This is a genomic window from Paenibacillus sp. MMO-58, assembly GCF_037146255.1.
In the GTDB taxonomy this organism is placed as follows: Bacteria; Bacillota; Bacilli; order Paenibacillales; family Paenibacillaceae; genus Pristimantibacillus.
This window is the reverse complement of sequence record NZ_JBBCVY010000017.1, coordinates 1-57,671: the sequence shown is the minus strand read 5'-3', so window position 1 is coordinate 57,671 and position 57,671 is coordinate 1. Positions and strand designations below refer to the sequence as shown.

At 51.0% G+C, this 57,671-nt stretch carries 47 protein-coding genes and 1 rRNA gene (1 of these 48 running past the window's edge); 45 read left to right on the top strand and 3 right to left on the bottom strand.

The genetic code is table 11. The features are described 5' to 3' along the window. Positions 1-162, top strand: the end of a protein-coding gene (locus WFJ73_RS30365; RefSeq protein ID WP_336776623.1) for a response regulator transcription factor. 567 nt of this gene lie to the left of the window's left edge; the window shows 162 of its 729 coding nt (coding positions 568-729); its start codon lies off the left edge, out of view; it ends in the stop codon at positions 160-162. A 763-nt stretch (positions 163-925) separates the two neighbouring features. On the opposite strand, the gene WFJ73_RS30360 is transcribed toward WFJ73_RS30365, so the two are convergent. Further along, positions 926-1,663, bottom strand: coding sequence for a DNA-binding response regulator (locus WFJ73_RS30360; protein WP_336776622.1), 738 nt, complete (start codon positions 1,661-1,663; stop codon positions 926-928). Between the two features lie 127 nt (positions 1,664-1,790). On the opposite strand from WFJ73_RS30360, the gene WFJ73_RS30355 reads away from it, so the two are divergent. From WFJ73_RS30355 to argH, 28 genes are all read left to right on the top strand, one after another. After that, a complete protein-coding gene (locus tag WFJ73_RS30355; RefSeq protein WP_336776621.1) occupies positions 1,791-2,243 on the top strand; it encodes a hypothetical protein in 453 nt (150 codons plus the stop codon). A gap of 101 nt (positions 2,244-2,344) precedes the next feature. Continuing rightward, a complete protein-coding gene (locus WFJ73_RS30350) occupies positions 2,345-4,345 on the top strand; it encodes a DEAD/DEAH box helicase (RefSeq protein WP_336776620.1) in 2,001 nt (666 codons plus the stop codon). 455 nt (positions 4,346-4,800) lie between these two features. Beyond that, positions 4,801-5,382 (top strand): ComF family protein, encoded by a 582-nt coding sequence (locus WFJ73_RS30345; RefSeq protein WP_336776619.1) that lies wholly within the window; start codon positions 4,801-4,803, stop codon positions 5,380-5,382. 98 nt (positions 5,383-5,480) lie between these two features. After that, positions 5,481-5,897 (top strand): TIGR03826 family flagellar region protein, encoded by a 417-nt coding sequence (locus WFJ73_RS30340; RefSeq protein WP_041614752.1) that lies wholly within the window; start codon positions 5,481-5,483, stop codon positions 5,895-5,897. A 106-nt stretch (positions 5,898-6,003) separates the two neighbouring features. After that, on the top strand, positions 6,004-6,270 hold the full coding sequence (gene flgM, locus WFJ73_RS30335; RefSeq protein ID WP_116393603.1) for a flagellar biosynthesis anti-sigma factor FlgM: 267 nt from the start codon (positions 6,004-6,006) through the stop codon (positions 6,268-6,270). 7 nt (positions 6,271-6,277) lie between these two features. Beyond that, positions 6,278-6,781, top strand: coding sequence for a flagellar protein FlgN (locus WFJ73_RS30330; RefSeq protein WP_336776618.1), 504 nt, complete (start codon positions 6,278-6,280; stop codon positions 6,779-6,781). 17 nt (positions 6,782-6,798) lie between these two features. After that, positions 6,799-8,355: a flagellar hook-associated protein FlgK gene (flgK, locus tag WFJ73_RS30325; RefSeq protein WP_336776617.1), complete on the top strand. Its 1,557-nt coding sequence runs from the start codon at positions 6,799-6,801 to the stop codon at positions 8,353-8,355. Positions 8,356-8,385: 30 nt separating this feature from the next. Continuing rightward, positions 8,386-9,345 (top strand): flagellar hook-associated protein FlgL, encoded by a 960-nt coding sequence (gene flgL / locus WFJ73_RS30320; RefSeq protein ID WP_336776616.1) that lies wholly within the window; start codon positions 8,386-8,388, stop codon positions 9,343-9,345. Positions 9,346-9,357: 12 nt separating this feature from the next. After that, a complete protein-coding gene (locus WFJ73_RS30315) occupies positions 9,358-9,927 on the top strand; it encodes a DUF6470 family protein (protein WP_336776615.1) in 570 nt (189 codons plus the stop codon). Positions 9,928-10,037: 110 nt separating this feature from the next. After that, positions 10,038-10,418 (top strand): flagellar assembly protein FliW, encoded by a 381-nt coding sequence (gene fliW / locus WFJ73_RS30310; RefSeq protein WP_336776614.1) that lies wholly within the window; start codon positions 10,038-10,040, stop codon positions 10,416-10,418. A gap of 11 nt (positions 10,419-10,429) precedes the next feature. After that, positions 10,430-10,669, top strand: coding sequence for a carbon storage regulator CsrA (csrA, locus tag WFJ73_RS30305; protein WP_336776613.1), 240 nt, complete (start codon positions 10,430-10,432; stop codon positions 10,667-10,669). Positions 10,670-10,827: 158 nt separating this feature from the next. After that, positions 10,828-12,579: a flagellin N-terminal helical domain-containing protein gene (locus tag WFJ73_RS30300; RefSeq protein ID WP_336776612.1), complete on the top strand. Its 1,752-nt coding sequence runs from the start codon at positions 10,828-10,830 to the stop codon at positions 12,577-12,579. A gap of 143 nt (positions 12,580-12,722) precedes the next feature. Beyond that, the gene (locus tag WFJ73_RS30295; protein ID WP_336776611.1) at positions 12,723-13,148 is read left to right on the top strand and encodes a flagellar protein FlaG; all 426 of its coding nucleotides are present in this window, start codon (positions 12,723-12,725) and stop codon (positions 13,146-13,148) included. A gap of 18 nt (positions 13,149-13,166) precedes the next feature. Then, positions 13,167-14,945, top strand: coding sequence for a flagellar filament capping protein FliD (gene fliD / locus WFJ73_RS30290; protein WP_336776610.1), 1,779 nt, complete (start codon positions 13,167-13,169; stop codon positions 14,943-14,945). A gap of 6 nt (positions 14,946-14,951) precedes the next feature. Continuing rightward, entirely contained in the window at positions 14,952-15,377 is a 426-nt protein-coding gene (gene fliS, locus WFJ73_RS30285; RefSeq protein WP_336776609.1) for a flagellar export chaperone FliS, read from the top strand. Then, the gene (locus WFJ73_RS30280) at positions 15,337-15,675 is read left to right on the top strand and encodes a hypothetical protein (protein ID WP_336776608.1); all 339 of its coding nucleotides are present in this window, start codon (positions 15,337-15,339) and stop codon (positions 15,673-15,675) included. Before fliS ends, WFJ73_RS30280 begins: the two co-directional genes overlap by 41 nt. A 141-nt stretch (positions 15,676-15,816) precedes the next feature. Continuing rightward, positions 15,817-16,014, top strand: a complete 198-nt coding sequence (locus WFJ73_RS30275; RefSeq protein ID WP_015847290.1) for a cold-shock protein — start codon at positions 15,817-15,819, stop codon at positions 16,012-16,014. Between the two features lie 263 nt (positions 16,015-16,277). Beyond that, positions 16,278-16,826: a ribosome hibernation-promoting factor, HPF/YfiA family gene (gene hpf, locus WFJ73_RS30270; RefSeq protein WP_336776607.1), complete on the top strand. Its 549-nt coding sequence runs from the start codon at positions 16,278-16,280 to the stop codon at positions 16,824-16,826. Between the two features lie 195 nt (positions 16,827-17,021). After that, on the top strand, positions 17,022-19,529 hold the full coding sequence (gene secA, locus WFJ73_RS30265; protein WP_336776606.1) for a preprotein translocase subunit SecA: 2,508 nt from the start codon (positions 17,022-17,024) through the stop codon (positions 19,527-19,529). Positions 19,530-19,674: 145 nt separating this feature from the next. Continuing rightward, positions 19,675-20,782, top strand: a protein-coding gene (gene prfB, locus WFJ73_RS30260) for a peptide chain release factor 2 (RefSeq protein WP_015847287.1) whose coding sequence is annotated in 2 segments (ribosomal slippage) — positions 19,675-19,746 and positions 19,748-20,782 — 1,107 coding nt in all. Because the reading frame shifts where the segments join, the coding sequence is not laid out codon by codon here. A 165-nt stretch (positions 20,783-20,947) separates the two neighbouring features. After that, the gene (locus tag WFJ73_RS30255; RefSeq protein ID WP_336776605.1) at positions 20,948-21,847 is read left to right on the top strand and encodes a YitT family protein; all 900 of its coding nucleotides are present in this window, start codon (positions 20,948-20,950) and stop codon (positions 21,845-21,847) included. A 177-nt stretch (positions 21,848-22,024) separates the two neighbouring features. Next, the gene (gene argC, locus WFJ73_RS30250) at positions 22,025-23,074 is read left to right on the top strand and encodes an N-acetyl-gamma-glutamyl-phosphate reductase (RefSeq protein ID WP_336776604.1); all 1,050 of its coding nucleotides are present in this window, start codon (positions 22,025-22,027) and stop codon (positions 23,072-23,074) included. 92 nt (positions 23,075-23,166) lie between these two features. Then, the gene (gene argJ / locus WFJ73_RS30245) at positions 23,167-24,411 is read left to right on the top strand and encodes a bifunctional ornithine acetyltransferase/N-acetylglutamate synthase (RefSeq protein WP_336776603.1); all 1,245 of its coding nucleotides are present in this window, start codon (positions 23,167-23,169) and stop codon (positions 24,409-24,411) included. Positions 24,412-24,440: 29 nt separating this feature from the next. Next, positions 24,441-25,229 carry an acetylglutamate kinase gene (gene argB, locus WFJ73_RS30240; protein ID WP_336776602.1) on the top strand — a complete coding sequence of 263 codons (789 nt, stop codon included), beginning with the start codon at positions 24,441-24,443 and terminating at the stop codon, positions 25,227-25,229. Positions 25,230-25,248: 19 nt separating this feature from the next. Next, on the top strand, positions 25,249-26,448 hold the full coding sequence (locus tag WFJ73_RS30235; RefSeq protein WP_336776601.1) for an acetylornithine transaminase: 1,200 nt from the start codon (positions 25,249-25,251) through the stop codon (positions 26,446-26,448). A 40-nt stretch (positions 26,449-26,488) separates the two neighbouring features. Next, positions 26,489-27,445 (top strand): ornithine carbamoyltransferase, encoded by a 957-nt coding sequence (gene argF, locus WFJ73_RS30230; RefSeq protein WP_116393585.1) that lies wholly within the window; start codon positions 26,489-26,491, stop codon positions 27,443-27,445. Positions 27,446-27,491: 46 nt separating this feature from the next. Continuing rightward, a complete protein-coding gene (locus tag WFJ73_RS30225) occupies positions 27,492-28,727 on the top strand; it encodes an argininosuccinate synthase (RefSeq protein WP_116393584.1) in 1,236 nt (411 codons plus the stop codon). An 80-nt stretch (positions 28,728-28,807) separates the two neighbouring features. Further along, positions 28,808-30,223 carry an argininosuccinate lyase gene (gene argH, locus WFJ73_RS30220; RefSeq protein WP_336776600.1) on the top strand — a complete coding sequence of 472 codons (1,416 nt, stop codon included), beginning with the start codon at positions 28,808-28,810 and terminating at the stop codon, positions 30,221-30,223. A 353-nt stretch (positions 30,224-30,576) separates the two neighbouring features. Here argH and WFJ73_RS30215 read toward each other — a convergent pair whose 3' ends face one another. Then, positions 30,577-32,007 carry a VanW family protein gene (locus WFJ73_RS30215; RefSeq protein ID WP_336776599.1) on the bottom strand — a complete coding sequence of 477 codons (1,431 nt, stop codon included), beginning with the start codon at positions 32,005-32,007 and terminating at the stop codon, positions 30,577-30,579. A 264-nt stretch (positions 32,008-32,271) separates the two neighbouring features. Between WFJ73_RS30215 and ftsE the strand changes: the two genes are divergently transcribed. The 9 genes from ftsE to WFJ73_RS30170 all read left to right on the top strand — a co-directional run bounded on the left by ftsE (position 32,272) and on the right by WFJ73_RS30170 (position 44,475). Beyond that, entirely contained in the window at positions 32,272-32,958 is a 687-nt protein-coding gene (ftsE, locus tag WFJ73_RS30210; RefSeq protein ID WP_336776652.1) for a cell division ATP-binding protein FtsE, read from the top strand. Beyond that, entirely contained in the window at positions 32,948-33,865 is a 918-nt protein-coding gene (gene ftsX, locus WFJ73_RS30205) for a permease-like cell division protein FtsX (protein WP_336776598.1), read from the top strand. Before ftsE ends, ftsX begins: the two co-directional genes overlap by 11 nt. A 12-nt stretch (positions 33,866-33,877) precedes the next feature. Next, the gene (locus tag WFJ73_RS30200; RefSeq protein ID WP_336776597.1) at positions 33,878-35,050 is read left to right on the top strand and encodes a murein hydrolase activator EnvC family protein; all 1,173 of its coding nucleotides are present in this window, start codon (positions 33,878-33,880) and stop codon (positions 35,048-35,050) included. 164 nt (positions 35,051-35,214) lie between these two features. Further along, the gene (locus WFJ73_RS30195; RefSeq protein ID WP_442956005.1) at positions 35,215-36,666 is read left to right on the top strand and encodes a S41 family peptidase; all 1,452 of its coding nucleotides are present in this window, start codon (positions 35,215-35,217) and stop codon (positions 36,664-36,666) included. Positions 36,667-36,747: 81 nt separating this feature from the next. Beyond that, positions 36,748-38,061 (top strand): PDZ domain-containing protein, encoded by a 1,314-nt coding sequence (locus WFJ73_RS30190; RefSeq protein ID WP_336776596.1) that lies wholly within the window; start codon positions 36,748-36,750, stop codon positions 38,059-38,061. Between the two features lie 231 nt (positions 38,062-38,292). Continuing rightward, positions 38,293-40,296: an excinuclease ABC subunit UvrB gene (gene uvrB, locus WFJ73_RS30185; RefSeq protein WP_336776595.1), complete on the top strand. Its 2,004-nt coding sequence runs from the start codon at positions 38,293-38,295 to the stop codon at positions 40,294-40,296. A gap of 27 nt (positions 40,297-40,323) precedes the next feature. Further along, complete coding sequence (gene uvrA / locus WFJ73_RS30180; protein WP_336776594.1) at positions 40,324-43,212, top strand: excinuclease ABC subunit UvrA; 2,889 nt, start codon at positions 40,324-40,326, stop codon at positions 43,210-43,212. A 246-nt stretch (positions 43,213-43,458) separates the two neighbouring features. Further along, complete coding sequence (locus tag WFJ73_RS30175) at positions 43,459-43,677, top strand: hypothetical protein (RefSeq protein WP_116393576.1); 219 nt, start codon at positions 43,459-43,461, stop codon at positions 43,675-43,677. Positions 43,678-43,869: 192 nt separating this feature from the next. Continuing rightward, a complete protein-coding gene (locus WFJ73_RS30170) occupies positions 43,870-44,475 on the top strand; it encodes a DUF2087 domain-containing protein (RefSeq protein WP_336776593.1) in 606 nt (201 codons plus the stop codon). Between the two features lie 241 nt (positions 44,476-44,716). Here WFJ73_RS30170 and WFJ73_RS30165 read toward each other — a convergent pair whose 3' ends face one another. Further along, positions 44,717-45,685 (bottom strand): sugar phosphate isomerase/epimerase family protein, encoded by a 969-nt coding sequence (locus tag WFJ73_RS30165; RefSeq protein ID WP_116393574.1) that lies wholly within the window; start codon positions 45,683-45,685, stop codon positions 44,717-44,719. A 387-nt stretch (positions 45,686-46,072) separates the two neighbouring features. Between WFJ73_RS30165 and WFJ73_RS30160 the strand changes: the two genes are divergently transcribed. From WFJ73_RS30160 to WFJ73_RS30130, 7 genes are all read left to right on the top strand, one after another. Then, positions 46,073-47,188, top strand: a complete 1,116-nt coding sequence (locus tag WFJ73_RS30160) for a S1C family serine protease (RefSeq protein ID WP_336776592.1) — start codon at positions 46,073-46,075, stop codon at positions 47,186-47,188. A 37-nt stretch (positions 47,189-47,225) separates the two neighbouring features. Further along, positions 47,226-49,130, top strand: coding sequence for a copper amine oxidase N-terminal domain-containing protein (locus WFJ73_RS30155; RefSeq protein WP_336776591.1), 1,905 nt, complete (start codon positions 47,226-47,228; stop codon positions 49,128-49,130). A gap of 139 nt (positions 49,131-49,269) precedes the next feature. Continuing rightward, the gene (locus WFJ73_RS30150; protein WP_336776590.1) at positions 49,270-51,795 is read left to right on the top strand and encodes a U32 family peptidase; all 2,526 of its coding nucleotides are present in this window, start codon (positions 49,270-49,272) and stop codon (positions 51,793-51,795) included. A gap of 14 nt (positions 51,796-51,809) precedes the next feature. Then, the gene (locus WFJ73_RS30145) at positions 51,810-52,514 is read left to right on the top strand and encodes a heptaprenylglyceryl phosphate synthase (protein WP_336776589.1); all 705 of its coding nucleotides are present in this window, start codon (positions 51,810-51,812) and stop codon (positions 52,512-52,514) included. Positions 52,515-52,714: 200 nt separating this feature from the next. Next, the gene (gene pcrA / locus WFJ73_RS30140) at positions 52,715-55,078 is read left to right on the top strand and encodes a DNA helicase PcrA (RefSeq protein ID WP_336776588.1); all 2,364 of its coding nucleotides are present in this window, start codon (positions 52,715-52,717) and stop codon (positions 55,076-55,078) included. 25 nt (positions 55,079-55,103) lie between these two features. After that, positions 55,104-57,137, top strand: coding sequence for an NAD-dependent DNA ligase LigA (ligA, locus tag WFJ73_RS30135; protein ID WP_336776587.1), 2,034 nt, complete (start codon positions 55,104-55,106; stop codon positions 57,135-57,137). A 351-nt stretch (positions 57,138-57,488) separates the two neighbouring features. After that, positions 57,489-57,671: ribosomal RNA gene (locus WFJ73_RS30130) — 16S ribosomal RNA — on the top strand; the annotation flags it as partial.

Here is a 57,671-nt window from a genome sequence, read left to right as displayed (position 1 = left end):
CTTATGGCGGAAGGCAAGAGCAATAAGATGATTGGCGAGTATTTGTTTATTAGCGAGAAAACCGTTAAAAACCATGTAAGCAGCATCTTGCAGAAGATGGAGGTTGACGACCGCACGCAAGCGGTTATTCAATCCATCAAATATGGCTGGGTAACGCTGTAGCCGGGCTAGCTTTATTCACACGCAAAGTGCGCCCGGCCTAACCGGCGCGCAGAAGGCGAGGGGCTCGATCGAAGGCAGACCAAAGCTGCATGCGAGAGGCAGGAACCCGGTGAAAAGCGGCTCGCCATCAGGCTGCCGAAGTCAGATCAGGTCTGGTACAGAAGCATAATAGAGTCCCGTGTCGTAGACGCGGGATTTTTTGTGTTTTTTTTGGGTAGGAGGGAAGCCTTAAGGTCCCCAGGGGACCTTAAGGCTGGCCAAGTCGCTGTAAGAGCCTCGGAAGTGGGCAGTGGCCGAGGGGTAAGGTCCCTAGGGGACCTTAAGGGCGAAAAAAGAGTAGCTAGTTGGGTGCTTAAGGTCCCTGAGGGACCTTAAGAATGGCGAAATGGCAGTATGAGGTACTAAATTTGGTGGTGGCGTGGGAGTTAAGGTCCCTAAGGGACCTTAAGGGAAAAAAAAGAGTAGCTAGTTAAGTGGTTAAGGTCCCTGAGGGACCTTAAGGTTGGCAAAGTGGCAGTATGAGGCGTTGAATTGGGTGCTGGCGTGGAAGTTAAGACCCCTAGGGGACCTTAAAGGCGAAAAAGAGTAGCTAGTCAGGTGGTTAAGGTCCCTGAGGGACCTTAAGGTTGGCGAGGTGGCAGGATGAGGCACTGAATTGGGCGGTGTGGGAGTTAAGGTCCCTAGGGGACCTTAAGGGCAAAAAAAGAGTAGCTAGTTAGGTGGTTAAGGTCCCTGAGGGACCTTAAGGTTAGCGAGGTGACCGCTACATGTGCCGAAGTGGAGAGGTTAGAGCATAGAAACGAACTCTGGAGCTGCCCGTGGAGGCAGAAACAAGTAACTTCTTTTCTACTAATTCACGCAAACGCAGGCGAGCAGCTTTATTCCCAACTTGAAGGAGTTCCTTGACCTCTTTTGGAGAGATAGGCTTTTGCGTGATGGACATGTAGCGCAGGATCTCTTTTTGCTGCAGGGATAGATTTGTATCCGGGGTCAGACTGAATAGCTTGCCGAACAGCTGCTGAAGGAATTGCTGGCATTGGCGAGGCCTGCTCTTGACGTCGTCATAGGAGAAGCGAATCACTAACCAACCGTCCAGAATGAGATGGTTCTGGCGCATGAGGTTGTCGGCGAATTGTCTTCGGTCAGCATCTCGGAAGTGTGGACCGTAGCCGTCGATTTCGATGCAAATTTTGTAAGGCTCGCGTAGATAGGCATAATCGAGAAAGCGCTGGCCATCCTTGTAGTCATCCACCTCGTATTCCGCGTGCAAATGATCAAGCTGGCCAATAGCCGGCCACCAAACCTGCCTAAGAAATAATTCCTCCGCATGACGCTCTTCGGATAATCTGCGTTTACGTACGCTGCCACCGGATTGAAGCTGAGCTTGTAACCATTGTTCATATGGGGCTTCAAGTACCTTAACCAGAATAATCACTCCTTTGAAAAATAAAAAAGCACACGGCTCTCCCGTTGGAAACGAGATAAGAGCGGTGTGCTTCACACGCGTAATTATTGTTGTATTTATTTTACATTAGACGCATTGGCATGTCGATCACACATTTTGTCCCCCTTGTCCTTGTGTCCGTAACCACTGGGCTCATAACGGCATATATTGTCACAAAGAGGAGGTGGCCGACCTGATTGCGTTTTTTCTTCTTGTGATAGGCTGTTATGCTTTGGCCGCCGCATCGGTGCATGTGGCTTATAGGCTAAGGCGGGGCAAAGCCCCCGAAAGCAAGCATTATGTTCTTGTTGCTCATGATCAGCATATGAAGATGGAAATGCTTTTACGCCAGTTTTCTTCCTATTCGCGCAGAATGGGGACGGATGTTCAGCTTACGGTAGTGGATAATGATTCGGCCGACCAGACCGCTCAGATTGTAGACCGTCTCCGGCGGGAGAACGGGAATATTACGGTTTTTGCGGATGAAGGTTTGAAGGATCGAAAGCGCTCACAATCGGATGAAGATTCAGCAGGTCTTATATGGATGCTTAGGAACGAAGGGATTGTAAGTAAGCCGGACCAGGCCATCCTTGTTGATTTGCAGAATCCATCGGATTTGTCGAAAATGCCGTTTTGAGCTATAATGGAAGTTAATTGGAAGCGCGGAGTGAAGCACACCCCGATGATGCAATGGCATCATTGAGGTGTGCTTTTTTGCGTGCGCGGGGAGGGGAACGGTTGAAAGCCTTTGTGTATGTCGTTCGTGTTGGCGGTGCATGGTCTGCCCAGATGACGATCGCGCCAGAAGTGGACCAGTTGTTCTGGATGGAGGAGGGGATTGCGGAAGTTGTTGCTAGATTAGTAGATGGTCGTTATGGGGGGATGAGAAATAAGGATAAAGGACGGAATGATGAGGTCGAAACAAGATTAAAAGGGGAGAAAGCGGAAGAAGGCTGGTTGTGGGAGGAAGCATTGCCTTTAGGGGATGCCATTCGATGCGTGGAGCTTTGGGATGCTGGAGCTGCCCGGAGTGAGCCGGGCAGCGTAGGCGGCGGGCCGCTGGCTTCACTTGCGGCCTGCGTGGAGCAGGCGCGCCGCGAAGCCGGTGCGCCAATGAACGGGCCGGGCCCGCAGGCTGCTGGCGATGCCAGCCTGCGGGCCCGGCGGTGGGCGCGAGCCGCCGCTGACGCGGGCGGCGCAAGCCCCGGCACCGCGCGCGCTGCTGCTCGCGCGCGGGAGGCCCTGGCGGCCGCTGCGCAGCAGGCCGCCGCGGCCATGCAGGGCCGTGCGCTGCTTCGCAGCGAAGCGCACGCCCTGCTCGAGGGCGCCGCCGCCGATATGGGCGGCGCACTGCAGTTGGCGCAGCTGCTAGGCTGGCTGCGCCTCACGGGCGCTGTCGCCGCCGAGCACGGCCGGCGGCGCGAGTGCCGCTGCAGGCGATGCGGCAGCGGCGAAGCGCACATGCACCGCACGCCTTGCGCAGCGTGCGGGCGCATGTGCGCCTATTGCTCGGCATGTCTCACCATGGGGCGCAGCCGCGAATGCGAGCTGCTGGTGCTTGGCATGCCGGCATCTCCTTTAGAGGCCAGCTCCATCCCGGCCGACCTGTACAAGTGGCAGCTAAGCCCCGCGCAAGCTGCCGCCACGGAATCGGCGCTTCAGTTCATCGAAGCGCCCAACAAGCCATACCAGTCACATCAAAACAAGGAGTTTCTCCTCTGGGCCGTCACCGGAGCCGGCAAGACGGAGATGATATTCCCTCTAGTCGAGTCGGTCATCTCTCGCGGCGGGCGGGCGCTGATCGCCACTCCGCGCCGCGATGTTGTTATCGAGCTGGATCCTCGCATTCGCAGGGCGTTCCCGCAGGCACGGGTCGTTACTTTATACGGCGGCAGCGAGCAGCGCTGGGAAGCGGGGGACATTACGCTGGCCACTACGCATCAGCTGATGCGGTTCCATCAAGCTTTTGATCTTGTCATTATCGACGAGCTTGATGCGTTTCCCTACCACGGCGATCCGATTTTGCATTACGCAGCGGACAAAAGCCGTGCGCCTCATGCTCCCAAGCTGCTGCTTTCGGCCACGCCCCCCACCGAGCTTCAGCGGCGGGTTAAATCCGGCCAGCTGCCCCATGCGAGGGTACCCGTCCGCTATCATCGCCATCCGCTGCCCGTTCCGGTCCTGCTTCGCACGCCGTCTGTCGCAAAGCTCCTTCAGACGAGAAAAATACCGAGAGCACTGCTCGCAGCCCTTAATCATTCCCTGAACCGTGGCGCTCAGCTCTTCATATTCGTCCAGCGGATCTCGCATGTTGAGCCGATGGCCAAGCTGCTGAGCGCGCTGCTTAAGTTGTCTGCCGTCGAGGGGACCTCGTCTCAGGATCCGGACCGGGCCAACAAGGTAAGTCGATTCCGCAAAAGCGAAATTCGCGTATTAGTCACCACGACTATCCTGGAGCGGGGAGTAACGATTCCGCGCAGCGATGTATATATTCTGGACGCAGACGGGCGGTTGTTTGACGAGGCTTCGCTGGTTCAGATGGCGGGAAGGGCCGGACGCTCGGGAGATGATCCGAATGGCTTTGTTTATTTTTGCGGCAGGGAGCGTACCGGCGCTCAAGCTGCAGCCGTCAGCCAGATCCGCGGAATGAACCGGATTGCCCGCAAACGGGGATACCTGCTTCCGGAAGAGCAGGTTAGCTCATGGTGGTGGAGCAGACTCTTCAAGCGTTCCAACTAAACTTCTTTTGACCGGCCATCTTCGTACGAATCCAGCGTCAAGCAGTAGTCTGTATTCGCTTTTTCTTATTGCTCGTTGCTATACACCTGTCCACTAGCTGCTCTTTCATCAAATTTCGAGAACAATACCGGCAAAGGAGGCCACTCATAGCCATGCGGCAATTCCTTAAACATCTATTCCAACGCTCCACCTCCGAGCTGCGTCATGCTTTACATTTTTTGAATCCCAACTCGGGAGAATGCCCCTTTTGCGGAAAAGGATTAAAGCGGGCTTCACCGGACTCATCATCACCTCAATCCGATAGCAGGAGAACGTATCTATCTTATCTCCCGACCAATTTTACCGGTTCAGTCTGCTCCTCTTGCCTTGCTGCTATCCCATGGCTTTCCCCCATTAAATGCCGCATTTGCGGCAGGGGTATATCTTGTCCAGACTGCATCCGCCGCACGGATGCCATGTTTATCGCGAACCGAAGCGCCGTCCAGTACAGCAGCGAGATGAGAGAGTGGCTGGCTCAATATAAGTACCGCGGCAATGAGAAGCTGGAGCCGTTGCTCGCCCAAATGATGTTCCCGGCATTTAAAGCCATCACGAAAGAAGCGGAAAAACAAAGCTTCTCTACTCAGCCCTCATTACTCCCATTTTGGGATGCGGTTACCTTCGTGCCGGTCAGCATGGAGCGGGCAGAGGAGCGGGGCTTTAACCAAGCCGAGCGGTTTGCCTCTGTTTTGGCCAAGCATCATCAGCTTCCTTTGTACGATCTGCTTGTCCGGGAACGGCATACCGAAAAGCAAAGCTTTAAGTCCCGTTTGGAGCGAATGAAGGATACGCAGCGGTTGTTTCATGCTAAACAGGATACGATGGCACTTTTACAGAGCAATGTTCAGAAGTCCCCTATGAACGCCCAATCTATCCGAATTCTACTCGTCGACGACATCTACACAACCGGCAGTACGATTGGGGCTTGCGCTGCAGCGCTGCACCAGCAATCGGAGGTTCCTCTCGACATTTATGCCCTCACATGGGCCAGATCCTAGCATCGGAAAGATCTTTGCAAGATTACTAGTGAAAAAACTCCCAATATCCGTTAAAATAACCGTAACAACCTTTTGATTGCTGGAATGGGGAATCGATGATGAATGTAGATAATTGTCCTCGGTGCGGTAAGATTTTTGCGAAAAACTTTCGCGATGTCTGTCCTGCATGTATACGGGAAATTGATAAAGAATACGAATTATGCTCCACTTACTTGCGCGAGCAAAAAGGCGCGGTCATAACGGAACTACACGATGCAACGGGCGTTTCGATTAAACAAATTACGAAGTTTATTAAAGAAGGCCGTATATCGCTTCTGAACGCCCCTAATCTTATGTACCCTTGCGAAGTATGTGGTACGCTGATCCGCGAGAATAACATTTGCAGCAACTGCCGCGCGCGTCTGCTCAAGGACACTCAGCACATGCACGAGGATGAGGCAAGAAATGCGGCGCTTCGGGCGGAAGAGAGAGTGTCGTACAAAGGTATCGATAAATATAATAAGAGGCAAAATTAATATTTAGTCCCATAACTTGGCCTATTCATTTTCCTACTAGCTGAACCGATAATACTTTTAAAGGTTATCGGTTTTTTCTATTGTGGAACCAAAGAGGTGATTATTCATGAAGATAAATGAAACGAATCGGATCGGCGCATACAACCCCTACCAGAAGCAAATGGAGCAACGCATAGATGGTGCAAACAAGAAGAAACAGAAGGATATCGTAGAGATCTCCGCGGAGGCAAAGGAAATGCTCTCTACCAGTCAAACGAACAGTCCTGAACGGCAGAAACGTCTCGAGGAATTGAAGCAATCCATTTCGGCGGGAACCTACAAGGTGGATGCCGGCAAAATCGCAGACAAGCTGCTTCCATACCTGAAGGGATGATCCTTAAATGAACGAACATATCAGGCAGATTTTAATGACCCTGCAGGAGCTTCTCGATGCGCACCGTGAGCTTATCCGGCATGCCAACGAGAAGACGGAAGCCATCCGTTCGGAGAACGTGGAAGCGGTATCGCTTATTACGAGCCGCGAGAAAAAAAGCGTGCAGCGTATCGTTGATCTGGAACAGACCCGTCTGCTTCAGGTTGGGCGGTATACGGTTGAACAAGGCCTTCGCAATATGCGCTCCCTGAAGATGGAGAAGCTGATACAGATGGTTTACCATGCGGAGCAGAAGCTGGAGCTTCAGCAGATGTGGCGGGAGCTGTCCGCCGCGATCAAGGAGCTTCAGGACGTCAATACGTTTAATCAGCAGCTGATCCGGATGAATCTGGACTATCTGCAATTTACGCAGGACCTGCTGCTTGGTGCCCCGGAGGACGAGGTTACCTATCACCGCGCCGTACAAGGAATGAATGTGCAGCGTGCTAGTCGCTATAATCTCAAGACTTAAGAGAGAGGACAGATACGATGACATCAACATTTCATGGTCTGGAGACCGCGAAGCGGAGTATCTTCACGACGCAAACGGCGCTGAACACGACCGGTCATAATATTTCCAATGCTAATACGTCCGGTTATTCCCGCCAGCGTGTTAACTTTACGGCAGCCCGTCCCATCGAGGCTTATGGCTATTCCCACTCCACGGCTGCCGGGCAGCTGGGTACGGGTGTTGAAGCAAGCTCGATCACGCGGGTAAGAGACAAGTTCCTCGACAGCCAGTTTTACAGCGAGTATAAATGGCTTGGGAATTATACGGTTCAGTCGGATACGCTCGAGAAGCTGGAGACTATTGTTAATGAGCCAAGCGATACCGGCCTGCAGACCGTGATCTCGAACTTCTGGAACAGCTGGTCGGACCTCAGCAAGACGCCTGAGAGCGCGGATGGCCGTGCCGTACTGGTTGAACAGACGAAAGCGATGATGGACGCTTTTAATTATACAAGCAAACAGCTTACCGATTTGAAGTCCGATTTGACGGAAAATGCCCAAATTAATCTCGACAACCTCAAATCGATCTCCAGCACCATTGCCAACCTGAACGGACAAATTCAGCGCATTGAAGGCATTGGCGATGACGCGAATGACCTGCGGGACCAACGCGATGCTCTGGTCGACGAACTGTCCGGTCTGGCAAATATCAAGGTGTCTGATTTATCTGACGGTTATACGATTACAATGGGCAACGTATCTCTGGTTGCGGGTAAATCCGCCGAAGGGTCGCAAGGATTAACGCTCGATGATATGACGGCTGCAATCGAGAATGGGGATCTGAATAACGGGGCTATTTACGGCACGATGCAGTCGCGCGATAAATATGTTCAAGGCTATGTAGACCAGCTAAACCAAATGGCCAATACCATTGCTAATGGGGATATTCAAGTTACGATTCCTAAAGGCTCGGTCCTTCCGGAAGGTACAGTACTTAACGGAGTTACGTATGCAGGAGCAAACCGTACGCTTGCGGAAGATTTGACCGTAACGGTTCAAGGTCTAAACGGCTTGCATCAGCTCGGCTATACGATGAACGGGGAGCAAGGCGAACCGCTGTTCACCGATGCGGATGGCAATACGGATAATTTGACCGCAGCGAATATTCAGCTTAATCCGAAGATTGCGGCAGACCCTACACTGCTTGCAACCTCCATGAAAGTGACCTTTAATGCCGATGGCACAGAGAGTGTTGTAGCGGGTAACAACTCGATGGCCGTTCTGATGTCGCAGGCCCGGGACACCAAGTTTGCTTTTGATGCGACGGACAAAAATACGATCAACGGATTTTTCCGTGCCGTTGTTGGCCAATTGGGCGTGCAGTCCAAGGAAATGCAGCGGCTGCAGTCGAATCAGAAAACGATCGTAGATCAGGTGGATTCCCGCCGTATGTCGGTAAGCGGCGTTTCCCTTGACGAAGAAATGTCCGATCTCGTGAAGTTCCAGCATGCCTATAACGCATCCGCACGCGTGATGACCGTTATCGACGAGACGCTGGACCGTATTATTAACAGCATGGGCCGCGTCGGCCTGTAATCTACTAGATAAAGCCGGAGGTGCAGCCACATGGCATTACGCGTAACGCAAAGAATGATGTCTTCCCAAATGCTTGGCAACATAACGAACAATCTTAACAGTATGAATAAGCTGCAAAACCAACTATCCACAGGTAAAGCGATTAATAAGCCATCCGATGATCCGATCGGGATTACGTTCGCTTTGCGCTATCGCGGCGAGATTGCATCAAATGATCAATATACCGACAATGCAGATGCAGCCATGTCTTCCCTGGAATATATGGATACGACGATTGGACAGGCTACGGACATCGTGCAACGGTTCCGCGAGCTCATCGTTAAGGGCGCAAACGGCACGTTGGAACAAACCAGCATGACCGCTATTCAAACGGAAGTTTCCCAGCTGTACAACCAAATGGTGGAGATCGGCAATAGCCAGTTTAACGGGAAACAAATGTTTAACGGTGAGCAGACCGGTGCTAAGCCGTACTCCACCCTTGGACTGGATCAGCAGTCTGACCCTTCAGCAGATCCTCCGGTACTGAAAGCCTTCAGTAATAAAACCGACACCGGAAGTATCCAATATGAGCTGTCTCCGGGAATGACGATGGACATAAACATGACTGGCAATGATGTTTTTGGCGCTCCGGTTACGGATGAGTCCGATACGACTAGCGATAACTTGTTCCAGCTTATGCACCGTGCCTATGATATGCTGGGTTCTGGTGACCAGGAAGGTCTGAAGGGTCTGCTTGGTCAGATTGATACACGAATGAGCACGATGCTGACCGCAAGAGCTCAGATCGGAGCGCGGGTTAATCGTGTGGAAATCGTGCAGGGTAGACTTTCCGATGTGGATATTAACCTACAGCAGATGCAGCAAAAAGTAGAAGACGTCGATATGGCTCAGGCGATTACGAACATCACGACTTTAGAGAACGTATACCAAGCTTCCCTATCGGCAGGGGCAAAGATCATTCAGCCAAGTCTTGTTGACTTCCTGAGATAGGATGGTTAATAAATGGCGATTGGACAAATTCAAATTCACCAGCAGCCTGCCCTTATCGGCATTCAGGTAAGGCCGGCGGAGCAGCATATCGAGCAGCCGCAGGCTACGATCGATATGCGTCAAATCCCGGCACAACTGTCGATCGAGCAGTCTATGGGGGTTCTAGAGGTTAATCAGGAACGGGCATGGGATGCGCTTGGGCTGGCGAACAACCTGGAAGTAACAAGCAGAATTTATTCGCAAGCCAAAGAGATCGCGCTGCAAGGCGTTGCCCGCAGGATGGAAGAAGGAAGGCAGCTGGCCGATCTCGCGCATGTGAAGAGTAATCCTGTAGCCAGCTTGTCAAAAGACTGGCGGATCGAAGGACCGCCGATGCCCGTTACAGGACCAGCTTCTATTGATAACGTGGATCTATCTTTTACGCCTGGCAAAGTGCAGATATCCGTTGAACAGGGCGGTGTCGAGCTAAACGTCACGCCTAACCGTCCCATTCATGAATATACGCCGGGGAAAGCGGAAATTTACATGAGGCAGTACGCTTCCGTGCAGATAACTCCGCCAAGCATCGACACGGTTTTATAGGATTTTACATTATTCATAGAATTAGGTTTAATAACTATAGGCCACATGCGTATCTTTATACGGGGCCTGTAGTTTTCTTTTTATATACTGAAGACGAAGAGGGGATTCGATTGACTACATACCAGTTCGATAACGGAATACCGGGCTTTGAACATCTGCAGCAATTTGTGTTGTCCGAGGTTGAAGGGGAAATGCCGGTGAGGGTGATGCAATCCGTGGAGGATGAGAATATCGCGTTTCTTATTGCCAGCCCCTTTTATTTTTATAACGATTACGAATGGGATTTGCCGGAAACGGTCGTACAAGAGCTGAAGCTGGATGACCAGAAGGATGTTGAGGTCTGGTCCGTTGTTACTCTCAATAAAGATCCGAATAAATCCACGATAAATTTGCTCGCGCCAATAGTATTAAACAAGACGACGAAACGCGGCAAACAGCATATCATCCACGATCATGCTTATAGCTCAAGAGCGCCTTTATATCAAGCCTAAGGAGGAGTGTTATGCTCGTATTATCTCGTAAGACGGATGAGTCGATTATGATTGGCGGCAATATTGAGATTGTCGTGCTTGGTGTCGAGGGCGAGACGGTAAAGCTGGGTATTCGCGCCCCTAAGGAAATTGAAATATTCCGCAAAGAACTGTATATGAACATTCAAGCTTCTAACCGGGAAGCAGCGAGCAGTCTGCTTGCTATTAACGATGTGGTTCAACTGCTCAAACAAAATCGCTCAGACAAATAAAAAAGAACAAATTAAAATAGAAAATTTTGTTTTTCCTCTATAAAAAATCCCGAATGCTGTCGATATAAATAATAAGCGCGGGGGAGGGGCGGCCGACCCTTTCACCGTAAGCTTCCGCAAGGATGCGGAACTAACAGACATTCAGGGAGGAAATAACAATGCGTATTAATCACAATATTGCAGCTCTTAACACTCTGAGCCAGCTGAACAATGCTTCCAGCGCTCAAAGCAAATCGATGGAAAAACTGTCTTCCGGTCTTCGTATCAACCGTGCAGGTGACGATGCTGCTGGTCTGGCAATTTCCGAAAAAATGCGTGGCCAAATCCGTGGTCTGGACATGGCTTCCAAAAACGCTCAAGACGGCATCTCTTTGATCCAAACAGCAGAGGGCGCTTTGAACGAAACTCATAGCATCCTGCAACGTATGCGCGAACTGGCTAACCAATCCGCAAACGGCACTAACACAGATACAGACCGTGGTGCTTTGCAAGATGAAATGAACCAATTGACTTCCGAAATCAACCGTATCGGCAATACAACTGAGTTCAACACTCAAAAATTGCTGAAAGGTGACGGTTCGCAAAACCTGGCTAAACTGGGTGTAGATATCAGTGCTGTTTCGACTGATACAGCTGGTAAAGATGCTGTTTCTCAGGAGGTTAAAGTTAGCGTAGACCTGGGAACAGACATCGTACCTACAGATAACTTTAAAGTTACCATTAATGGTCAAGATTTAACTATTAAATTTGCTAATGCAGGTGGCACGGCTGTAGCTGGCGATACGACGATCGCTGGAAATACTGCAACTATTGATTTAGGTGGCACTGACAATACTGGCGACCCAACTGCTGTTGCCAAATCGGCTGCAGATGCGTTACAAAAAATAATTGATAATGATGATACTTTAAAAGGTAACTATAAAGTATCTCAGGATTCAGCTGGAGTTATTAGCATTGAAGCTGTTAAAGAAGGTGCTATGGCTGGTTCTAAAGGTAATATCACCATTGATACAACAAATGTAGCCACTGGTACTGTTACATTGAAGGCTAATACAGGCGCTAGTGGTGCAATGGCTGCTTTAACTAGCGGAACTATGGTGCTTGGCACTAACACAAATGCAACTTCTGCAAGTAAATCGATTGACCTGTCTGGTTTGGACTTTACAGATCTTTCGAAGCTGACAGGCAAAGGCCTTACAATCGGTGGAAAACAAATCGAACTCTACAATGCTGACAACGGTGCTTACAAAGGCAACGCAATTGGCGTAGATATTAGTGATGTTACAAATGAATCCACTTTTGTTGATGCTGTTGTTAAACAGGCTAAAATCGATGGTGTAACGCTCTCCAAAGAAGCTGTAACAAACAATCTCGTTGTTACTACTAATGCAACTGGCGTATCCAGCAAAGTAGAAGTTGCTGACGGCGGCGTTCAAAAAGACTTCAAAACCTCGTTCCAAATCGGTGCAAACACAGGTCAATCCATGAGCCTGGAAATCGCTGATATGCGTTCCCATGCTCTGGGTATCACTGGTAAAGCAGGCGATAAAGGCTTCACTACTGATAACTCGGTAACTGACGGCACTAACGATCTGAAAAACGAAGCTGCTCTGAACATCTCCACTAAAGAAGATGCTTCCAGCGCTATCGCGATTTTGGACAAAGCTACCCAATCCGTATCCAGCGCTCGTTCGAAACTGGGTGCTGTTCAAAACCGTCTGGAGCACACTATCAACAACCTGGGTACAGCTTCCGAGAACCTGACTGCTGCTGAATCCCGTATCCGTGACGTTGATATGGCGAAAGAAATGATGGAGCAAACGAAGAACTCGATCCTTGCACAAGCTGCTCAAGCTATGCTTGCTCAAGCGAACCAACAGCCGCAAGGCGTACTTCAACTTCTCCGTTAATCTTTAACCATAACGGACTAAAAAGAGACCTTAGGCGACTAAGGTCTCTTTTTTATAGGATTTACTTGCAAGGTACCTATAATAATCGCTTTTTCATATGCCGATATAATAGGTAACATCAATCTGGCAGGAGGAAAATTCGGATGAGTTCAAATTTCTCTATCTCAGGATCGAATTTTCCATCGGAACGAATTTCAGCATCTGAAGCACCAAAGAGTATTCCAAGCAAAGAAGATTATGCAGAAACTTCGGTACAGATGGAAGCAGCTGCTCAAGGAGCGCGCACCTATAACAGCTTTGAAGATGTTAAGATGGCGGAGCTGCGCGGTGAAAAGATAAGCATCGGTGAGCAGCAGTTATTCAAAAATATTGAGCATGCTGTTAAGGCTATGCGCGGAAGGCCAACGGAACTGCAATTCGACGTGCACAAACAAACCCATCTTGTCGCAGTAAAAGTGAAGGATAAAGAAACGGGCGAAGTGTTAAGAGAAATACCGCCGGAGAAATCGCTGGACTTTATCGCAAAACTATGGGAAATGGCAGGCTTAATTGTTGACGAGAAACGGTAAAGATCAGGAGGGATAAGAGTGAGTACTTTACGTGTAACCGGGTTAGCATCGGGTATGGATTATGAGAGCATGATTAAACAAATCATGGATGCCCAGCGCGTACCACTAGACAAGCTCAACCAGAAAAAGCAGATTAACCAGTGGAAACAGGACGATTATCGGGCGATCAACAACAAGATTTTGGATTTTAAAAATGCTTCATTCGATATGAAGCTGCAATCCGGTTATTTGACGAAAACTGCTTCTTCCTCGAATACAAATGTGGCTACGGTAACGGGAACAGCAACGGCAATTGAAGGTTCGTACACCCTGCAAGTGGAACAGCTGGCCAAAGCAGCAACTCTAAAGAGTGGAACTTTAACGGGCACAACCGTTGGCAAGGATACAACGATTACCGTCAATGGCGTTGACGTTGAGGTTAAGAGCGCGGATACTTACCAGGATCTTGCCAATAAGATTAACGCGCAGTCCGTAAAAACAGGGGTAAAGGTAGCCTATGACTCTACTTTGAAGACAATGTTCTTCTCTTCTTCCAAAACAGGCGCGGCTGCGGATATTGATTTGAGAGGTACGGATGTAGGAAGCATTCTAGGCCTGACTACAAGCACAACGGCTGCAACTACAACAGGAACGGAGAAGCTGGCATCGGGTACCTCCTTGGATTCTTTTGCTGGCAAAGCATTCTCCCTGAAAATCGGTGGGAAAGAGTATAAGGTTGATCTTACCGATAAATCGACAGTTGGCGATCTGGTTTCGAAGATGAATGATTCGCTTAAGAATACGGGCGTTTCTTTATCTTTGAATTCCGCTGGCAACTTGGTTATTGATAATCCTGATAAAAGTAAAACGATTGATTTCACTTCGGGTTCCGATGTAGGTGTGGTTGGTGCTCTTGGTTTGACAGGCGCTACGCCTACCGATACAGCACCTTCTATTTATACGCAAGGCCAAAACGCCAAAGTAAAGTTTAACGGCGTAGAAGGTGAATATGACTCAAACACTTTCACAATCGCCGGCCTTAGCATCACGGCAAAATCGGAAGGATCCGATGCAACGAACATTGGCGTTACGCAGGATGTTGATTCCGTATTTAACAAGATCAAAACCTTCGTAGATAAGTACAATGATCTGATCGGTTCCATCAACTCGGAATTGTCGGAAGAGAAGTATCGCGATTATGCTCCGCTGACTGACGCACAGAAGAAAGAAATGACCGATGATCAGATTAAACAATGGGAAGACAAAGCAAAAAGTGGTATGCTGGCTAATGATTCCGTTCTTACAAGCAGTCTGTACTCCATGAGACAAGCTTTTTCTTCCTCTATTAGCGGCATGGCGTCTGGGCAATTAAAGAGCTTATCCGATATTGGGATTTCGAGCTCGTTAATTAGCGGAACTGCTGTTAGCGGTAGTTATTTAGATAAAGGTAAGCTGTATATTGACGAAACGAAGCTAAAGCAAATGATTGCTGAGAAGCCGGATGAAGTTATGGCATTGTTTAACGCAGACGATAAGGATAGTAAATCTACTGCCGGAGACGGTGTCGCAACAAGGCTATACAATCAGACAAGTGCCATATTTAGTCAGATTGTTGATAAAGCCGGGACAAGCACTTCCGTTAAAAATACATTTATCCTTGGTAAAGAATCACTTGATCTGGATAAGCAGATATCCGCTCTATCAACCAAGTTGGCTGATATGGAAGACAGGTACTACAATCAGTTTACCGCAATGGAGAAATACATCAGTCAGATGAACGCTCGCAGTAGTAGCTTAGCATCATTGTTAGGAGGCTAATAACCCATGCAATACCAACCGCGAAATCCATACATGCAGACTTCGGTACAGACGGCTAATCCGGCTGCTTTGCTTATCATGCTTTATGACGGGGCAATTCGTTTCTGCCGTCAGGGCATTGAGGCTATCAAGGAGCAGCGGAATGCGGATGCCCATACAAGTCTCGTGAAGACACAGGATATTATTAGCGAGTTCATCATTACGCTGGATCGCTCGAATCCGGTATCGGAAAGCTTGCTGCTGCTTTACGATTATTTCAACCACCGGTTAATCGAAGCCAATACCCGGAAGGATGCCGCACCGGCCGAAGAGGTGCTTGGACACCTGATCGATCTGAAGGCAACGTGGGTGGAAGCGGCCAAGCAAGTCAATCAAATGGCGGGACAAGCTAATGGAAGCTCTTTTACAGCGACTCATTCTACTGTCGTCTAATTTGGTTGAGCGGTTGGACAGCGCCGATCTGGAACAGTTCGACGAATATATGCAGCAGCGAGAAGAACTGTTCCTGGAGCTGGAGCAGCTGGTTGTCCCGGCGGAGCAAATGGCCATGCTCCGGCTGGAAGCCGACCGGTTAATTTCCATCGAGTCCGTCATCGTTGCGAGGATGGTTACCATTCGCGACGAAGCAAGGCAGCAATGGGATAAAATCCAGCAGGGACGCCGTTCCCAGGCTAGATATGACTCTGCATATGGCGGCGGAGACAGTCTCTTTTTTGATACAAAAAGGTAGTCTGCGGGGCTGTCTAAAAAAAATGTATTCGCTTACAAGGAAATATTGACAATAGTGTGTCAATGGTGGTATATTCGACTTGTGGGCCATAACATAACTTAGACGCCTCACAGTATTTGAAGATGAAGGGACTGTTTATGTATGCAAGGTAAAGTTAAATGGTTTAACGCAGAGAAAGGTTATGGATTTATCGAGACTGAACAAGGCGGCGACGTATTCGTTCATTTCTCCGCAATCCAAGCCGAGGGCTTCAAAACGCTCGAAGAAGGCCAAGCGGTTGAATTCGACATCGTAGAAGGCGCTCGCGGTCCACAAGCTGCAAACGTAGTCAAACTGTAATCATCTAGGCTGACTCATTCAGCCACATTATATGGTTCGATTGACAAGTGCCTATTCTAAGCTCCGGGAAACCGGGGCTTTTCATTTTTTTATAGCCCCTTTTTCAACTGTCATGATCCATAGCTTATCCACATATTAATGAAGAAACAGATTCAAACTGATCCTCCGAAAATATTATCTGAAAATTCATAATAAATAAAAAACTATTTTGAAATAGGCTCTGGCATATGTTATAATAAGAACACGTAAAGGAGGAATGTACCATGAAATACATCATTCGAGGTCATCGTATTCAAGTGACAGAAGCTTTACGAGAGTATGCTGTGAAGAAGATCAGTCGATTGGAAAAGTATTTTGAAGCTCCTGCCTCCGAAACAACCGTCACGTTGTCTGTTACCAAAGGCAAACATGCGGTGGAAGTAACCATCCCGCTGGTCGGCGTCATGCTGAGGGCGGAAGACAAGAGTGAGGATATGTACTCCTCCATTGACGTTGTGGTGGACAAACTGGAACGTCAAATCCGCAAACATAAGACTAAGATGAACCGTAAGTTCAGACATGAAAGTGGCGTCAAGGCTCTGTTCAAGGAAGGCATCGGCCAGACCGCCGTATCCGTTATGGATGAGGAAGACGAACTTGAGCTCGTCCGGACGAAGCGCTTCATGCTGAAGCCGATGGACGTTGAAGAAGCCATTTTGCAAATGAACATGGTTGGACATAACTTCTTTGTATTCTCCAATATCGATAATAAGGAAGTGAACGTTGTTTATAAAAGAAGCGACGGGAAATACGGCCTGATCGAGCAAGAATAAAATCTGAACCCCAGCAATTATTTCCGCATTCTTACTTATTAAATTGCCAATCACGGCCTTTTCTCCGACGGGGAAGAGGCCTTTTATATGAATGTATACCTGCTTATTGCTGGAAATGAACGCGATGCGTTGCGGGCGTCACGACAAACTGTTACAATTTAAGGCAAACAGGCGTATTTATGAAAGGGGAAGACCATGCTCGGACTAGTGAAAAAAATATTCGGTGATGCGAACGAGCGCGAGGTCAAGCGTCTCACGCGTACGGTAGAAGAAATTAACGGACTTGAGTCCAAGATATCGCCGCTGTCAGACGATGAGCTGCGTAATAAAACGGAAGAGTTCAAGGCGCGTCTTGAGAAAGGCGAGGATATTGACTCGATTCTGCCGGAAGCTTTCGCGGTTGTGCGCGAAGCGTCGAAGCGTACGCTTGGCATGCGCCATTTTGACGTACAGCTGATGGGTGGTATGGTGCTGCACGAAGGCAAGATCGCAGAGATGAGAACCGGTGAAGGTAAAACGCTCGTTGCGACGCTTCCTACTTATCTGAATGCACTGCAAGGCAAAGGCGTACACGTAATTACGGTCAACGATTACCTTGCATCACGCGACAGCCAGATCATGGCTGAACTTTATAATTTCCTTGGACTGACTGTCGGCTGTAACTTGCACGGCTTGACGCATGAAGAGAAGCAAGAGGCTTATGCCTGCGATATTACTTACGGAACCAATAATGAGTTCGGCTTTGACTATTTGCGCGATAACATGGTGCTGTACAAAGAGCAAATGGTTCAACGCCCGCTTTATTATGCAATCATAGACGAAGTGGACTCCATCCTGGTCGATGAGGCGCGTACGCCGCTGATCATCTCCGGACAAGCACAAAAATCAACGGAGCTGTATTATGCCGCAGACCGTTTTGTTACCCGTTTGAAGCAGGAAGAAGACTACACGGTCGACATCAAGCTTCGCAACGTAACGCTGACGGAAGCTGGCGTTGATAAGGCGGAGAAAGCATTCGGCATTGAGAACTTATTCGATCACGCGAACGTAACGCTTAACCACCACGTTCAACAAGCGCTTAAAGCGCATGTCATCATGAAACGCGATGTGGATTACGTGGTTAACGAAGACGAAGTCGTCATCGTTGACGAATTCACGGGTCGTCTGATGGCTGGCCGCCGATACAGCGACGGTCTGCATCAAGCGATTGAAGCGAAAGAGCAGCTGAAGGTTCAGAACGAGAGCATGACGCTTGCGACGATTACGTTCCAGAACTACTTCCGTATGTACCGCAAGCTGTCCGGCATGACCGGTACGGCGAAGACGGAGGAAGAAGAGTTCAAACGGATCTACGGTCTTGAGGTTATTCAAATTCCTACAAACCGTTCGCTTATCCGTAAAGACATGCAGGACGTGGTCTACAAATCCGAGAACGGCAAGTTTAAAGCCGTTGTTGAGGAAATCGTAGAGCGTCACAAGCATAACCAGCCGGTCCTCGTTGGTACAATCTCCATCGAGAACTCGGAACGTTTGTCCGACATGCTGAAGAAGCGCGGCGTACAGCATAAAGTACTGAACGCGAAGTTCCATGCGGAGGAAGCTGAGATTATCTCCCGTGCAGGTCAAGCGGGTGCGGTTACCATCGCAACGAATATGGCGGGACGCGGTACGGACATTTTGCTCGGCGAAGGCGTTCATGAAGTAGGCGGTCTGCACATTATCGGTACGGAGCGCCATGAGAGCCGTCGTATCGACAACCAGCTGCGCGGTCGTGCCGGCCGTCAAGGCGACCCGGGCTCCTCGCAGTTCTATCTCTCCCTGGAGGATGAGCTGATGCGCCGCTTTGGCGCGGAGAACATTATGGGCATGATGGACCGTCTGGGTCTGGAAGAAGACCAGCCGATCGAGAGCCGCCTGATTACGCGTGCCGTTGAGTCCGCTCAGAAGCGCGTAGAGGGCAGCAACTTCGATACCCGTAAAGTCGTCCTGCAATATGACGATGTCATGAACCAGCAGCGGGAAGTGATTTACAAGCAGCGCCGTGACGTATTGTACTCGGAGAACATCCGCGAGATCGTTATGGAAATGATCGTACCGGTTATCGAGCATGTGGTTGAAGCCCATACGGAAGGCGATATTCCGGAAGAGTGGGATCTGCAGGAAATTGCGGATTACGCGAACTCGAACCTTCTCCCTGAAGATACGTTCTCGAAGGACGATCTGTGGGGCAAAGAGAAGGAAGATATGATCGAGCTTATCAAGGATAAGGTTGTTGCTTATTACGATGAGCGCGAGGCTGAGCTTGGCGCCGAAACGATGCGTGAATTCGAGAAGGTTGTCGTACTGCGCGCGGTAGACAGCAAATGGATGGATCACATCGATGCGATGGATCAGCTCCGCCAAGGTATCCACCTCCGTGCTTACGGCGGTACGGATCCGCTCCGCGAGTATCAGTTCGAAGGCTTCGAGATGTTTAAGGAAATGATCTACAGCATCCAGGAAGAAGTCGCGAAGTACATCATGAAGGCACGCGTCGAGAGTAACCTGGAGCGTCAAGAGGTTGCGCAAGGCCAGACTACGACCAACAGCCCGGCGGAAGCGGAGAAACGCCCTGCGAAGCGCGAAGAGCGCACGGGACGCAACGATCTCTGCCCATGCGGCAGCGGCAAGAAATATAAAATGTGCCATGGCATGGGCAAGTAACACCTGACCTGAGCTATTTGCATAAGGTAACATACACGGTTAACGCGCCGGTCAGCCCTTAGCGGGCGAACGGCGCGTTTATGCGGTCTGCACGGATTTACCGTGGCCAGGCCGCGCATACTTAATTTTGAGGTGAAGCTACGCGATGATAGAAACAAACGTAAAACAGGATTTGCGTGAAGTGGCGAAGCGGCTCCAAGAACTCAGGGGGTCTCTTTGACTTAGATCTGAAGCTGGAGCATATCGCGAACTTTGAAGAGAAAATGACTGCCCCGGATTTCTGGGACGATAATACGAAAGCGCAGGGCATTATCTCGGAGCTGAATGCGATTAAGTCGGTCGTTGAGCATTATGAACGGCTGAATGCGGATTGCGAGGATCTACAGACATTGATTGAACTGGCTGACGAAGAAAGCGATGATTCGCTGGAGGCTGAAGTCATTGGAGGCATAGCTTCCCTGAACGAAAAGGTTAATGGCTTTGAATTGCAGCTGCTGCTGAATCAGCCATATGATAAGCTGAATGCCATTCTCGAGCTGCATCCGGGTGCGGGCGGAACCGAATCGCAGGACTGGGCACAAATGCTGTACCGGATGTATACGCGCTGGGCGGAGAAGCGGGGCTTCAAAGTTGAGGTGCTCGACTATCTGGACGGCGATGAAGCAGGGATCAAGAGCGTAACGATTGCGGTCAAAGGCTATAATGCCTACGGCTATCTGAAAGCGGAGAAAGGCGTTCACCGTCTGGTTCGCATCTCTCCGTTCGACTCGTCAGGCCGCAGACATACGTCCTTCGTATCCTGCGACGTGGTACCGGAGATTACGGAAGATATTGAAGTGGAGATTCGTACCGAGGATCTCAAGGTCGATACGTACCGCGCGAGCGGCGCCGGCGGCCAGCACGTCAATAAGACGGAGTCGGCTATCCGGATTACGCATATTCCGACGGGCATTGTCGTAGCCTGCCAGCAGGAGCGTTCGCAGATTCAGAACCGCGAGCGTGCGATGAATATGCTTCGTTCGAAGCTTTATGAGCGCAAGATCGAAGAGCAGCAAAAGCATCTTGCCGAAATTCGCGGCGAGCAGTCGGATATCGCATGGGGCAGCCAGATTCGTTCGTACGTCTTCCATCCGTACAGCATGGTGAAGGATCACCGGACTTCGGTGGAGACAGGCAACGTTGGCGCCGTAATGGATGGCGACCTAGATGCTTTTATTGACGGCTATCTGCGCAGTCAGATCCGTCACGACTAAGGAAACGGCAAGTTTATATGCATAGCTTTGGGGAAGAGCTCCAACACTTATAAAGGTTGGAACTCTTCTTTTTTGTGCGTTATGGGAACTACATACGATGGAAAGTCATGCGCGGCATGAATAACATAACAGAGAATGACTGACAGAGAGGCGGCATGGTGATCCATGGACAGCAAGAATAACGAGGTAGAAATTTCAAAACGCAACAGGCGACCGGCAGGCAGGAAGGCAACGCCGCTTGATGTCGTCTGGAGCTTTTTGCAGGTCATTATTGGTTCATTTATAGTAGCTCTCAGCTTTAATCTTTTTCTCGCTCCGAATGGAATCGCTTCCGGCGGCGTATCGGGCATATCGATCCTTGTGCATAAAACGCTTGGCATCACGCCGGCTTATACCCAATGGGCGCTGAATATTCCGCTCTTCCTGGCTGGGCTGTTCCTGCTCGGCAGACGGTTCGCGCTAAAAACCTTGCTTGGCACCATTGTGCTTCCTTTATTTGTCCTGCTTACGGCACACTGGTCGCCTCCTACCGACAATATGCTGCTCGCGGCTATCTATGGCGGTATCGGCGTAGGGCTCGGGCTTGGCATCGTATTCCGCGGGCGGGCCTCAACTGGGGGGCTTGATCTGGCCGCGCAGATTTTGCACCGTTATACCGGCATTCCGCTTGGGCTGGCTGTGGCTTGCTTTGACGGATGCGTTATCGCGGCGTCGGGTATTTTTCTTTCGCCGGAGGCGGCTTTGTATGCCCTGATCGGACTGTTCGTAACCAGCAAGACGATTGATATTATTCAGAGCGGCATTCCGCTGTCGAAGGTTGCTTTTATTATCAGCGATCATGCCGATCTGCTTGTCAATACCATCCTTCATGACCTGGACCGTGGAGTTACGAAGCTGGACGCGCATGGCGGCTACACGAACGAGAAGCGTCAGGTGCTGATGGTCGTAGTGGGGCAGATGGAAGTAGCGAAGCTGAAGCAGCTGGTAAGAGCGGTGGATCCGGGCGCTTTCGTCATTATAAGCAACACGGCGGAGGTTGTGGGACAGGGGTTCAAATCGGAATAAATTGTACGGAAAATGACATCTTTTTAACATTGTATTAATATGAATACGACTGTATAATAATACGAAACAACGTAATATTTCCATGTGAACCTGATTCATGTACAATATAGATTTAGATGATCTAGGTAGGTTGAATCCATGCTTCGGGTTCAACTTCTTTTAAGGGAGAGAACGTGTATGAGCGAGAAATTGAAGGTTGCGATCGTCGGCTCTACCGGTTATGGCGGTATTGAGCTTATTCGTTTGTTGGCTAGCCACCCGTTGGTGGAGATTACGTCGGTTATTTCCTCGTCCAGCGCGGGAATGCCGATTGCGGAATGGTTCCCTCATTTGACGGACATCCAGACGGCTTTGCTTGATGACGTGGATCCGCAAGGGATCAAAGCGAAGGCTGACGTCGTCTTTACGGCAACGCCGGCCGGAGTTGCGGCTAAGCTTGCTCCGCAGCTGCTGGATGCCGGCCTGAAGGTCATTGACCTGTCCGGCGACTTCCGTCTGCAGGATACGGCTTTATACGAGAAATGGTATAAAAAAACACCGGCGGATGAGCAATACCTGAAGCAAGCTCTATATGCTCTCCCTGAGATTAACGGCGACAAAGTACAAGGTACTTCGTTTATTTCGAACCCGGGCTGCTTCGTAACGTCCGCACTGCTTGGTCTTGTTCCTGCCGTGAAGGCAGGCTGGATTGATCCGGCGACGATTATTATCGACTCGAAATCGGGCGTATCCGGCGCAGGCCGCGGCGCAAGCCTTGGCACGCATTACTCCGAGCTGAACGAGAACTTCAAAGCATACAAGGTAAATCAGCATCAGCATGTCCCTGAAATCGAGATGGTGCTGTCGGAAGCAGCGGGCCGGGAGGTTGTGACCACGTTCACGCCGCATCTGGTGCCGATGACAAGAGGAATCCTGTCTACCATGTACGCTTCGGTGAAGGGCGAGCATAACGCCGCTGATTTTATTGAACTCTATAAGCAATTCTATGAAGGCCGCCAATTCGTCCGCATCCGCAAGGAAGGCGTTCTGCCGCAGACGAAGGAAGTATGGGGCTCCAACTACTGCGATATTGCGTTTAACTACGATGAGAGAACGGGCCGCATTACGATTATTTCGGTCATTGATAACCTTGTTAAGGGCGCGTCGGGACAAGCGATTCAGAACCTCAACCTGATGATGGGCTGGGATGAAGGCATCGGCCTGCAGTTCGTGCCGGTATATCCGTGATCTTGAAAATATGGCGTTAAGAATATTCTTTATACTTATAAAGTTTTAAATTGAGCAATTATTCGTACAAGGTGAAGGAGAAACGAGGAGAAATGGGACAGGTGCAACAAGCTAAAGCGCTGTATTCGGTCGTCTCGGACGGATCGATTACGACTCCTAAAGGATTCAAAGCCGGTGGTCTCCACTGCGGCCTGAAGAAGACAACCCGCCATGATCTTGGCGCAATCGTATGCGAAGTGCCGGCGGCATCCGCTGGCGTCTACACTACAAACGTGTTCCAGGCTGCGCCAATCAAGGTAACGCGAGAGAGCATTGAATCGGATGGCTTCCTGCGCGCCGTTATCGTGAACAGTGGCAATGCCAACGCGGTAACGGGCAAGCAAGGCGAAGACGATGCTTACGAGATGCGTTCGCGTTTTGCCGAGTCTATTGGCGTGTCCGCGGATCAGGTTGCGGTCGCTTCGACGGGCGTTATAGGCGAGAACCTGAAGATGGATAAGGTGCGTGCGGGTATCGACGCGCTTCCGGCGAAGCTGGAGACGGACCGCGATGCGGCGGACGGCTTCTGTCAAGCGATCCTGACCACGGACCTTGTGCAAAAAATGGTATGCGTCTCGGTTGAGATCGACGGCCAGACGGTACATATTGCCGGTGCGGCCAAAGGCTCCGGCATGATTCATCCGAACATGGCCACAATGCTTGGCTTTGTGACCACGGATGCGGCAATCGGAAGCGAAGCGCTTCAAACGCTGCTTCGCGAAGCGACAAACTATACGTTTAATATGATTACGGTTGACGGCGATACGAGCACCAACGATATGCTGGTGGCCATGGCAAGCGGCCTTGCCGGCAACAGCGAGCTGACGCCGGAGCATGAAGGCTGGGCAGCTTTCTCGGCTGGCCTCCGTTATGTATGCGAAGTGCTGGCAAAAGCAATCGCCCGCGACGGCGAAGGCGCGACAAAGCTGGTTGAAGTGCAAGTGCACGGCGCTGTCAATGACGAAGCGGCTGCGGCGATTGCGAAGACGGTTATCGGCTCTTCCCTGGTGAAGTCCGCGGTATTCGGCGCTGACGCGAACTGGGGACGGATTATTGCGGCGGTAGGCCGCGCAGGCCAGCCGGTTAACCCGGATACGGTAGACGTTCGAATCGGCGATATCGTGACGCTGGAAAGCTCCCGTCCGGTTGCTTTCGACGAAGATGCGGCACTGGAATATCTGAAGGGCGATACGGTTGTTATCCGCGTCGACCTGCATATGGATAACGGCACGGCAACGGCTTGGGGCTGTGACCTAACGTATGATTATGTCCGCATTAACGCGGCATACCGTACATAACGCTAGGGCAGAGGAGAACGGATTAACTTATGGCACAACGTTTTGTAATGAAATGCGGCGGCAGCACGCTGGCTGCGCTTCCCGATTCCTTCTTCGGCGAGCTGCGCGAGCTGCAAGGGTCCGGCGTTCATCCGGTTATCGTCCATGGCGGTGGTCCGGCGATCTCCGAGACGCTGACGAAGCTTGGTATTGAGACGGAATTCGTCAACGGTCTCCGCAAGACCAATGACGCTGTGCTCGACGTGGTCGAGATGGTGCTTGCGGGCCGAATCAATAAAGAAATCGTCCGTAAAATCCAGACAAACGGAGCGAAAGCGCTAGGTCTCTCCGGTGTAGACGGTTTGCTGATCCAAGCAAAGCCGGTGGCGAACACCGCGGAAATCGGTTTTGTCGGGGATGTAACGGATGTGAATGCGGAAGTGATTGAAGGCGTTATGGCTATGGGCTATATGCCGGTTATCGCTCCGATTGGGATTGATGCAAGCGGTCAGCGCTACAACATCAATGCGGATACGGCAGCAGGGGCTGTTGCTTCCCATCTTGGCGTCGAGCAAATGATCGTAGTAACGGACGTTCCGGGCATTATGCGTACGGTAAACGGCGATAAGCGGGTTTTGCCTTCCGTTACCGTCGCCGAGATCGAAGAGATGATTGCAAGCGGCGAAATTTACGGCGGCATGATTCCGAAGGTTCGCGCGGCAGTGCAATGCATCCAAGGGCGTGTGCGCGAGGTTGTTATTGTCAGCGGCGAAGAGCCGGGTGTTCTTAGCCGGGCCGTGCGTGAAGGCGGCGTAGGTACAAGAATCGTACAGGAGTAGAGAAAGGCGGTTATAGTCGATGAGCGAGACGAAAGTAGCGGCAGCGCCCGAGCAATCCTTGCTGCCAACGTATGCGAGATATCCAATCGCGCTTGTGAAGGGCGAAGGAAGCTGGCTGTGGGATGATCAAGGCAACAAATACCTCGATTTCATGAGCGGTATTGCCGTAACCAACCTTGGCCATGCGCCTCAAAAAGTAAAAGAAGCTCTGATCAAGCAGCTGGATGAGCTATGGCATGTGTCCAACCTGTTCCGCATTCCGAATCAGGAGGAAGCAGCGCATCTGATTACTTCGAACAGCAGCGGCGATGCCGTTTTCTTCTGTAACTCCGGTGCGGAGGCGAATGAAGCAGCGATCAAGCTGGCTCGCCGTTACCAGCAGAAAGTGCTGAACAACGGACGATACGAAATTATTACGTTTGAATCCTCCTTCCACGGCCGTACGCTGGCAACTCTGACGGCAACCGGACAAGAGAAGGTGAAGGAAGGCTTTGCGCCTTTGCCGGAAGGGTTCAAATATATCCCTTATAACGATATTGAAGCTTTAAAAGCGGCGATCTCCGATAAAACAGCGGCAGTTATGCTCGAATTGATCCAAGCGGAAGGCGGTATCTTCCCGGCGGATCAGGCGTTTGTAGAAGACCTGGTGAAGCTGTGCGAAGAGAACGGAATTCTGGTCATCATCGACGAGATCCAGACCGGTATGGGCCGTACGGGCAAATTGTTCGCTTATGAGCATTACGGCATCGAGCCGGATATTTTTACGCTGGCAAAAGGTCTCGGAAGCGGGTTCCCGGTTGGCGCGGCGGTTGCGAAGGAAAAGCTTCGCGAAGCTTTTGGCCCGGGCAGCCACGGCTCTACCTTTGGCGGCACCCCAATCGCGACGGCAGCGGTAAAAGCAACGGTCGAGACGATTGTAGGCGAGAAGCTGTCAGAGCGTGCAGCTGAGATGGGCGCTTATCTGATTGATGAGCTGAAGAAGGAACTCGCGGGCAATTCGTTCGTGAAGGAAGTTCGCGGCCAAGGTCTGATCGTGGGAATCGAATGCGTGGAGCCGGTTGGCCCGGTTTTGACGGCGGCGCAAGAGCAAGGCTTGCTCGTCATTTCCGCAGGACCAAACGTTGTGCGTCTTCTGCCTAACCTTCTGGTGACGAAGGAAGAGATCGATCAGGCTGTGGCAACACTCAAGCAATTGTTGGCTAACGCGGTTAAAGCCTAAGGGCTGGAAATTGAAATATAGGTTTTAGGAGGGTTACACAATGGTAGATACAGTAAAAGAAGATTTGGCGGCAAGCCTAAAAGGCCGGGATTTTCTTATGCTTCTGGATTACACGCCGGAAGAGATCCGGTACCTGATCGATCTTGCGATTGATCTGAAGAAGAAGCAAAAGGCCGGCGAGGTTTATCAACCGCTGAAGGGCAAGACTCTAGGCATGATTTTCGAAAAATCGTCCACACGTACCCGCGTATCGTTCGAGGTTGGCATTTACCAGCTGGGCGGCCAAGGGCTGTTCCTGAGCGGTAATGACCTGCAGATCGGCCGCGGCGAGCCGATTCTGGATACGGCGCAAGTGTTGTCCCGTTACCTTGACGGCATCATGATCCGTACCTTCGCTCATCGCAACGTGGTGGAGCTGGCGCGCGGAGCAACTATCCCGGTTATTAACGGTCTTACGGATCTGTCCCATCCATGCCAGGCGCTGGCGGATTACCAGACAATCCTCGAGCACAAAGGACGTCTTGAAGGGCTGAAGCTGGCTTACATCGGCGATGGCAACAATGTTGTTCACTCCTTGATGATGGGCGCCGCGAAGCTGGGCGTTGATATTTCCATCGCGACGCCGGAGGGCTACGAGCCGGACGCGGATCTTCTGAAGCAATCGATCGACAACGCGAAGGAAACCGGCGCTCGCATTCACCTGTGCCGCGATCCGAAGGAAGCGATTGCCGATGCGGACGTGGTATATTCGGACGTTTGGGCGAGCATGGGTCAAGAGTCGGAGCAGAAGGAGCGCGAGCTTGCTTTTGCCAACTTCCAGGTGAACGAAGCATTGGCGAAATACGCGAAGAAGGATTACCTGTTCATGCACTGCCTGCCTGCACACCGCGGCGAGGAAGTAAGCGAAGGCGTTATCGACGGACCGAACTCGATTATTTTCGATCAGGCGGAAAACCGTCTGCACGCGCAAAAAGCGATTATGGCAGCAATCATGTAGCATTGAAATAGTTTTTTAATAACTCAAAGGGGTGCTAGGAGAAATTATGGCGAAGGAAAAAATCGTACTGGCCTATTCCGGCGGTCTGGATACGTCCATCATCTTGAAATGGTTGAAAGAAACTTACGATGCGGAGATTATTGCTTTTACGGCTGACATCGGTCAAAAAGAAGAGCTTGACGGCCTTGAGGCAAAAGCTCTGGCAACCGGCGCATCGAAGGTATACATCGACGACCTGCGCGCTGAGTTTGCAAGCGACTTTATTTTCCCGATGTTCCAAGCGGCAGCGCTGTACGAAGGCCAATACCTGCTTGGTACATCCATTGCCCGTCCTCTGATCGCGAAGCGTATGGTTGAGATCGCCCGCGCGGAAGGCGCTACAATGATCGCGCACGGCGCAACCGGCAAAGGCAATGACCAAGTGCGTTTCGAGCTTGGCGTAGCCGCTCTTGCTCCGGATATCAAAGTTGTCGCTCCTTGGCGTGAAGAGCGCTTCCGGGAAGAGTTCCCTGGCCGCGCGGAAATGATCGCTTTCGCCGAGAAGCATGGTATTCCTGTAACGGCATCGGCTTCCAAGCCTTACTCGACGGACCGCAACCTGCTGCACATCAGCTTTGAGTCCGGCATGCTCGAGGATCCTTGGTTCGATCCAAGCGCAGAGTCCAACGAAGAAATGTACGTGCTGAGCGTATCCCCGGAGAGAGCTCCGGATCAAGCGGAATACGTAGAGCTTACTTTCGAAGCAGGCAACTGTATCGCGATCAACGGCGAACAGCTGAGCCCGCTGCAAGTGATGGATAAATTGAACGAACTGGGCGGCAAGCATGGCGTAGGCCGCGTGGACATGGTGGAGAACCGCTTCGTTGGCATGAAGAGCCGCGGCGTGTATGAGACGCCAGGCGGTACAATTCTGTTCACTGCGCACCGCAAAATGGAATCCCTGACCATGGACCGCGAGGTTATGAACCTTCGCGACTCCCTGATCTCGAAATACGCGCAGCTCGTGTACAACGGCTTCTGGTTCGCGCCTGAGCGTCTTGCGCTTCAAACGCTTGTAACCGAGTCGCAAAAGAACGTAACAGGCGTTGTCCGCCTGAAGCTGTACAAAGGCAATGTGATCGGCGCTGGCGTGAAGAGCCCGGTGAGCTTGTACAATCCGGATATCGCGACAATGGAAGCTGATCCATCCCAAGCGTACGACCAAGGCGATGCTACAGGCTTTATCCGCCTGAACGCTCTTCGTCTGAAAGTATCGTCCGGCGTAGAACAAAGCAAGAAATAATATAACCGAATATTCGTCTAGGCCGTTATGTGCGATGCATCTAGCGGCCTTTATGGCAATTTCGGGAGGGAGTGTACCAAGTGAGCAAATTGTGGGGCGGACGGTTTACGAAAAAGACCGACCAATTGGTAGAGGAATATACGGCATCCATTATGTTCGATAAAGAGCTTGCCGAAGAGGATATCCAAGGCAGCCTGGCGCATGTAACGATGCTCGGCAAGCAAGGCATTTTGCCTGCGGACGACGTAGAGGCGATCAAGGACGGCCTGCACCGCGTGCTGCAGCGCATCAAACGCAATGATATCGAGTTCTCCATCTCCGATGAAGACATTCATATGAATATCGAAAAAACGCTGATCGACGATGTTGGTCCGGTAGGCGGCAAGCTTCACACCGGCCGCAGCCGTAACGACCAAGTAGCAACGGATATGCACTTGTACCTGCGCAAACGCGTCGTTGAGTTCGTGGACATGCTTCATAAGCTGCAATCCGCGCTGATCGAGCAGGCGAAAGCAAACATCGACACGATCGTTCCGGGCTACACGCATTTGCAGCGTGCGCAGCCGATTCTGTTCGCTCATCATTTGATGGCGTACGTTTCGATGTTCGGCCGCGACCTGGAGCGTCTGCAGGACAGCTACAAGCGCATCAACATGCTGCCGCTGGGCGCCGGCGCTTTGGCGGGAACAACGTTCCCGATCGACCGCCATTTCGTAGCCAGCCAGCTGAAGTTCGACCGCGTATACGAGAACAGCCTGGATGCGGTAAGCGACCGCGACTTCATCCTTGAGTTCCTGTCCCACGCTTCCATCATCATGATGCATCTGTCGCGTCTGAGCGAAGAGCTGATCCTGTGGTCGAGCACGGAATTCCGCTTCGTTGAGCTGGATGACGCGTTCTGCACGGGCAGCAGCATTATGCCGCAGAAGAAGAATCCGGACGTTCCGGAGCTTGTCCGCGGTAAAACGGGCCGCGTCTACGGCAACCTTGTTGGCCTCCTGACGGTACTGAAATCTCTGCCGCTTGCTTACAACAAGGATATGCAGGAAGACAAGGAAGGCATGTTCGATACGGTGAAAACGATGCAAGGTGCGCTTCAGCTGTTCGCTCCGATGATCTCTACGATGAAAGTGAACAAAGAGCAGATGCGCCAAGCCGTTAACCAAGACTTCTCGAACGCAACGGACATCGCCGACTTCCTCGTTGGCAAAGGCCTGCCGTTCCGTCAAGCGCATGAGGTTATTGGCAAGACGGTATTGTACTGCATCGAGCAGAACAAATACCTGCTTGACCTGACTCTGGAAGAGTTCAAGCAGTTCTCGCAGCTGTTCGACGACCGCATCTACAACGTGCTTCAGCCGGAGCAAGTCGTAAATGCCCGCAACGTCTATGGCGGCACGGCAAAAGTACAGGTAGAGGCGGCAATCGCCCGCGCCGAGCAAGTGCTGGAGCAAACCGCTGCTTGGGTAACCGAATACGCTGAGAAGAGCCGTTAATTTCTTTTGTGAGAAGACTGTCAGTCCCGCCATTAGCGGTGCTGGCAGTCTTTTTTATTTGTTTTTGTCAGCTTAAGGGTAATGCGTCTCAAGTTGCTTGAAAAATCGCCATGCTCGCTCCTGCGTTGCACACAATACAGCATAATGTAGCATTCCAGCCCAGTAACAAAAGATATCCTGCACAAAGTGCAGGATATCTGGCTAGTTTAGGATTTTTGGGCTCCATATTGAGCGGATATCCTGCATTTCGTGCATTATAAAATGTCTGTATGATCTAATGGTGATAAGTATAATGCATTTCGTGCAACGTGATGATACACCGCATCATAAAGCATTCGAGCTTAGTAACACTATCAAATTCCGTCCTCAACCACGCCGCCCGAGCTTTGCGCACCGGAAGAACCGCCGGCGCCTGCCACAACGTGAACAACGATTGGCTGCGCTCTGTACGTGTCATGCGAGATTTTTTCGCGCGAGACCTGTTTGCCGTCCTTGTACATGGTGCGGTACGTATCCACGACATAGCCGATGGAGCCTTTTTGAACGGTAACGCTTTGACCGGCGCCAAGCGATTTGTCCGTTACCTTTTGTACGGCAGGCTGCACCGTCTTGACGATGCTCGAGTCAATGTCGTAGCGGATATCCTCCGGCATCGTGCCGAACAGCTTCACCGTCAGCTTGCGGTTCTCCACAACCGTACGGATGATCAGCTGCTTGCCGGTCGAATTGCGGAAGCGGAAGTCGATCGAGCCGGATGCGAAGGTGGCATCCTGGCCTTTCGGCAAATAAGCGACCGGAAGGGAGTGGTTGCGCCGTTCAACGATATCAATCCCTGCCGTGCGGATAATCGCATTGTACAACGTGCTGGATACCTGGCAGATCCCGCCCCCAATACCCGGCACAAGCTTGCCGTTCGAGATAACGGGCGCTTCCTTATAGCCGTATTCCTTTTCGGTCTTGGCTACAACATCTCCGTAGGAGAACACTTCGCCGGGTTTAAGCACCCAGTCGTTTAACGCTTTGGCCGTGGAAGTTACGTTATAGGCCCGGCCCTCGGCGCTCGTCTTAAAGTCGGTCGTGAACTCCATGATTTTGCGGTCGATTCCCTCATCCTTCAGCTTCTCAAGCGTGATCTCCGGATGAACGGTCTTTACGCCAAGCTGGACGGTCAGAACCTGCTCCGGCTGTCCGCCGAGCTGGCTGTCGGGTACAGTGATCCATGAAGCAACCTTTTCCTCGAGTGGAGCAACGTCGATTCGGTAAGCGTCAGTGTGGGCCGTATAGACGACCTCGTCGTTGTCCGTTATTTTACGCGTGGCATTTACGGGCTTATTGGAGTCAATCCAGTCGAACTCCGCGCGGACAAGCTTGTCGAAGACGGCCGGATCATAGCTTTGCTTCAGCTCAAAGGAAGTAGGGAAATGATAGCGGAATTTCGAGCGGGTCCATACATTTCCGGCGCGAAGCTTTTTAAGCTCCTCCTTCACCCCGACGAACTCGGCGTTATAGCCGATCTCTGCCGCCTTCCACGTTTGGCTGCCTTCCGCCTTGGCTTCGGCGTTTCCCTCGACGGTAACCGTACGGCTCTCCAGCAGCTGCTCGTATTGATCCAGCTTTTTCAGCGCATCGTCTATGGACAGCCCCCCGATATCTACCCCTCCGGCCGTAACCTTCTCGGGTACGGTATCCTGCCCGGAATAATAGGATAGGGCGCCGTAGCCGACGGATGCGACCAAGAGCAGCGCAAACACGATAATGACCCACAGGTGCAGCTTTTTCCACATGATAAGACCACCCTTTCCGTTTAAAAATGGCAATGTTTCATGTATATGCAGGAGTTGAAAGGTACTTGTCATTAAACCGTTATTGTTCAATTTCGCCAATAGTCGACAAGCACTGTTTGTCGAAAAACAGGCATATTTCCAGGGAAATCAACGATTCAAACGTTTATGAGAATTGTGAAAAATGAGGAAATAAGACCCAATGTGAAGGATTTCGTATATCCCTGTCGAATAAGTAAGACTGATAAAAAACAGGATGTGATAATGTTGATAGAGATGCAAGACATATGGAAGACTTACACCGACGGTACTCACGCCCTGCGCGGCGTATCCGTTCGCATAGATCGTAATGAATTCGTTTACCTCGTCGGCCCATCCGGCGCCGGCAAATCTACCTTCATGAAGTTGATCTACCGTGAGGAAGTGCCAACGAAAGGCCAAATCTCCGTCAACGGTTTCAATATTGGCAAGCTTAAACCTCGTAAAATCCCGTACGTTAGACGCAATATCGGCGTTATATTCCAAGATTTCCGGCTGCTTCCGAAGCTGACGGTTTACGAAAACGTAGCCTTTGCCATGGAGGTTATCGAAGCGCCTCGCCGCCTCATGAAGAAGCGGACGATGGAAGTGCTCGACCTTGTCGGACTTAAACATAAGCATGCCAGCCTTCCGGCCCAGTTGTCCGGCGGCGAGCAGCAACGCGTCGCTATCGCGCGCGCCATCGTTAACAACCCAACCGTTATCGTAGCGGACGAGCCGACCGGCAACCTTGACCCGGAGACCTCCTGGGGCATTATGAATCTGCTCGAGGAGATCAACTTCCGCGGAGCGACAATCGTAATGGCTACGCACAACAAAGAAATCGTGAACACGATGCGCAAACGCGTCATCGCCATCGAGAACGGCAACATTGCCCGTGACGAAGCAAGAGGGGAGTACGGGTATGAGAATTAGCACGCTCCTCCGTCACTTCCGCGAAGGCTTTAAGAACATCATCCGCAACGGGTGGATGTCCTTCGCTTCGATCAGCTCGATCTTTTTCTCGCTGTTCCTGCTTGGCGTATTCGTCTTGTTGGCGCTGAACATCAACAGCATGGCATCGAATATCGAGAGCCAGGTGCAAATCCGCGTCTACCTGCAGACCGATATCGATCAGCAGAAGGCTAACGAGCTGGAGAACAAAATCCGCAAGCTCTCCGACGTCAGCAAAGTTGAGTTCGTGTCCAAGGAAGAAGGACTTGAGCTGCTCCGCAAAAATCTCGGCAAAGACGGCGACGCTCTTTTGGACGGTTACGATAAAGACAGCAACCCGCTGCCGGATTCTTTTACCGTCGAGGTGTTTGACCCTCAGAAAATAGCTGTCGCGGCAAACGAGATTTCAGCGCTGAACAACGGCGATGAAGCGAAGCCGATTACAAGCGTCAAATACGGCCAAGGCACGGTCGAGAAGCTGTTCAAGATTACGAATGCGATCCGTAACATCGGTCTTATCATTGTTATCGGTCTAGGCATTACCGCGATGTTCCTGATCTCCACAACGATCAAAATGACGATTCTGGCTAGACGGCGCGAGATTGGCATCATGAAGCTGGTAGGGGCGACGAATTCGTTCATCCGCTGGCCGTTCTTCGTGGAGGGCGCCTTGATCGGGCTTGTGGCTTCGGGTATTACAACCATCGTTGTGTTGCTGACTTACACGAAGCTGGTGAGCATGAATGAGATGGAATTGGGACTGCTGATGATCAAGCTTATACCGGTAGAGGAATTGGGATGGAAAATCACCGTTCTGCTGATGGGCCTCGGTACCTTGATTGGCGTCTGGGGAAGTACGTTATCCGTTCGAAAATATTTGAAAGTGTAGGTGACCGCGCAGGTGAGTGTGAAAAAAGGGTTTATCGTCATAACGATGTTGACTGTATTTTTGTTGCAGCCTGTTGGCGGAAATGCCGCATCCTCCGTAGATAAAATCAACAAGGATCTTGCCGCGGCAAAGAAACAGATTGAAGAGGCGCAGAAAATCGCCAAAAATGCCGATGCCAAGAAAGCGGATATCTCCGGGAAGAAGGAAGATGCCCAGCAGGCCATCCTCAAATTAACCGCACAGCTGGATCAGGTTACGGACAACCTTAATTATGTGCAAGACCAGGTGGATACCAAGGAAGCGGAGCTCCAGAAGGCCGGCAAAGAGCTGGACAAAGCCATCGAACAGGTGAAAGAACGGGACGAGCTGCTACAATCCCGTCTGAAGCTGATGTATGAGAACGGCGCGGTTTCTTACCTTGAGGTATTGTTCAGCGCCACCAGCTTCTCGGATTTTCTCGACCGGTTCGATTCGCTGCACTCCATTCTGAGCCAGGACCGCACGATTCTCGAGCAGCACAAGAAGGATCAAGCCATGGTAGAGGAAAAGAAAGCTAACGTCGAGACGGCTCTTGGAGAAGTAAAGACGATGTATACGAAGCTCCAGAAGTATAAAGGGGAGCTGGATGAAAAAGAGGAAGAAAAAGAAGTTCTGATCGCGAGCTACAACAAGGAAATCGCAGAGCTTGAGGATATCAGCGATGAGCAGGAGAAGGAGCTGCTTGCCCTTGCCAAGAAAGTATCCGATCTGAACAAGAAGAAAAACGCGATCAAAAAGCCATACTCCGGCGGTAAGCTGGGAATGCCGCTTCGCAGCAGCTACCGAATCAGTTCGAACTTTGGTTACCGCATTCATCCGATTACCCATGTGAAGAAGCTTCATACCGGCATTGACTTTGCGGTGCCGCAAGGGACCGATGTTTACGCGGCTGAAGCTGGTGTAGTAATCGTTGCCCAAACATGGAGCGGTTACGGCAATGCGATTATTATTGACCATGGCAACGGTCTATGGACGCTCTATGGTCATCTCCGCAATGGCGGTATCATGGTAGAGAAAGGCCAAACCGTGAAGAAAGGCGAAAAAATCGGGGAATCAGGAAACACCGGCAATTCCACGGGACCGCATCTTCACTTCGAAGTCCGGAAAAACGAGGATCCCGTTGATCCGGCGGGCTATTTGAAATAACTTTTGCTTGGAAGGCATACCGGGAATGCGGAACTGTTCCGTTTATTCACGAGTATGCCTTCTCCTGCATTAGGAAGAGTTGTAAATAAATACGGACAACTTATCATATACTAATGAGGTTCACTTCAATACAGGTTAGCGTTAAGGATAGGATGGTGTCGAACGTGTACTTTAAAGGAAGAACCGTATTTGTCCTTCTGCTGATGACGATGGTGGCATCAGTGCTCGTAACATTAACGATAGGCGATCAGGTCTTCTGGGCGTCTAACGGGAAGCAGCCTTCCGTGTCGGCTGCCGCGGCAAGCGATGGAGGCGGGCTCAGCAAGAAGGAAGAGTCGAAGATTAATGCGGTTCTGGGGTTAATCGAAACTAAATATTTTAAGGATATTGACCGGGACGAACTGGTTGACGGGGCGGTTAGAGGGATGATGGAATCGCTTGACGATCCTTATTCCGTCTATATGGAGAAGGATGTCGCCAAGCAATTTTCCGAGTCTATCGAGGGGTCGTTCTCCGGCATTGGCGCCGAGGTTACGCTCGAAAAAGGCAAAGTCGTGGTTGTAGCGCCTATCAAAGGCTCGCCGGCAGAACGCGCCGGGCTGCTCGCCAAGGATGTCGTCTTATCGGTCAACGGCGAGAAGCTGGACGGTTTAACCTTGAATGATGCTGTCGCCAAGATCCGTGGCCCTAAGGGGACAAAAGCGAAGCTTCGGATTGAGCGTGTGGGCAATACCCAGCCGATCGATCTCATCCTTGTCCGCGACGACATTGATGTGGAGACGGTGTACGCTAATCTGCGCAGCGACGGCGTAGGCGTGATTGAAATCCGTCAGTTCTCCCTTAACACGGCGGACCGTTTCAAGGAAGAGCTCGCCAAGCTGGAGAAGCAAGGCATGAAAGGTCTTGTTATTGACGTGCGGAACGATCCGGGCGGTATCCTGCCGGTTGTGGTAGAGATTGCTCAACAGTTCATTCCGAAGGGTGAAACAATCGTACAGGTCGAAGACCGGGATGGTCACCGCGAGAAAACGACCTCGCAAGGCGGAGGCAAAACGTATCCGATTGCCGTGCTGATGAACAAAGGCAGCGCAAGCGCTTCCGAGATACTCGCCGGTGCTCTGCAGGAGCGGGCAGGGGCTGCTCTTGTCGGGGAAACCTCTTACGGCAAAGGAACGGTGCAAGTAAGCTATAACAAGACGCTTGGGGATGGCAGTTTGGTGAAAATGACGATTGCGAAATGGCTGACGCCGGACGGCAATTGGATTCATCAGAAGGGCATCAAGCCAACCGTGGAAGTACAGCCGCCGAAGCTGTATACGGTAGCAAGGCTTACCTTAACGGAGACCTTGCGCAAGGATATGCTGGGGGAGCAGATTCGGAACGCGCAAGTGATGTTGTCCGGCCTTGGCTACGCGACGCAGCGGGAAGACGGTTATTATAACGCTTCGACCGAGCAAGCCGTTAAGGATTTCCAGAACGCTTCCGGATTGCCGGTTACAGGCGAGATCGATACGAAGACGGCGTCGTCTTTGGAGCAGGCCGTAGTAAAATGGATTAAGGATCAGAAGAATGACAAACAGCTGCTGGAAGCAATCCAGGCGGTCAGCAGGAAATAAAGAGGAGACGGCGAATTTATAAAAGGTTGGCTCTAAAGCGGAGTCAGCCTTTTATTTTGGATGGAGATGGGAGTGTAGCGTTTGGATGCAGCCAATGCTTTACTGGACCAGTTCGGCCGGGCATTTATACATTTGCTTGTGCAGCCTTTTTATTATATTGCGGTATTATTTATTATCCTTCAGTATACGAGACAGATCAGCTTGGAAAGACGGATGTTCGCCGTAAGGCTGCACATCTGGCCGCGGCTCGTGGCAAAAGCGATGCTGGCCGGGCTTGCAGCCGGGGTGCTCGCTTCCGTTGCAGGTGCTTTTATCGGCCTAACTCTAACCGGCGATGCCGTATTATGGCTATGGGGTTCGGCGGTTGTGCTTCTTTTGTTCCGAATTCGCTATCTGTGCTTTGCCTATGGCGCGGGAGCATTAGCGCTTCTGCAATGGATCGTTGGTTTTACTTCGCTCGAAAATAGTGACGGATGGCTTGGAGACGCGGCGAACTCGCTTGCCGGACTTGATATGCCGGGGATTTTCGTATTGGTAGCGCTGCTTCATCTGGTAGAAGCTTTCCTTGTCCGGAGACTAGGAAACAAGCTGGCTACTCCGCTCTTCCTGGAAGGGAAGCGGGGGAAGCTTGTGGGCGGCTATATGCTGCAGGGCTTCTGGCCGGTTCCGCTGCTGCTGCTTGTGCCGGCAGCCGGAGGGACATCGGTAGTTGACCTGCCTTGGACGCCGTTATTCGGGGGCGATTGGACGCAGGGCTGGACAGTTGTCGCTTTGCCGATGATTATCGGCTTCAGCGAAATGACGCGCACGATGCTGCCTGAGGCCAAAGCCCGCCATGCGGCAAAAGGGCTCATGTGGTACAGCCTGCTGCTGACCGGTGCGGCGCTTCTCGCCTGGTGGCTGCCGGCGCTGCTGCCGCTTGCCGCTTTATGTTCGCTGCTGCTGCATGAGGCCATCATCTGGCGCAGCCGAGCGGTGGAATCCACGCAAAGTCCGCTGTACGTGAATGATCAGCGCGGCTTGCGTATTCTCGGTATCGTGCCGGGTACGCCTGCTGAGGCAATGAAGCTGCAGGCCGGCGAGATTATTTCGAAGGTGAACGGCACCAGGGTGTTCACGAAAGAAGATCTTCATGAGGCGCTGCAGAACAATTCGGCGATGTATAAGCTTGAGGTGCTGAACAGAGAGGGCGAGATCAAGTTTGTGCAGCGGGCCCGTTATGAAGGGGAGCATCATCAGCTCGGGGTTATTTTATCCCCTGATGAGCGGGCTACCTATTACGCTTCGGCAGAGCCCGCTACGCTGATTGACCTTTTGCGCCGCGCAAGGACGGCAAGGCGCAGCGGCGGCGTTTACGCGAAAGAGGAAGACCGTTCGCGTACTTTGAATGTTTAAATAGAAAGGGGCTTTTCCTGGGCGGCTGCTTAGGGAAAGCCCTTTGATTTTATGTTTGCATCAGCCTCTATAGACGTCTATAATAGAGGGGAACACACATTCGGATATGCTGTGTGCGTATCGATTTGTCCGCGAGACGGTTGCTATTCCTTCTAAGTTCTAAGGAGGTGTAAGCCGTTTACGCTTGTATATATTGACTATAATGATTGATGAGTAAGGGAAACGGGGTGGATGACGCAAGTGAATGAGATTTCAGAGCAATTATTTCAATTAAAGTCGGACTACACGCCGCAGGGCGATCAGCCGGGAGCCATCAGAAAACTTGTTGAAGGCGTGAATAACGGCGAAGTCAAGCAAACCTTGCTTGGTGCGACGGGTACGGGCAAGACGTATACGATTGCCAATACGATAGCGCAGCTTAACCGGCCGACGCTGGTTATTGCCCATAACAAGACGCTCGCGGCACAGCTGTGCAGCGAGTTTAAGGAGTTTTTCCCGGACAATGCAGTAAGTTATTTCGTCAGCTATTATGATTATTTTCAGCCTGAGGCTTATATCCCGTCTACGGACACTTATATTGAGAAGGATTCCAGCATTAATGATGAGATCGACAAGCTGCGCCACTCCGCGACCAGTTCATTGTTCGAGCGCAGGGACGTCATTATCGTAGCGAGTGTATCTTGCATCTACGGTCTCGGTTCGCCTTCCGAGTACGGCAGTCTGGTACTGTCGCTGCGGGTAGGCATGGAGAAGTCCAGAGATACGATTCTTCATAAGCTTGTTGATATTCAGTACCAGCGCAATGACATTAACTTTATCCGCGGTACGTTCCGCGTGCGCGGCGATATTGTAGAGATTTTCCCGGTTGCCAATAATGAGCGGGCGATTCGGGTCGAGCTGTTTGGCGATGAGATTGAACGGATTACGGAAATCGACGTGCTTACCGGCGAGATCGTAAGCGAACGCGATCATGTTGCTATATTCCCGGCGTCTCACTTCGTTACCCACGAAGAAACGATGAAGGTTGCGCTTGGCAATATCGAGCGTGAGCTGGAGGAACGTCTTGCGGAGCTTCGGGAAGAAGGCAAGCTGCTGGAAGCGCAGCGTCTGGAGCAGCGTACCCGTTATGACCTCGAAATGATGGCGGAGATGGGCTTCTGTTCCGGCATCGAGAACTATTCCGGACCTTTGACCTTCCGCGAGCGCGGGGCAACGCCGTATACGCTGATGGATTATTTTCCGGAAGATATGCTGATCGTCATTGACGAATCGCACGTTACCCTGCCGCAGATTAGAGCTATGTACAACGGAGACCGCGCGCGGAAGGAAATGCTCGTTAATCACGGCTTCCGTCTGCCGTCCGCACTGGATAACAGGCCGCTGCGCTTCGAAGAATTCGAGGAAAAAGCGAAACAGCAGATTTACGTGTCGGCGACACCGGGACCTTATGAGCTGGAGCATTGCCCAACGATGGTTGAGCAGATTATCCGTCCGACAGGCCTGCTGGATCCGATTATTGAGGTGCGTCCGACAAAAGGACAAATCGATGATCTGCTAGTCGAGATCCGCGATCGGATAGCCAAGGATGAACGCGTCCTTGTCACCACGCTGACGAAGAAGATGGCCGAGGATTTAACGGATTATTTCAAAGAGATTGGCATTAAAGTGCGTTATCTGCACTCCGATATCAAGACGCTGGAGAGGATAGCAATCCTTCGCGACCTGCGTCTCGGTACGTTCCATGTGCTTGTGGGTATTAACCTCTTGAGGGAGGGCCTCGATTTGCCGGAAGTATCCCTTGTTGCGATATTGGATGCGGACAAAGAAGGCTTCCTCCGTTCCGAACGCTCGTTGATTCAGACGATTGGCAGAGCTGCGCGTAATAGCGATGGCCGGGTTATCATGTACGGGGATAAGATTACCGATTCCATGGATAAGGCGCTGAAGGAGACGGAGCGCCGCCGGACCATCCAAATTGCTTATAACGAAGAGCATGGGATTACGCCTCAGACGATCCGCAAGAAAGTGCATGATGATATAAAGGCAACGAAAGTAGCCGAGGAGAAGTCGGAATATTTGACTGGCGTAGGCTCCGAGAAGATGACGAAGAAGGAACGCCAAGCTTTGCTGCAAAGGCTGGAAGCCGAGATGAAGGATGCGGCGAAGAATCTGCAGTTCGAGAGAGCCGCAGAGCTGCGTGACGCGTTGCTGGAATTGAAAGCGGAGATGAGCTAGAGACAAGGAATGGGAGGAACGTAAGAAGTGGCTAGTGACAAGATTGTAATCAAAGGGGCTAGAGCCCACAATTTGAAAAATATCGATGTTACCATACCCCGCGACAAATTTGTCGTCCTGACGGGACTGAGCGGCTCCGGTAAATCCTCGCTTGCTTTCGATACGATTTATGCCGAAGGCCAGCGAAGATACGTAGAGTCGTTGTCCGCTTATGCCCGGCAGTTTCTCGGGCAGATGGAGAAGCCGGATGTCGATTCCATTGACGGCTTGTCTCCGGCTATCTCCATTGACCAGAAGACAACAAGCCGTAACCCGCGATCGACGGTGGGTACGGTAACGGAAATTTACGATTATTTGCGTTTGCTCTTTGCCCGGGTGGGAAGACCGCATTGCCCGGATCATGGCATCGAGATTACTTCGCAGACCGTTGAGCAGATGGTTGACCGTATTATGGAATATCCGGAGAGGACGAAGCTGCAAATTCTGGCGCCGCTTGTTTCCGGCCGTAAGGGTGAGCATACCAAGCTGCTTGCCGATATCCAGAAGCAAGGCTATGTCCGTGTCCGGGTAAACGGCGAGCTTCGGGAGCTTAGCGAGAAAATCGAGCTTGAGAAGAACAAGAAGCATAATATTGAAGTGGTTATCGACCGTATCGTGGTGAAAGCGGATATTCAAGGCCGGTTGGCGGATTCCTTGGAAACGGCGCTGAAGTTGGCTGACGGCCGTGTTATTGTTGATATTATTGACCAAGAGGAGCTGCTGTTCAGCTCCAACCTGGCTTGTCCGGTATGCGGATTTAGCATTGAAGAGCTGGCTCCTCGTATGTTCTCTTTCAATAGTCCGTATGGTGCCTGCCCGGATTGTGACGGTCTTGGCGTGAAGATGATTGTTGACCCGGACCTGCTTGTTCCGGATCTGAGCAAAGCCATAAATGAAGGGGCGTTCGAAGCTTGGGCGGGGAGCACGTCGAATTATTACCCGCAATTCCTGAGCGCAGTGTGCCAGCATTACCATATTCCGCAGGATGTACCGGTATCGGATCTAACAGCCGATCAGATGAAGAAGCTGATGTTCGGTACAGGCGGAGAGCGTGTACGGTTTTTGTACGAGAACGACTTTGGCCACCGGAAGGAAGCTTATGTTCCTTTCGAGGGAATTGTTCATAATCTGGAGCGCCGCTACCGGGAGACGGCTTCCGAAGGTATCCGCGAATATATTGAAGCCTATATGAGCGCCAAGCCATGCGGGACCTGCAAGGGCCATCGTCTGAAGAAAGAAAGCCTTGCCGTTACGATTAACGAACAGAATATTTCCTTTGTGACTTCGTTATCAATTGGCGAGGCGCAGCGTTTCTTTGATTCCCTTATCTTAAACGAAAAAGAGCTGAAGATTGCTCAACTCATTCTGAAAGAGATCAACAGCCGTCTAGGCTTCCTTGTGAACGTTGGCCTTGAATATTTGTCGATGAGCCGTGCCGCAGGTACCTTATCCGGCGGAGAGGCACAGCGGATTCGTCTCGCTACGCAGATTGGTTCCAGTCTGATGGGCGTTCTGTATATATTGGACGAGCCAAGCATTGGTCTGCATCAACGCGATAACGACCGTCTTATCGAGACCCTGGAACATATGCGCAACCTCGGTAATACGCTTATTGTCGTCGAGCATGATGAAGATACGATGCTTGCCGCAGATTATATTATTGATATTGGCCCTGGTGCAGGTATTCACGGGGGAATGGTAACCGCCGAGGGAAGTCCCGAGGAAATTATGAAGGACGATAACTCGCTGACCGGCCAATATTTGAGCGGGAAGAAGTTTATCGAGGTTCCGCTTGAGCGCCGTAAGACCGGCGAGAAGTGGCTGGAGATCCGCGGTGCCAAGGAAAATAACCTGCGCGGCGTTAATGTTAAGATTCCGCTGGGCATCTTCACGGCCGTTACCGGCGTATCCGGTTCGGGTAAATCTACACTCGTGAATGAGATCCTGTACAAGACGCTGGCCCGCGACCTGAACAAGGCGAAAGTGCGTCCAGGCGAATACAAGGAATTGCGCGGTCTTGAGCATTTGGAGAAGGTTATTGATATTGACCAGTCTCCAATTGGCCGTACTCCTCGTTCGAACCCGGCTACCTACACGGGAGTATTCGATGATGTACGTGATCTCTATTCCACAACGAATGAAGCGAAGGTTCGCGGCTACAAGAAAGGCCGTTTCAGCTTTAACGTAAAGGGCGGCCGTTGTGAAGCGTGCAGAGGAGACGGTATTATCAAGATTGAGATGCACTTCCTGCCGGACGTGTATGTCCCTTGCGAGATTTGCAAAGGCAAGCGTTATAACCGTGAGACCCTGGAAGTGAAGTACAAGAGCAAAAACATTGCCGAGGTGCTGGAGATGACGATTGAGGACGCAACCAAGTTCTTCGAGAACATTCCCCGTATCCACCGGAAGCTGCAGACTCTGCTTGATGTTGGTCTTGGCTATATGACCTTGGGCCAACCGGCGACAACCTTGTCGGGCGGCGAAGCGCAGCGCGTGAAGCTGGCTTCCGAGCTGTACCGTCGCAGTACCGGCAAGACGCTGTACATTTTGGACGAACCAACAACAGGGCTTCACGTCGATGATATCGACCGTCTGCTTACAGTCTTGCACCGCCTCGTTGATTCGGGCGAATCCGTCCTTGTTATCGAGCATAACCTCGATGTGATCAAGACAGCCGATTATCTGATCGATCTTGGACCGGAAGGCGGCAATGGCGGAGGTACAATTGTTGCATCGGGAGCACCAGAGGATGTTGTTAAGGTATCCGGTTCCTATACAGGCAAGTATTTGAAGCCAATTATGGAACGCGACCGCGAACGCACGGTGAACAGGCATCGCGCTGTCGAAGAAAGCGTTGCGGCAGGCGCCGTGGAGTAAGTGTGAGGCGAGAGAGACTCTTCTTATCCGATGGAAAGGGAGTCTCTTTTGTATGTTTAGTTATAAATAGAGGCAGAATTGGACAAATTAACTTGCAGAGTATACTGGTATGACAACGTTTTAAAGAACAAATGTGGGAAAACGTGACAAACTTGTTACGAAATCTGAATCGGACTTGCATGATTTGCCACTTGAAGATAACATAGAAGTAATATAGGCTACGTGCGAATAAAAGGGGGTCACTCGATGTTTTTGGCAGCAGAGGAAGCAGCTAAATCCACCAGCAACATCAATACATTTGACTGGTTCATGCTTGCGTTCACCATTTTAATCTTGATTGGCTTTGTACGTTTAGTAAAAGCTCGCCCTAAGAAAAATGTATTTGCAATCGGATTCACTACGATAGCGTTGCTTTTGTTTCTTTACATAGACTACATTATGATTTTTAAAGTTTGGATGGCATAAATACAAGGCCTGCCGGTTTGCCGGCAGGCTTTATACATTTATAAGCGCCAGCTCATGATCCGAGAGGAAAATGGGCTGGCGCTTTTTGATTTGCCAATTGACATTTGCTAGGTGATCCATTAATATCTTATTTAATAATCATCTAATTAGATAATCATTAAATTAGTTGAATGAAGGGAAGTGAAGATTTTCATGCAATTAGATAAGGTAGTGAACTACCATAAAGCATTAGCGGATCCGACACGTATTCGGCTTCTGATTTTACTGGCGGACGGAGAACTCAACGGGCAGGTCTTGGCGGAGAAGCTTGGCGTAACGCCGGCTACCGTTACTCACCACGCGGCGAAGCTTCGTGAAGCAAGTTTAATTAATGAACGGAGAGAGAAGAACACTATTTACTTCTCGCTCAATGACTACTTTATCAAGAGCGGCTCTAACGCTGCGGCTAATCTGATTTATCGGACATCTCAACAGAAAGGAGGAGAAGAACAAATGAACGAGGAATTTGAGCGTGTAAGGCAGTCCGTGATCAAGAACTTCTTCGCTGCTACGGGTCAACTGAAGTCTATTCCGGCTCAGCTTAAGAAGAAGCTTATCGTACTCGAGTATATGGTCTCCAAGCTGGAAAAGGGGCGTAAATACACGGAGAAGGAGCTCAACGAATTCATCAAAGGTTTCCACCAGGATTTCGCGACCATCCGCCGTGAATTTATCATGCATCAATTCATGTTCCGGGAGAACGAAATTTACGAGCTTAACCCCCAGGAGATGTGGGCGAAGTGGGAGACGTTATCCTAGTATCTTTATCGCATGTAAAAACAGCCTGCCCGGCATAAGCCAGGCAGGCTGTTTTACTGCTCATTTCTTTAATTCGGCGGTTTTTGAGTGAGCGGAGCGAAAGTATGTTTCTGGAGAAACGGAGTGTTCGCCTTTGGCCGAAGATTTCAACCGCTGAGCGGTTAATTCAAAGAAATCATCGGCCAACAGCGATCGGAAGAAACATACTTTCGCGCAGCGAATATCACTTAACCAATCCGAATTATACCCACCACATATCTCCAACAGGCTCTTTAATCAGAACTTGCTGCAGGTTTTGAACAGCTTTCGAGAAGCCTTCTTCAACGGACATCAGGCCGTCTTCATGCTCGATGCTGACAACGTAGTCGTAGCCAACGAGACGCAGCGTGCTGATGATGTCTGCCCATGTTTTCAGATCGTGACCAAAGCCAACGGAGCGGAACTGCCAAGCGCGGTCCAGCATCAGTGTGTAAGACTGCATGTCCGTTACGCCGTGTTTGTTCACGTTGTTGAAGTCAATGGAAGTATCCTTCGCATGGAAGTGATGGATCGCGTTTTCGCGGCCCAGGATTTTGATTGCTTCAACAGGGTCAATGCCTTGCCACCACATATGGGATGGGTCAAGGTTAGCGCCAATCGCTTTGCCTGCAGCTTCACGAAGACGAAGCAGAGTAGCAGGGGTATGAACAGAGAAGCCGCCGTGCAGCTCCAGGCCGATTTTAACGCCGTTTTGCTCAGCGATACCGCCGATTTCAGACCAATATGGAATAACTTTTTTCTCCCATTGCCAAGCGAGGATTTCTTGGAAATCGTTTGGCCATGGAGCAACCGGCCAGTTCGGATATTTTGCATCCTCATGGTCGCCAGGGCAGCCGGAGAAGGTGTTTACAACCGGTACTTCAAGGCGGTTAGCCAGCTCGATTGTTTTACGGATAATCGCGTCGTCTGCGCTGGAAATCGCTTTTTGCGGGTGAAGCGGGTTAGCATGGCAGCTCAGTGCGCTGATAATCAGTCCGCGCGAATCTACCGCTTGTTTAAACGCTTTCAATTTGCCTGCGTCAGCAAGCAATGTATCTGGATCGCAATGCGCGTTGCCAGGGTAGCCGCCTGTACCAAGCTCTACCGCTTCAAGACCTTTGGCAGCGATATAGTCGAGTGCTTCTTCAAATGGTTTTTGCGAGAAAAGTACGGCAAATACGCCTAATTTCATTATTATTACCTCCTAAGGTTTGGCTGTCCCTATTATAGCATTCTAGCAGTGCGTATACCTCATTTTTACGAAAGAAAAACCAAAATCGCATACAAACTAGGCAATTCAAATGAAAGCAATCTCCCCGCGCGGCAAGATAACGCATTCCGCTTGCGTTAGGTCTCAAAAAACACGTCGAATTTATTGAAATATGAGACTTCCGTTTGTCGTTTTTTTGGATATTTAATCGTTATGAAAAAAGATGTTTATCTCGCCTATTTATTTACTTATTATAAAGGTTTTTATCTTACAAATTCTTCTTGTTGTATAGTACTTTGGCATGATACATTTAGAACGTGTTTCTATAAATGGATTCTCGTTTTTGATTGGATCTGGGAGAGTGATAGAATGAAACGTAGTATGCTTCGCGCAGGCGCCATCGTCCTAACGGGAGGGCTGTTGGTAGCCGGTTCAGCGTTTGCAGCGGGAACGGCAACAAGCCCCGGAACAATGAAAATGAGCGCGACCAAGATTAACGGAGAGGTATACGTCAAGGCATCGTCGCTGACGAGTACTTTGGGAGGTGCGGGAACGTACGACGCATCAACCAAGACTTATACCTATACTCCTCCGGCAGATGTACCGTCTGTCGTCAGCAAAGTCTCTCCTTCCGTTGTAGGAATCATCGGCAAGCCGACGGACGGCGGCGACCAGCGTTATGTTCTGGCACATGGGACAGGCGTTATCATGAAAGCGGACGGCTGGATTCTGACCAATGCCCATGTTGTAAAAGACTTGACCAACATTACGGTTGTAACCGCGGACGGCAAGCAATATAGCGGGAAAAGAAGCAATGTCGACGAAGTAAGCGACCTGGCGCTTGTCAAAATCAATGCGACCAAGCTGCCGGTAGCGAAGTTTGCGGCATCGCCGCTGCAAGCAAAAGTCGGCGAGACGGTTATTGCAATCGGCACGCCCGTCTCTTTCTCGCTTCGCAACACGGCAACAACCGGCGTGCTTAGCGGCATGAACCGCTCGGTATCCTCGTACTACCGTCTGCTGCAGACGGATGCCGCGATTAATCCGGGGAATAGCGGCGGACCACTTGTGAATATGAAAGGCGAAGTGATCGGCATCAATTCCATGAAATTCGTGGATGAAGGCATCGATAACATGGGCTTCTCGATTCCGGTCGATACCGTGTCCTACGTAACGGGACATTTCTTCAAGTACGGCTACGTGAAGCGTTCCTCCCTGGGAATAGGGCTGGAAGAGAGCTACGCGGCTATCGTTGGTCTGCCAACCGATGACGGTTTAACCGTTACTTCTGTCAAATCGGATTCGGCCAAGAAGCTTGGCATTCAGGTTGGGGATGTGCTGTATTCCGTAGCAGGCCATCAGATTTCTTCTATTGTAGAAGTTAATGAGCTATTGAAATCGTATTTACCCGGCCAACAGATTGAAGTAACAATGATGATGGATGGCGATTTGGTTACCCGTAAACTGACGCTAACAACGGCTTAATCTTTTATTCCGTTATAAAATAGGGAGAGTAGAGAGAATGAAGATGAAACGATTTATGTTTATGCTGTTAGCGGTATTGCTGGTCGTAACGATTGTGCCGGCAGCGACTTTTGCAGCAGACTCTGCGAGCGGTAACGTAGAAATCCGCCTCAAAACAAACAGCTCGACCGTTACGATTAACGGGAAACAATCAACTGTACAGGCCCCTTTTGAAAAAGCAGGAACAACCATGGTGCCGCTTAGCATTATCACGAAAGCTTTTGGCGCTAAGCTGAAGCTGCAAGACAACAAAATTATCACGCTGACTTATAACAATAAAACCGTGGTCGTAACGATTGGCAGCAAAACCGTAAAAGTAAACGGCAAGGACCAGACGGTTGCGGTTGCTCCAGTTGTAATCAAAGGTACAACGATGGTGCCAGTACGCGTAATCGTTGAAGCCTTTGGCGCGAAGATCGGCAAAGATAAGAAGACCAATGAAATCGTAATCACCGGCACTATTGCTCAATCCGGCACTAGTAATTCGGGCGGCGGTTCGACTAACCTGGACCCTGACTATGGCAAAACCAAATTCGGCGACAGCTACTACGGCTGGACGATGAACTATCCGCCAGGGCTTGTGCTTGTTCAACAAAGCGATGACGGAACCTATGCGGAATGGGGCAGCACAACCAGCAAATCCAGCGTCATTGTATCGACGGAGCATTCGTCGGATGTTCTGACCAGCAGTGAAATCCGCGATAAAATTACCGTGGACTGGATGTACAGCGATGAGGTAGTCGTCGACAAACGGAGCATTACGGTGAATGGCCAAAGCTTCGAGAAAATCGTAACAAGATCATCGAAGCAAGGAATGCTGTTTGAATACCGCGCTACGCAAAAAGGCGAAACGCTTTATTTCGTAATGGTAGGCGTAGTTGGAACCGAAAAGACTGCCCTTGATCCGTATCAGTCGTTGTTGGACAGCTTTATGCCATCCTTCAACAAAGCGGATAACGCGATTAAAGATATCACCAAAGTTAAAGATGGCCTTATGTCCATCAATAACAAAGAATTTGGACTTTCGCTTAAGCTTCCGGCAGGATGGTACGGCGTGAAGGACAGCTCGAACCCTCAGTACGTAAGCGAGAACGGATACTTCTCTTTCAGCATCTCTTCGCTTCAGGCACAGGACACGGCTGATCAATGGCTTGCCCGCGTACAAAAGCAGATTCACGATGATTTCCTGCCGAATTATATTAAAAACGAGAAGACTTCTTCTATTGTTATGAAGGATGGCAATGCTCTCGTCCTGTCTTATGAGTTCAGCTATGATCAAAAAATCTGGTATACGGCTAATGAAGTATTCCTGGTTGTAGGCAGCTACCGTTATGATCTTAACTTTAATTATGACTCGAAGCTTGGCGCTCAAGGCGATGCATTGTTCAAGTCTACGATGGCAACGGTAGACGTTGACACGGCTTACGTTGAGAAGAATTATGGCCAAATCGAAGACGAGTACGATAACATCGACCGTACGAAAGTGAACACGAAAAAGAGCAGCACTTACGGATACTCTGTAGATTTGCCTGCTTATTGGTTCGGTATTGATACCGATTTTAACAAAGACAATGTGGGATACAGCAATAACTACGGTCATATGTTCATTCAGGTATATGAAGACGTTGACAAGGCATCAGCCAGCGTCGCGTTCCAAAAAGGATTAAAAGAAGACGGTTATAATGTTTCCGAAGTATCGACAACCTTTATTAACGGAAATACGGTTCAAACCTTGGAAATCAAGGGTGAACTGGTGCAAGGCATTCCGGTAACCGAGAAGCTGTATTTCTTTGAGAATAAAGGAAATACAATCATCTTCCAATTCGGCGTTAACGAAGCTAATGCGACGCCTAGCCAATTAAATGAGTATAATGCGGTTCTGCAATCCGTTAAGTTTTTTTAAACAATAACCAAGAAGCCGGTTCTCATCGAAGAGAATCGGCTTCTTTTCTCTTCCCTGCCAGTATTGGGTGGTGGCATCTGCTGCCGCGGTTTGATAAACTAGTAAGTAGCAGGTTTACAAATGGAGGAATGAATGTCGAATGACAATTGATATAAAACGAGAGGATATCGAGCTGCTGGCTCCTGCCGGCGACTGGGATTGCATGCGCGCAGCAGTGGCCAACGGCGCGGATGCCATTTTTTTTGGTGTAGAGAAGTTTAATGCCCGCGCACGCGCAAACAATTTCCGGAGCGAAGAACTGCCGGAGATTATGGCGTTTCTTCATACCTATGGCGTAAAAGGTTTCCTGACCTTTAATATTCTCGTATTTGAGGACGAGCTTCGCGATGCGAAGCAATTGATAGAAATGTGTATTAATGCCGGCGTAGATGCGGTAATCGTGCAGGACTTGGGTCTTGTGAAAATGATCCGCGAGCTATCTCCGGATTTCCCGATCCACGGCTCGACGCAAATGACGATTACATCGCCTGAGGCTGTGGAATTCACGAAGCCTTTTGGCATGGAACGCGTCGTTCTTGGCCGTGAGAATAACCTGAAGCAAATTCAAAAGATCGGCGAGCAGGCGAAGCTTCCGATGGAAGTATTCGTGCATGGCGCGCTCTGCGTATCCTACTCGGGCCAATGCTTGACATCGGAAATGTGGGGAGGCCGTTCCGCGAACCGCGGCGAATGCGCGCAGGCATGCCGCCTTCCTTACGATTTAATGGTAGACGGCGAGCATAAGCCGATGGGGGATGTCGCTTACTTATTATCTCCGAAAGACCTGGCGGCTATCGACCTCATTCCGGAATTGATTCAAGCCGGCGTAACTTCTTTTAAAATTGAAGGCCGTCTGAAAAGCCCGGAATATGTAGCTAACGTAGTGAGCAAATACCGCCGTGCGATTGACAGCTATTTTGCCGGTGATCTTACGGGTCCTTCGAAAGAGGAAGTCCGTGAGCTGCAGCAAAGCTTCTCCCGCGGCTTCACCCATGGCTTCCTGAAAGGGACAAACAACAAGCAGCTGGTAGACGGCACCTTCCCGAAAAGCCGCGGCGTTTATCTGGGCCGCGTCGAACGGATTTTGCGCGATGCGGTAACGATCCGCCTGGAAGCTCCGCTGAAGCGCGGTGACGGTATCGTATTTGACGCTGGCGATCCAACGAAGAAGGAAGAAGGCGGACGCGTCTACGATCTGCGCCGTCATGGCCAGAAGATCGAAGGCGAAGCGCAGGAAGGAACTCTTCTTGAACTGGTTGCCGGACGTAATGACGTAGACCTGCGCAAAGTCCATGTTGGCGATAAGATCTGGAAGACGAATGACCCTGCCCTCGACAAGCGTCTTCGCACAACGTTCGAGATCGAGAAGCCATACCGCGTATTCCCTCTGCATTTGAAAGTATCGGGTGTTGTTGGCGAACCGCTTCGCACTTGGTGGACGGATGTACAGAAGGGGATCACCGTAGAGGTTGAATCCGAGCTGATGCTGGAACAGGCGAATAAACGTCCCATGGACGCTGTGCTGCTCGAGGACCAGCTTGGCCGCCTTGGCGGCTCGCTCTATCAGTTGGACCAACTGGAGGTTGCGCTTGAGGGCGATGTTATCGTACCCGTACGCGAACTGAACCGGATGCGCCGTGAAGCGGTCGAGAAGCTGACAGGCGAACGTCCGAAACCGCCGGTATACGTGAAGCATATGATCGATCCGCTTGACGATGCGCCGAACGCAGTCGCAAAAGCCAAGCCATCCAAGCAGCAGGTATCCGATCCGAAATTGACGGCACTCTGCCGCAATCTGGAGCAGGTGGAAGCGGCTGTCCAAATGGATGTCGAGATGATTTATGCCGACTTTGAATTTATTAAGCAGTTCCCTGCGGCAATTGAAGTGGCTAGACGCGCAGGCAAGCCGATTGCGCTGGCTACGCCGCGTATTCATATGCCGGGAGAGAACGGCTACCATGCGAATATATTGAAGCTCCAGCCGGATGCCGTGCTAATCCGCAATACGGGTGCTTTGTACTACTACCTGCGCGCGCGCGCGGAGAACCCGGGCAAGCCGTTTCCTAAGCTGATCGGCGATTTCTCGCTTAACGTAGCGAATCACAAAGCCGTTGAGGTATTTGCGGAAGCCGGTCTGGATCTGATTACACCATCTTACGACCTGAATATTCAGCAGATGGTCGATATGCTAGAGCAGTCCGACACAACGCGTCTGGAAGTCGTGATTCAGCAGCATCTGCCGATGTTCCATACCGAACATTGCGTCTACTGCACGTTTATGAGCGAAGGTACCGACTATACGAACTGCGGACGTCCTTGCGAGGATCACCGCGCATCCCTGCAGGACCGGATTGGCATGTCCCATCCGGTACGCGTAGACGAGGGCTGCCGCAATACGGTATATAACGCGATCGAGCAATCGGGCGCCGAATATATCCGCAACTTCATGGAGCTTGGCGTACCTTCCTACCGCGTTGAGTTCTTGGAAGAGACCGCGGATAAAGTACGCGAAGTGCTTGGCTTGTACCGTGACGCGCTGGACGGCCGCATTAGCGGCACAAAAGTATGGAAAACGTTAAAAGCAACGAATCAGCTCGGCGTTACGCGCGGGCAGCTTGTGAAATAAGGAGAACCGCCTTTATGAGTGGAGCATGGTACAGCGGCTGGAGACATGTGTTCAAATTAGATCCGGAGAAGGAAATTTCGGATGAGGCTTTAGACGCCATCTGTATGTCCGGAACCGATGCGATCATAGTTGGCGGCTCCAGCGGCGTTACGTTTGAAAATACGGTTGACCTCATGGCGCGCATCCGCCGCTATGAGGTTGATTGCGCCCTCGAGGTTTCGACCGTCGACGGGGCCGTTCCCGGCTTTGACGGTTATTTTGTCCCGATTGTGCTCAATACGGACAAGTCGGAATGGATTATTGGCCGGCAGATCGAAGGGCTTAAGGAATACGGTTCTTTTGTACCGTGGGAAGAGACCGCTTCGCAGGGCTATATTATCCTCAACGGCGAAGCGACGGCCGCTGCTGTAACAGGCGCCGACACAGAGCTGGACGAGACGTCTTTGGTAGCCCATGTCCGCATGGGGGCGAGGCTGATGCATCTTCCGGTTATTTATATCGAGTATAGCGGCCGATTTGGCGATATGGCCTTGGTCCGCGCAGCGAAGGAAGCGGCTCATGGGGCGCAGCTCTTTTACGGCGGAGGCATTCATAATACCGATACCGCCGAGCAGGCTGCCCGCGTTGCCGATACGATTGTGGTTGGAAACATCATCTACACAGATCTGGAAGCGGCGCTGTCGACGGTTGAGGCTGTCCGTGCCGCAGCACGGGGATAAATGTACAAAGCTTGCGGAAGCAAGATGAAGACAGAAGCTTTTCCAAGAGATGCAAGGCATCGCAGAGCTATTCCGAGAGCGTAATGATAAGCTTTAGGAATAGCTTTTTATTTGCAAATTGACACATTCCTGGCTGTTGTCTACACTATCAGTAAGACGCGAACAAATGCGAACAGAACTTATAAATAAGGAGTACATTTATGTTTAATCCGATAAATATTGATCAAGCCGTACAGAAGCTGAACCCTCCTCAGAGGGATGCCGTTCAAGCGACGGATGGACCATTGCTTATCATGGCGGGAGCGGGATCCGGCAAGACCCGCGTGCTTACTCACCGTATTGCTTATTTAATCGAGAAGAAGCGGGTTGCGCCGTGGAGCATTCTGGCCATTACCTTTACCAATAAAGCGGCAAGGGAGATGCAAGCGAGGGTAGCGGCGCTCATTGGCCCTTCCGGTCAGGATATTTGGGTCTCTACCTTCCACTCCATGTGCGTTCGGATTCTCCGCAGAGATATCGACCGTATCGGCTTTACCTCCAACTTCTCGATTCTGGATTCCGCAGACCAGCTGTCGGTTATCCGCAATTGCATGAAAGAGCTTAATATCGACGTGAAAAAGTTTGAGCCGAAAGCCGTGCAGGCTGAAATCAGCGGCGCGAAGAACGAGCTGATTACGCCGGAGCGCTATGAGCAGAAGACAGGCGACTATTTTACCGATATTGTGGCGAAAGTATTTAAGATGTACCAGAAGCGGCTGAAGAGCAACAACTCGCTGGACTTTGACGATCTGATCATGACAACGATTCAGCTGTTCAAGGAAATGCCGGAAGTGCTCGAGTTCTACCAAAACAAATTCCGCTATATCCATGTGGATGAGTATCAGGATACGAACCGCGCGCAATACATGCTTTGCCGCATGCTGGCTGACAAGCATCATAATATTTGCGTTGTCGGCGACAGCGACCAGTCGATCTACCGTTGGCGCGGAGCGGACATTACGAACATCCTGAACTTTGAGGATGACTATCCGGAAGCACGTACCATTATGCTCGAGCAGAACTACCGTTCGACGGCCAACATTCTGGAAGCGGCAAATGCCGTCATCAAGCTGAACACGGGCCGCAAGCCGAAGAAGCTGTGGACCGACCAGGGAGAAGGCGACATGATTACCTTGTATCAGGCCGACTCCGAGCATGATGAAGGGTATTTCGTAACCGGCACGATCAGCAAAAACGTGAAAAACGGCCGCAGGTACGATGACCATGCGATTCTATACCGCACCAACGCCCAGTCCCGCGTAATCGAGGAAATTCTGATTAAGTCCGACATTCCGTATCAGATTGTCGGCGGCATCAAGTTCTATGACCGCAAAGAGATCAAGGATTTGCTTGCTTACCTCAGATTAATCTCCAATCCGGACGACGATATCAGCTTGCAGCGGATCATTAACGTTCCGAAGCGGGGAATCGGCGATACGACGGTAGCGAAGCTGGCGGAGGAAGCCGTTCGTCAAGGAACGTCTATTTTTAACGTGCTTGGCAATCTGCAAGGGATAGATCTGAATGCCCGCGCACAGGGTCTGCTGCACGAATTCAAGGATATGATCGATAATTTAACGCAGATGGTCGACTATCTGTCCGTAACCGAGCTGACGGAGAAAGTCTTGGAGATGTCGCAATACCGCATTGAATTGCAGCGCGAGAAGACACTTGAGTCGACTGCCCGCCTCGAAAACATCGACGAGTTCCTGTCCGTTACGATGGACTTCGAGAAGCGCAACGAAGACAAGACGTTAGTCGCTTTCCTGACGGATCTTGCCCTGATCGCGGATATTGATTCAATGGACAAAGACGATGACGGAAAACCGGCGGACAACAATTCCGTTGTTCTCATGACGATGCATAGCGCGAAAGGCCTGGAGTTCCCGGTTGTCTTTATTATCGGGATGGAGGAGAGCATCTTCCCTCACAGCCGTGCGTTGAACGATAACGAAGAGCTCGAAGAAGAACGCCGCCTTGCTTACGTAGGGATTACCCGAGCGGAGAAGCAGCTCTACCTGACCTGCGCCCGCAGCCGGACTCTCTTCGGCCGCATTAGCGCCAACCTGCCTTCGCGTTTCCTGCAGGAAGTGCCGGACAACGTGAAGATGCTGGCTTCGCCCGGCGGTACGATTGGCCGCTCCGGCAGCTTTGCCGGCGGCGCAAGCCGCTCCAGCTTTGGTAGCAGCAGCGGTAGCGGCGCCAGCTTTGGCGCAGGGCGCGCGCCATCCTTCGGCGCGTCCGGCGCCGGAGCCCGCACCCCGGGACCATCGGGGGCGGGAGTGCGCGTGAGCACACCGCTAGACGCGGCCGCGAAAGCGGCGGCTACCGCCGGAACGGCCGCGGGGAATGCCGCGGACCGGAACTTTGTTGCCGGCGACAAGGTTGCGCACGGCAAATGGGGCGAAGGCGTCATCGTTTCCGTCAAAGGGACGGGCAACGATATGGAGCTGCAAATCGCTTTCCCTGCGCCGGTTGGCGTCAAACGGCTTTTGGCCGGATTTGCACCAATAACAAAAGTCTAAATGGATGGAAGGATGGGACCCTCCCATGGAAAACCAGACGGCAACGCCTGAGCAGTTGACCCGCATGCAAGAGCTGGCGGCGCAAATTTCCGCCCATAATTATTCGTATTACACGCTTGACCAGCCCACTATTAATGACGCGGACTACGACAAGCTGTACGACGAGCTGGTAGCGCTGGAAGCGGCTACTGGCGTTGTACTGCCCGATTCGCCTACGCAGCGTGTTGGAGGAGAACTGCTCAAAGGCTTTGAGCCCCACCGTCACCGGGCCCGCTTATGGAGTCTCGACAAGGCGCAGGATACCGAAGATCTCCTGGCTTGGAATCAGCGGGTACTTAAAGCGATTAATGACTATAACGCGAAGCATCCGGAAGAGGAGCCTCTTCCGCAGCCCAATTATGTCATTGAGCTGAAATTCGACGGTTTAACCCTTAACCTGACCTATGAGAATGGCCAGCTTATCCAGGCATCCACCCGCGGCAACGGAACCGTAGGCGAGGGAATTCTGGCTCAGGTGAAGACCATTCGTTCCGTACCGCTGACTATTCCTTTCAGAGACGGAATTATCGAAGTGCAAGGGGAAGGCATTATGAACCTTTCCGTTCTCGAGCGATATAACCAGACGGCGGCAGAACCGCTCAAGAATGCCCGCAATGCAGCTGCTGGCGCGCTCCGTAACCTGAATCCGAAAACAACGGCGGAGCGTAAGCTGAATGCTTTCTTTTATAATGTTGGGTTTGCGGAAGGAGTTTCGTTCTCGAACCATCGGGAGATGCAGCAGTTTTTGAAGGATAACTTGTTCAAAGTGAATCCTTATGCTTTGTATTTCAATTCCATTGAAGAAGTGCAGGAAGAATTGCTGCGGATTGCCGAGAAGCGCCTGGAGTTCGACTTCCTGATCGATGGTGCTGTCGTGAAACTTACCGATATGCGAACGCGCGAGGCGCTTGGCTATACGGATAAGTTCCCGCGCTGGGCGGTGGCCTTCAAGTTTGAGGCGGAAGAAGCGGCAACGGTGCTGGAGTCTGTCTCCTGGGAAGTTGGCCGTACGGGCAAAATCACGCCGGTAGCAAGGGTTGAAGCAGTTGAGCTTGCAGGAGTTACGGTACAGAACTGTACGCTTAACAATATCGGAGACATTGAGCGGAAGAACCTGAAGTATGCCTTGGGCACGCTTGTATCCATCCGCCGCTCGAACGACGTAATACCAGAAATATTAGGCAAAATAGACGAGGAGCCCGGACAGGAGATTGTCTTCCCAACCGTATGTCCCGCCTGCGGTACGGAGCTTGAGCAGCGCGGAGCGCATCTGTTCTGTAATAACAAGCTGGGCTGCCGCCCGCAAATTATCGGGCGAATCACCCATTTCTCCTCCCGCGATGCCATGGATATTGAAGCCTTCAGCGTAATGACGGCAGAGCAGCTGTATGCGGACTGCAATGTTCATGATCCGGCGGATCTTTATGCGCTTGGTTATGATGATTTGATTAAGCTGGACCGTTTCGGCGACAAAAAAGCGCGCAAGCTGCTGGATGCCATCGAAAAATCGAAAGACCGCGATCTTGCGGCCTTCCTCTTTGCCCTGGGAATTCCGAACACGGGGAAAGCAACTACCAAAATGCTTGCCGACCACTACGGAAGCCTTGATGCCGTTATGTCGGCAACGGCAGAAGAGCTTGTGGGACTGCAGGATGTCGGCGCCATTGTAGCGGACAGTATCGTGAGCTATTTTGCAGATCCGGTTATCGCTGCAAGCATAGCCCGTATGCGCGAGCTTGGCGTAAAAGCCGAAGCCGAGCAGCCGGTTGTTGTTCGCCAGGACAGTATCTTCAGCGGCAAGACCGTTGTATTAACGGGAACCTTGTCGAAAATGTCGCGGGATGAGGCAACCAAGAAGCTTGAAGCCTTTGGCGCCAAAATCAGCGGCAGCGTCTCGAAAAAGACGGATTTCGTTATTGCGGGCGAGAGCGCAGGCAGCAAGCTGACCAAGGCCCGTGATCTTGGAATTACCGTGATAGAGGATGAAGACGAATTGCTCCGCTTATTAGGTGAAGCTTAAGTTTTTATAGCATGCTAGTGCGCCGCAGGTCTTTGGGAAAAGGCTTGCGGCGTTTAATTTATGAAGCGAAAGGTAATCGAAAGGTAAATGTCATTTATTACAAGTTGTATTTCAAAATCAGACATGGTATATTACTTCTTGTCGCTTCGGAAGACACGACATCAATAGCGAAACACATCGAAGTAAATAAAAATGTGAAACAAGCTGTTGACAAAGAATGAAGAAGCTGATAACATAACATCTTGTCACGACAAATTGTGACAAACAAGTTCCTTGAAAACTGAACAAATGAATCACGTCGATTCAAACAAGTTTTAAATAGCTAGTTAAGTAATGAGCAAGTCAAACACTTTAATGGAGAGTTTGATCCTGGCTCAGGACGAACGCTGGCGGCGTGCCTAATACATGCAAGTCGAGCGGATCTTACCTTCGGGTAAGGTTAGCGGCGGACGGGTGAGTAACACGTGGGTAACCTGCCCATAAGACTGGGATAACATTCGGAAACGAATGCTAATACCGGATACGCGAAACGGT

Bases quoted from the DNA above. Each gene is read 5' to 3' on its own strand.
- WFJ73_RS30345 (WP_336776619.1), top strand. From the start codon at position 4,801: ATGTTTATCGCGAACCGAAGCGCCGTCCAGTACAGCAGCGAGATGAGA.
- WFJ73_RS30340 (WP_041614752.1), top strand. From the start codon at position 5,481: ATGAATGTAGATAATTGTCCTCGGTGCGGTAAGATTTTTGCGAAAAAC.
- flgM (WP_116393603.1), top strand. From the start codon at position 6,004: ATGAAGATAAATGAAACGAATCGGATCGGCGCATACAACCCCTACCAG.
- WFJ73_RS30330 (WP_336776618.1), top strand. From the start codon at position 6,278: ATGAACGAACATATCAGGCAGATTTTAATGACCCTGCAGGAGCTTCTC.
- flgK (WP_336776617.1), top strand. From the start codon at position 6,799: ATGACATCAACATTTCATGGTCTGGAGACCGCGAAGCGGAGTATCTTC.
- flgL (WP_336776616.1), top strand. From the start codon at position 8,386: ATGGCATTACGCGTAACGCAAAGAATGATGTCTTCCCAAATGCTTGGC.
- WFJ73_RS30315 (WP_336776615.1), top strand. From the start codon at position 9,358: ATGGCGATTGGACAAATTCAAATTCACCAGCAGCCTGCCCTTATCGGC.
- csrA (WP_336776613.1), top strand. From the start codon at position 10,430: ATGCTCGTATTATCTCGTAAGACGGATGAGTCGATTATGATTGGCGGC.
- WFJ73_RS30300 (WP_336776612.1), top strand. From the start codon at position 10,828: ATGCGTATTAATCACAATATTGCAGCTCTTAACACTCTGAGCCAGCTG.
- WFJ73_RS30295 (WP_336776611.1), top strand. From the start codon at position 12,723: ATGAGTTCAAATTTCTCTATCTCAGGATCGAATTTTCCATCGGAACGA.
- fliS (WP_336776609.1), top strand. From the start codon at position 14,952: ATGCAATACCAACCGCGAAATCCATACATGCAGACTTCGGTACAGACG.
- WFJ73_RS30280 (WP_336776608.1), top strand. From the start codon at position 15,337: ATGGAAGCTCTTTTACAGCGACTCATTCTACTGTCGTCTAATTTGGTT.
- WFJ73_RS30275 (WP_015847290.1), top strand. From the start codon at position 15,817: ATGCAAGGTAAAGTTAAATGGTTTAACGCAGAGAAAGGTTATGGATTT.
- hpf (WP_336776607.1), top strand. From the start codon at position 16,278: ATGAAATACATCATTCGAGGTCATCGTATTCAAGTGACAGAAGCTTTA.
- secA (WP_336776606.1), top strand. From the start codon at position 17,022: ATGCTCGGACTAGTGAAAAAAATATTCGGTGATGCGAACGAGCGCGAG.
- WFJ73_RS30255 (WP_336776605.1), top strand. From the start codon at position 20,948: ATGGACAGCAAGAATAACGAGGTAGAAATTTCAAAACGCAACAGGCGA.
- argC (WP_336776604.1), top strand. From the start codon at position 22,025: ATGAGCGAGAAATTGAAGGTTGCGATCGTCGGCTCTACCGGTTATGGC.
- argJ (WP_336776603.1), top strand. From the start codon at position 23,167: ATGGGACAGGTGCAACAAGCTAAAGCGCTGTATTCGGTCGTCTCGGAC.
- argB (WP_336776602.1), top strand. From the start codon at position 24,441: ATGGCACAACGTTTTGTAATGAAATGCGGCGGCAGCACGCTGGCTGCG.
- WFJ73_RS30235 (WP_336776601.1), top strand. From the start codon at position 25,249: ATGAGCGAGACGAAAGTAGCGGCAGCGCCCGAGCAATCCTTGCTGCCA.
- argF (WP_116393585.1), top strand. From the start codon at position 26,489: ATGGTAGATACAGTAAAAGAAGATTTGGCGGCAAGCCTAAAAGGCCGG.
- WFJ73_RS30225 (WP_116393584.1), top strand. From the start codon at position 27,492: ATGGCGAAGGAAAAAATCGTACTGGCCTATTCCGGCGGTCTGGATACG.
- WFJ73_RS30215 (WP_336776599.1), bottom strand. From the start codon at position 32,007: ATGTGGAAAAAGCTGCACCTGTGGGTCATTATCGTGTTTGCGCTGCTC.
- ftsX (WP_336776598.1), top strand. From the start codon at position 32,948: ATGAGAATTAGCACGCTCCTCCGTCACTTCCGCGAAGGCTTTAAGAAC.
- uvrB (WP_336776595.1), top strand. From the start codon at position 38,293: ATGACGCAAGTGAATGAGATTTCAGAGCAATTATTTCAATTAAAGTCG.
- WFJ73_RS30175 (WP_116393576.1), top strand. From the start codon at position 43,459: ATGTTTTTGGCAGCAGAGGAAGCAGCTAAATCCACCAGCAACATCAAT.
- WFJ73_RS30170 (WP_336776593.1), top strand. From the start codon at position 43,870: ATGCAATTAGATAAGGTAGTGAACTACCATAAAGCATTAGCGGATCCG.
- WFJ73_RS30165 (WP_116393574.1), bottom strand. From the start codon at position 45,685: ATGAAATTAGGCGTATTTGCCGTACTTTTCTCGCAAAAACCATTTGAA.
- WFJ73_RS30160 (WP_336776592.1), top strand. From the start codon at position 46,073: ATGAAACGTAGTATGCTTCGCGCAGGCGCCATCGTCCTAACGGGAGGG.
- WFJ73_RS30155 (WP_336776591.1), top strand. From the start codon at position 47,226: ATGAAGATGAAACGATTTATGTTTATGCTGTTAGCGGTATTGCTGGTC.
- WFJ73_RS30150 (WP_336776590.1), top strand. From the start codon at position 49,270: ATGACAATTGATATAAAACGAGAGGATATCGAGCTGCTGGCTCCTGCC.
- WFJ73_RS30145 (WP_336776589.1), top strand. From the start codon at position 51,810: ATGAGTGGAGCATGGTACAGCGGCTGGAGACATGTGTTCAAATTAGAT.
- pcrA (WP_336776588.1), top strand. From the start codon at position 52,715: ATGTTTAATCCGATAAATATTGATCAAGCCGTACAGAAGCTGAACCCT.
- ligA (WP_336776587.1), top strand. From the start codon at position 55,104: ATGGAAAACCAGACGGCAACGCCTGAGCAGTTGACCCGCATGCAAGAG.